A 57,671-nucleotide genomic window follows, 5' to 3' on the forward strand; every position below is an offset into this window, starting at 1 on the left:
GCTGGGGCTTCTGTATCTGGTGTTGTTGGTTTTTTAGTTACAAATTCTGTTAGTGGTTTTTTATCTGTAGAACCATCTGTGTAGGTTACGACAAGATTTCCATCTGCATCTTTTGTGACTGATTTAATCTTACCATCTTTATTAACTGGAGTATCTTTTGCGATATTCGCATCGTCATTTTTCTTGTTGTACTCAAGTTGAAGTTTTTCTTTGATTTTATCTAACTCAGCGTCTGTTACTTTCGTTGGATCTGCTACTTCAACTTTATCAGCTGGAGCTGGAGTTGCAATATCGTACTTATCTGTTTGAGATTTAACGATGAAGTGAACATATCCTGGTGTCTGAGTTGCATTAGGGTTTTGATCTAATGCTCTAAAATCAGTAGTTGATTCTGCATCATTATTATCTTTAGCAACAACAAAACTTGTCCAATGGTTTGGAGCTTTAAGTGTTGTAACACCTGTCATCTTAATAGTAGCTGTAGAACCTGATACAGTACCATCACCATGAGTGACTGCTGAATTCTCGATTTTTCCAGTTGTGAAACCGTAATCTGCCGTATTATCTTTTCCAATACCACCAGGACCACGTACATACATATCTTTAACAGCAGTGTTGTCTGATGCTTTGAATGTTAAATCAGTGTTTTCACCTGTATAAACATAGATTTCTTTCTTAGCTTGATTTGAGTATGGAAGTTCAACTGTTGGAGCTACGTTTACAAATTCTGACAATGGTTTTGTATCTTGAGAACCATCTTTATAGGTTACAACAACATTGTTGCCATCTTTTTCTACTTTATCAACAACTTTTGAAGCATCTTCTACTTCTTGACCTTTTTTGTCAGCTAAACGTGCATCTGGATTGTTTTGAGAATATTCAACTTTAACTTTCTCTTTGATTTTTTCAAACTCTTTATCAGTAACATTGCTAGCATCTGATACGGTTACTTTATCAGCCGATGCTGGAGTTTTGATATCATATTTCTTAGTTTGTGCTTTTAATACGAAAGTTACTGCACCTGGATCAGTTAAGTAAGAACCAACAACCTCTCCATTTTTCTTAGTTTTGGTTGCATTATTAGAAATCTCTGCACCATCTGTATCTGTTGCTGTTGCATAACGTGTTACAAGCTCTAAAGAGTCGTTTTCTGTTTTTGGAAGTCTATCTTCTAAACCTGAAACTCGACCTGTTACTTTAATTTTTGCAGGTGTAGCAGTTTCAGAATTAATTGCTGTCACAGTATATCCATATTCATTATCTTGTTTATCTGGATTCCCATCAATATTATTTAAGGCAATATTTCCACCTTTTTTAAGTGAAGCTGATTTAATTTTTCCAGAATCGTCGCTAAATGTGATATCAACGTCTGCATCTTCACCAGTATAAAGATAAACTTCTTTTTTGTTTGGAGCTGGATCTGAATATGGAATCTCTACTGTTGGTGCAACATTCGTACGTGCAAAATCAGTCAATGGTTTTGTATCTTTAGAACCATCTTTATAGGTTACAACAACATTGTTTCCTTCTTTTTCTACTTTATCAACAACTTTTGAAGCATCTTCTACTTCTTGACCTTTTTTGTCAGCTAAACGTGCATCTGGATTGTTTTGAGAATATTCAACTTTAACTTTCTCTTTAATTTTCTCAAACTCTTTATCAGTAACATTATTAGCATCTGCTACAGGAAGTTTTTCCTCTGGAACCTTAATATCATATTTCTTAGTTTGTGCTTTTAATACGAAAGTTACTGCACCTGGGTCGGTTAAGTAAGAACCAACAACCTCTCCATTTTTCTTAGTTTTTACCGCAGTATTATTGATTAATTCTCCATCAGTATCAGTTGCAGTTGCAAAACGCGTTACAAGATCTAAAGAATCGTTTTCTGTTTTCGGTAATTTTTCTGCCGATATGCCAGAAACTTGTCCTGTTACTTTAATTTTCGCAGGCGTAGCTGTTTCAGAATTAATTGCTGTTACAGTGTATCCATATTCATTATCTTGTTTATCTGGATTCCCATCAATATTATTTAGGGCAATATTTCCACCTTTTTTAAGTGAAGCTGATTTAATTTTTCCAGAATCGTCATTAAATGTGATATCAACATCTGCATCTTCACCAGTATAAAGATAAACTTCTTTTTTGTTTGGAGCTGGATCTGAGTAAGGAATCTCTACTGTTGGAGCTACGTTTTCACGTGCTGGAGTTACAACTACAGTAACTTCAATCTCACCTGACTCTTTACCTTGGCTATCAACAGCTTTATACTTAACTGTGTAAGTGCCTTGGGTATTTGTATCAACTGTCTTAGTTGCAGTGTTTCCATTTACTGAGACAACTTCAGCATGAACCTTATCACCTAGGGTTGCTTGGGCATCATCTTCTTTATCTGCTACTGTAACAAGAGATGCAAGGTCAAGTTGAGCACCTTGTTGAACAGTTTTTGTGTTTCCTTCAACTGCTGATGCAATAGTTGGAGCTTGGTTTTCTACTGAGCGTGATTGCCAGTCAGCCACACTTGAGAAACCACCTTCTACCACGTTTGAAATAGCTGCTACTTCAACACCTGCAATCTTGTCAGCCATTGTAAGGACAATCGTGTCTTGGAACTTACCGTGCTCAACTGATTTGACAGTTGCTTTGTCTGATTTTTGTGATGTCCATGCAGCTGAGGTACTGTCACGTTTAACTGGGATTTCTAGAACTTGACCTGAAGTATCTGTGTAGCGGAAGTAAGCGATCCCTGCATCATGAGGAACCTTAAGAGTAACCTCTTTTTGTCCTGCTACAACTGCAGCTTGGTTAGTAGTCAAGCTTGAAGGTTCAACAGTTGTTACACCAACAGATACTGGTACAGTACGACGGCTACTTTCTTCACCGTTAACTACTTGGCTTACCTCTACTGTTTGACGTGGTTTGATAGTTGTACCATCACCTTGGTTGTTGTTCAAGGCTGTTGGAAGCTCACCTGTAGTCCAGTTACCGCTACTGTCAACAGTGACATTGCCGATGTTTTGCTCTTGACCATCGATATAAATCTTAATAGTTGCACCTGGAACCCCTGTTCCTGAAAGAGTGCTTGAAGTTGAAGCTACAGTTTGAACAGGAACGTTGACAGAGGTGTTGGTCAAGTTTGGAGTCACACTTGGTGCAGCAACCTGACTAACCAGTTGCTTATCATATTTACCTGAGATAGCATACCAGTTGTTTCGTGGTAAGCCTGTTTTAGATTCAACTCCAGCAATATAAGAAATGGTCTGTGATGGGTCTTCAACTACAGTACGGTACTTAATAGTAACCATGCGCGCCTTAGTGTTGTTACCATAACTAAGGACATAAACCTTTTTAGTGTTGTTCATGACACCGCTAAGACCATTTACGTTGTTGTAGTCTCCCCCAACGGTATTCTTGACACGCCACTCAAGTTTATTACCAGCATCGATAAACTGCTGACCTTCTGCAGACGGCGAACCACCTGGTGTAACATTTCCATCCACCCAGCCATCGCGGGGGCCGTAAGCGCCGTTGTTATATTCTGTCACAACTTTATAAGGATCAGATACATTTTTAGGGATTGTAAAGTAGTAGTATCCTCCCATCTTATCGTACTGAGCCTCGTTAAAGGTTACCGTCCACTCCAAGACTGGACGACCTTGACCAGATGGGTCTGTAGCCACTGTTTTTCCATCGACTACCTCATAGTCTCCCAGCTGTCTGTACTCGATCTTAGCACGTTGAGTTGGATCTCCATCGTTTACTGTAGCAGTTCTGTCTTTATAAACGTACTTGATGTCTTTCTCTTCCGAAGAGCGATCTTGAGCACGTTCTTGTCCTGCTGCTCGACGGCTTCTTGACTTAGGTTGAGTGGCTGAAGTTTCTGCTGGAGCTGCCACTTTAACAGTTTGACTTGCTGTCAAGTTTGCAGTTGAACCATCTGCAAAAGTAACAACTACTGATCCATCTGCTTGGACTTGAACATCAGTCGCAGTAGGATTCACACCCTTAACAGCTGCCACTACATTTGCTTTTTCTTCATCTGTCAAAGCTGAAGAATCTGCTACCACTGTCAATGAAGGAAGCTGAACTCCATCTGCTTCCTTAGCTGTTTTTGCTGAGGTAGCTTCTGAACTTGTAGGATGTTCGGCAACCACTGGTGAAGTTGTTGATACCTCCACTGCTGGTGCTTTATACGTTCCTACTTCGTCACTAGAGCTTGCTTCAGCAGCTGAGTTGGCAGTTTTAGTCTCTACCTCCCCAGTATCAGCTGTGTCGGCCTTAACCGTTGGAGCTACCAAGGCTGCACCAACTGCAAAGACAAGCGAACAACCAAACAAGAAATGTTTTCCTTTTTTGATCATTCGCCAGTTCTTCTGCTCTGCATTTTTACGATTAAAATACATTACATTATCTCCTTTTTTTAAAATAACTGCATGTCTTTTACATACAGTTCAATTATACATCTCTTTTAGAAAATAGTCAATTAAAAGAACTTTTGAACTTTCAAGTATTTTATAAACCAAAAACTACATATATAATGTCTTTTATAACTTAATATAGTTATCTAAAAATTCAGTAAAATCAGATTCTACACACATAGTTTTCTTCACTGGACCTTTTAAGACACAAAATTTCAAAAAAACAGAAAATTTACACTAAGTTTTCAGAATGAAAGAAAAAATATATGAATGGAGTTTTTATCAAAGAACAGGAGTGACCCTAAATTTTCTTGAATCTTTTACTACTCAAGAAAAATCAACCTACACTTTTTATTGACAAACCACTTAAGAAAGCTGCTAGTCCAAGTATCTATTTTTAATTTACCAGTCAATCAATGAATCTTCTTATGTTCTAAGAAGCTAAGGGAAGAGTTTTTAATAAATCCTATACTATAGGTGATCGCACACTGAAAATTTCTGCTCTTTTTGATTTTATAGGCTTAAAATGGTGTTTTCTTGTAAAAATATGAGATAGCACCGAGGGATGCCATCGATTACACCTGCTAGAGTCAAATATAGTAGATTGAACCTAGAATAGTACGCTACGGATTCTAGAACACTTCTAGAAATATTTTTTAGCAGTCATAGTGTACTATTCTAGATTCAACCCACTATAAAAGGACTTATACTCTTCGAAAATCTCTTCAAACCACGTCAGCTTCACCTTGCCGTAGGTATGGTTACTGACTTCGTCAGTTCTATCCACAACCTCAAAACAGTGTTTTGAGCTGACTTCGTCAGTTCTATCTGCAACCTCAAAGCAGTGCTTTGAGCAACCTGCGGCTAGCTTCCTAGTTTGCTCTTTGATTTTCATTGAGTATTAGTCCTCTAACTTACTGGTCTAAATCATTTGTCTCTTTTTGCAGTCTGAACAACAGCGCTAGGTTTATTTGACAGACATCTTTCTCGAGATGATACTCTCTACTATCTTGTTGTTAACAAGTTCTACTAGCTACCGCCTATTATGGTTTTTTCTGGTCAGACATGAGTTTTTAGGGCTGTTTGAGGTACTTGCTTGCTTCTTTGATACTAAGTTCAGCCATTCTTTCCTTGTTTTTTTCGATGAAACTTGCTACCCATTCTGGATTGGTCTTAGAGTAGTCTCTTAGAGCCCAGCCGATGGCTTTATTGATAAAAAATTCTGTCTGGTCCAGATTGTTTAGTAGGATTTTTTCCATCAGTCGGACATTCGTTTTGGCTTTTCTTAACAACTGGTGATCAATAGCGACTCGTCTCAGCCAGATATTGTCTGATAGGCTCCATTGGAGGATGATTTCTCCCAGTTCTGGATTGTCATACACCAAACTCCCTACTACTCGATCTAGAATATCTATCGTATCCCACCAGGACTTGGTCACGACTAGGCGCTCAAGCTTGGGCAAATCGCTCTCCGTCAAATAAGTTTGCATAGCTTTCAAATAGTTGGCGCCTACATATTGGTATTCTCTAGCCTCTTTATCCCAACAAGCCTCTACAAAGTCCCAATCGATAACCTTTGTTTTTTTCGCACTTGGAAAGTATTTTTTATAGAGTGCATTCCTTTCAGGCGCCGGAATACCTAGAAAGGAAAATTGATGGCGCATATAAGCTTCCATGGGCCCTGCTTTTTTCAGATCTTTTGCTGCTTCTAATTCTACAAGTAAATCTGTTATACTCATCTAAAAATCCTCATGGCCAACCAAGTGATGCTGAAAGGCATAGACTGCTGCCTGGGTGCGGTCACTAACCTGAAGTTTAGCAAGGATGTTTGAAACATGAGTTTTTACAGTCTTTAAGGAGATAAAAAGCTCATCCGCGATCCGCTGATTTTCATAACCCTTGGCAATCAGTTGAAGGACATCCCGTTCACGCGCAGTCAAGTCCTCATGAAGTTCAATGTGATTGCGGTTGTATTCTACCTTCTTACTTACCTCTTGTTCAATAGCCAACTCTCCAGCCGCCACCTTACGAACAGCGTGCAGCAATTCGTCCGCGCTCGAAGTCTTAAGCATATATCCTCTAGCCCCAGCATTCAAGACTGGCATGATTTTTTCATTGTCAAGATAAGAGGTCACAATCAAGATTTTAGCCTCTGGCCATTCTTTGAGAATAGCAAGTGTTGCATCAATCCCATTGACTTCTGGCATGACAATATCCATGACAATCACATCTGGACGAAGCTCCAAGGCCATGGAAATTCCTTCCGCACCATTGGTTGCTTCTCCTACAACCTCTACATCATCTTGTAATTCAAAATAACTTTTTAAACCCAGACGCACCATTTGGTGGTCATCTACCAATAATAGTTTCATCTTACTTCCTCTTATCTATCCAAATCAAGCAAGGGAATGCGGATATCCACTGCCAAACCTTGCTTGGGAGCTGTTAATAATTGTATAGTCCCAGCCATATCTTCCACTCGTTCTTTGATATTGCGTAAACCATAGCTTAATTCATCAACATCATCTAGCTGAAAACCACGCCCATTGTCTGCGACCTTCAACTGTAATTCCGTTTCCGTTTGATAAAGGTAAACATCTAGACATGAAGCTTGGGCATGACGAAGTGTATTACTAATCAATTCTTGTACAATCCGAAAAATATGTTCTTCAATCTTTTTAGGTAGTGCAGTTACCTGATATTTAAAGCTTACCTTCAATTCACTTTTTTCTTCTAACTCTTTGAGGAGTAGCTGAATACCCTCTACCAAGCTTTTTTGTTCCAGTTCAATTGGTCGTAAATGCAAAAGAAGAATGCGCAAGTCTCTTTGAGCTGTCTCTAAAATGGAAGTCACGCTTTGGAGTTGTGTTTGCATCTTCTCTCTGTCTAATTTGAAAGCTTGTTGACTGAGCCCTGATAAAATCATATGGGCAGCAAAAATTTCTTGGCTGACCGTATCATGTAAATCACGCGCGATTCGCTTGCGCTCCTTTTCAATAATTTCTTCTTCTTTGACCAAGGCCTGATTGTCTGCTTTTTGAATAGCTTCTGTCAACAAACCAAGCTTTCCTGACAAGTTTCTAAAACTTGCGTCTAAATCAGCATCTCCCAGACTTTCAATATCTTTACCAGCTAGCAGACGTTTGAGATTTGCTTGGATTCTTCTTTTTGAAATTTCATCAACAATTGTCCAGAATAGGACTAATAAAAAGGCCAAGGCAGCACTAAACATTAAAGCCAGAAATAGGACTTTTTCTGTCTTTTCTAAATCTTGGAAGAGAGAAGTCCACTCTAAATCCAGAACCTTAAAAATGCTTCGAAAGAGAAAGACAACAAAGAGAAATGAGGTGAGACCAATTAAAATATAGGGCTGTTTTTTCATCCGCGCACCACCTCAACATCTCCAACCATAGTTGTCAAAAGAATCTTGACACTCTTGGGACTCTTGAGATAATCCCTGGTTTCTTGATGGAATTGTTCATTCCGCAAAGCTCGCTTAGGCTGGTCAAAGAAGGTTAAATCTCCGTACAGAGAATTAACACTAAGACTGACTTCTACATCCACTGGTACAATAATTCTAGTAGTGCCGACTAGCTTTCTCAAGATGATGACATTATCATGATTGCTCAAAATCACGTGCTCTAGATGAATGGTATCCTTCCCCATGAGACGAAAAAGGTTGATATCATCAAAGCGGCAAGTCTGGTAGCTTGAAAAGTGGTGGAGATTCCCAAACCAGCGATTTTTCTCCCTCTTCACCGTCACAACTTCTTCAAAAATCAGATTGGTATCTTCTCTTTCCTGGTTCATCATAGGATAAAGCAAGAACAGGCTGTATATCAAGGCCACAAAGATAGCCATAATGACAAAGGGATTGAGCATGATGATAAAGAAAAATAGGATGCTCACTGCCACTAATATGAGGTTATTCCCCTGTCTTCCGGTATAGTATCGAATCAGCAGTAAAAACAAGAGCAAGATCAGCAGAAAACGGGGAAAATGCTCTGATACCATCATAATCAGAGCTCCTGTTAATAAACAAGCTTCAATAAATAGAAAAATTTGAAATTTTCGCATGTAACCGTCCTCTCTATTTTATTGTATCACAAAACCAAAAAGTCACATCAGTCTGAGGAATGATAAAAAGACCGGGACCAAAATCCCGACCTCCTTATAGTTGATCTTTTGCTTCTTTTAATTTTCCATACAGGAGATAGTCGACCTGCTGCAAATCCTTAATCCTTGCACAATTAAGGGCACACATAATCAGACGTAGTTCTTCCTTCCAGCCTTCAACAATAGAAATAACGACATCCACTGGGTAGTTTTCAACTAACTCTAACATGGTGCGTGAGAGTCCAACCGCCTTGGCTCCAAAGACCAAGCATTTGATGATGTCTAGTGGATTGCGAACACCTCCGCTTACCAGAAGCTCCATCTTATCTTTCCAGTCTTGGGCATTTAGAAGGGTTTGCATGGTCGATTGCCCCCAATCATTGAGGTAGTCCCGTTGACCACTGCGACGGTTTTCGATATAGGCAAAGCTAGTTCCGCCACGGCCAGACAAATCAACCGTACGTATCCCCATCTCGTACGCCTTAGCAATGGTCTTCACATCCATGCCAAAGCCGACTTCTTTTAAAACAAGAGGAACTGAGATTTGATTAGCATAATCTTTCAGATTGCTTTGCCATAATCTAAATTGACGTTCACCTTCTGGCATGAGTAATTCCTGCATAACATTAACATGGACTTGCAATAGAAGGGGATTCATCTCTTTGACCGTTTGTAGCCCCAGTTCAACAGACTTATCCAAGCCAATATTGGTTCCAAGTAGAAGGTTAGGGTGACTAGTTTTGACGGAGAAAGAGTCATCTGATGGATCCTTTAGGGCAGCGCTGTAGGAACCTGTCACAAATAAAATCCCACAAGCATCTGCCACCTGAGCCAATTTTTGATTAATTTCTCTGCCCTTATCACTACCGCCTGTCATGGCATTTATATAAAAAGGAAAGTCCCATTTACGCCCTGCAAATTCTGTCGAAAGATCGATCTCATCTATGTCGTATAAGGGTAGTGAGGAGTGGATTAACTCCACCTCATCAAAACTATTATAAGAACTTTTTTGTTCAAGGGCATAGCGGATGTGCTCATCCTTCCGATTCGTCGTCATGTCCTATCCTTTCTTGATACAAGAGCTCAATCCCTAGATTAGCCCAGCGTTTTTTCAGTAATGTGGTCGAATCTTGGTCAAAACTGAGGGCTATTCCACAGTCTCCACCACCAGCACCACTACTTTTAGCGACGGCTTTTAAGTCTCTGCTTGCATCTTTTAATTGTCTGAGCGAAGGTGTGTAAATATCTGAACTCAAGCCTTCTAAGAGTTGGCTAGCTTGTTCTAGCAAGTCAATAACGGTTTCTTCTTGACCTACCTCCAAATCCTTCATCAAGTTAGCTACAATTTCTTTCGAAGCCTGCAAGAAGCTAGCGTTCATATTATCCTTAATTTGCTTGACCATGTGACTAGAGACAGCTACTTCTTTGGTCCAACCAACCAGAAAGTCAAATGTCAAGGTCGGTTTAATACTAGAAATAGAAAATCCCCAATCACGTGCTAATACAGTTGGCAAGTCTTCTTTTTCTAGCCATTGTGCCACTTTCTCACGGTCAAACGACTGATAGAGGACTAGGTCTTCTGAAACGATACAGGCAATATCCCCCATGGAACCATTGTCTCCACGTTTGAGAAGGACTGCACTCGCCAGTTTAAACAAGAGGTCTCTTTCAGCTGGTCTTTCATAGAAAGCAAGCATAGCCTTGATAACCAATACAACGACGCTACCACTAGAACCCAGACCAAACTTCTTGCCCTCACGTTCCATTTTCCCGCGAATATCTAAGGAAAATGGCTGCAAGTCAACCCCTTGATCAGTCAGATACTCCTCCACCAAGGCAACTGTTTCTTGAATAAAAGCATAAGAAGAATCCGGTCGCATATCTACACTATATGTAAACATATCTGAGTAGAGTCGATAAGCATCAGATGTTTTAATCTCAGCCGTCATATAGATGGGGATGGCTTTTATTAGCGCCAACTGTCCTGGTTCTAAAATGGCATACTCCCCAGCCCAATAGAGCTTCCCACAAGTTTTAACAATCGTCATCTTGGCTCAAATCCTTTGTTTTTGAAACGATTAAGCGATAGCGTTGACCTAAAAGTTTTGATAGATGTTCCAAGTCTTTTTCTAAACAAAGAACCTTTACATTAGGCCCCGCATCCATGGTGAAGTAACAAGATTCTCCTTGTTCCCTAAGCTGACGAACAAAATCCATAGCCTCATAACTCGCATCTGTCAGATATGAGAACGGCGGATTTGCAGTTTTTGTCGTAGCATGCATTGCGAGAGCGTTCTTTTCTGTTAATACTCCAACTTTCTCAAAGTCATTTTCCTTGAGATAGACCAGCATATCCTTGTAGTCTTTCTCAGACTGACGAATCCACTCATCAAATGTTGTCGAAGTTTCCACACAGAGTTTCATACCATCCCGACTAGAGATTGGTTTTTTCTGGTCTTCTAAAACCAACATAATCATAGCCAGTTTCAGGTCAGTCTCGACTGGATAAATCTCTCCACTATCCTTGTCCCAAGCTGCCAAAGGTCCATAAAAACTACGAGATGAAGAACCCGATGCAAATTTAGCTTCTAAGGCCAACTCTTTACGATCTAATCCTAATTGGAAATAGGCATTACAAGCTTTGACCAGGGCAGATAAACCACTGGAACTTGAAGAAAGGCCTGCTGCTGTTGGCATATTGTTCTTGGTATCGATACGAACAAAACCTGCTCCTTCAGGACGGTAGCGGTCAATGATTTTACCCATCTTGACATGCTCAGCTTCGTTTTGCAACTGACCATTGATGTAGAAAGCATCCGAGCTTGCATCTGCTGGTAAAGGTGAAAGTGTCGTCTCCGTATACATATTTTCTAAGGTTAGAGAGATACTGCTAGTCGCAGGAACCATCTCTTTTTCTGCTTTCTTACCCCAATATTTGATAATAGCAATATTGGCATAGGAACGTACTGTTACAGGCTTTCGATCCATGTCTGAACAGCTCCTTTCTCTTCTAATCTTTCTGCTAGTTCTTGCGCTTGGCTCTCATTAGCAACCAAGGCGATGATACAGCCTCCTAGACCACCACCACTCATCTTGGCACCTAGAGCACCATGATCGAGAGCAGTTTCAACCAAGGCATCTGCCTCAGGGCTACTAACTCCAATTTCCTTTAGATTTCCATGAGCTTTGGTAAGAATCTCTCCCAGCTTCACGGCATCTTTTGTTTTTATTGCTTCTTCTGCTTCTTGGGTCAATTCTCCCAGTGCATGCAAGAATGGTAAAGCTTCCTTACCTTTACTCTGCACGACCTGGATAGCTTCACGAGTATGTCCATAAACTCCAGTATCTGCAATGACCAGAAAAGCTGATAAATCCATGGTTAATTCTTCAAAACCAACATTCTTGATAAAACGGATAGGTTGGTCACTAAGACAGGTCTTGGCATCCAAACCACTAGGATTCATATGGGCAATCATCTCCGCCCGATTGACCAAAATTTCTAACACGTCATGTGGAAGTTCTGCTTGGTAATAATCAAATACTGCACGAATGGCCGCAATACTAATGGCTGCTGAAGAACCCATTCCACGTTTTTCAGGAATAGCCGAGTCAATTTGACAACGGATGCAAGCATCCTGGATATTTAAATACTCGAGAGAAGCATACACAGCCATAGACAAGGTGTCCTCTTCAAAAAGACGCCATGGTGTCGCTGCTGGAACCACCCTACAAGTCACTTCAACCTCTAAAAGAGGTAAAGAAATGGCTGGGTAGCCATAAACCACCGCATGCTCTCCGATTAAAATAATTTTACTATGTGCCTGACCGACACTAACTTCTTTTGTCATTTAATCCTACTATCAGATGAAAATCATCTGTTTCTAGATAAAATTTTAGAACTTTATTCCTTTCTATTTTATTATATTTTCACAAAAAAAGCGATTGTTTCCTTTCAGTTTCACAAAGCAAAGGATATATTTATGATTTTAATTAAGAAAAACGATTGTCCTTGTTTAAATATTAAAAAAGCAGTTACAAAACTGCAACTGCTTTTCTATTCTTGCATGGTATAACCAACACCACGCACTGTTTTAATGTAGCTCTTTTGACCTTTCACGTCAAGTTTACTACGTAAATAACGGATATAAACATCCACAATATTGGTTTCGGTCGCACTTTCATACTTCCAAACACTTTCCAGCAACTGCTCTCGAGTTAAAACCTTCTTACTTCCCATAAGGGTAGCCAAAAGATCATATTCACGCCGAGTCAGGGCAATCATTTCCTCGCCACGATAGACGGTATGATGTTCTACGTCCATACGCAGATTGCGATAAGCTGTCGGAACTTTCATCTGACTACAGTGTTGGTCGATGAAATCACGCCCTCGGAAGATAGCTGAAATACGACTGACCAAATCATCGATAATGATTGGTTTATAGATGTATGAAACAGCGAAACGCTGGATTGTTTCAAGTTGGTCTTGCAATTCTTCTCGATGGTCCAAGACCATGATCACCGCAGCTGGCTTGGTTCGACTCAACTTATCCGCAAAATCCTGGGCTGTCATATCCCCTAGATGAGCATTCAGTAAAATCAAGTCATAGTCAGTCTGAAGAGCCATGGAGAGGGCTTTTTGTCCCTCTTCTACCTGATCAACTCGGTATTGCTCTTTTTGGAGTTCCAGACTTAAAAAATGAGCTAGATTTCTTTCTTTCTCAAGTAATAAAATCCGTTTCCCCATGGCTGACCTACTTATTTTTCGTCATACCAAGAGTAGTGGAAGGTTCCTTCTTTATCCTTACGTTGGTAAGTGTGGGCACCAAAGTAGTCACGTTGTGCTTGGATCAAGTTCGCTGGAAGATCAGCTGAACGGTAGCTGTCAAAGTAAGTGATAGCTGCTGAGAAGGTTGGTACTGGTACACCAGCTTGAACAGCAAGAGCTACGATATCACGAACAGATTGTTGGTACTTAGCAGTTACGTCCAAGAAGTACTCATCCAAAAGAAGGTTAGCAAGATCTGCATCACGGTTGTAAGCATCTGTAATCTTTTGCAAGAAACGTGAACGGATGATACATCCATCGCGCCAGATAGATGCGATGTCCGCAAATGGCAAGTTCCAGTTGTTTTCTTTAGAAGCTACACGCAATTGCGCAAAACCTTGTGCGTATGAGATGATTTTTGAAAAGTAAAGAGCTTGACGGATTTTTTCAATCAACTCAGCCTTGTCGCCTTCAAATTTGAAAGCAGCTGGTTTTGGAAGCACCTTGCTAGCGTGTACACGTTCTTCTTTGTAAGTAGAGATGTAACGCGCAAATACTGACTCAGTAATGAGTGACAATGGCACACCAAGATCAAGAGCTGATTGACTAGTCCATTTACCAGTTCCTTTGTTTCCTGCAGCATCCAAGATGTAGTCTACGATTGGTCCATCTTGACCTTCATCGTCTTTGCGTCCAAGGATATCAGCTGTAATTTCAATCAAGTAGCTGTCCAATTCACCCTTGTTCCACTCAGTAAAGATTTCAGCCATATCTTCTGCAGAAAGGCCAAGCAAGTGTTGCATAAGATCGTAGCTTTCTGCGATCAATTGCATGTCACCGTACTCGATACCATTGTGGACCATTTTTACATAGTGACCAGCTCCATCAGGACCGATGTAAGTTACACATGGTTTACCATCTTCTGGAGCTTTAGCAGAGATTTCTTCAAGAACATCTGCTACCAAGTCATAAGCTTCTTTTTGTCCACCAGGCATAATAGAAGGACCTTCAAGGGCACCTTTTTCACCACCAGAAACTCCAGTACCGATAAAGTTGATACCTGAATTAGCCAATTCTTCATTACGACGGATGGTATCTTTGTAGAAAGTATTCCCTCCATCAATCAAGATATCACCTTTATCCAAGTGTGGAAGAAGGGCTTGGATGGTCGCATCTGTACCAGGTCCTGCTTGAACCATAAGCATGATACGACGTGGTTTTTCAATTGAGTTTACGAAGCTTTCGATATCATAGCTTGGCACGAAGTTTTTATCAGGGTGGCAAGCAATCACATCTTCAGTTTTTTCTTTACTACGGTTATAAATAGCAACTGTATAACCACGAGATTCAATATTAAGGGCAAGGTTACGACCCATTACGGCCATACCAACAACACCAAAGTTAGCTTTTGTCATGTGACACTCCTCTTGTTTAATATGTTTTATTTTATCATGTTTATCTGTGAAAAGAAAGAATTTTGTAACAATTTGACTAGTAGTCTAAATCATCCGCATGTCCAGAACCATTCCCTACAAAGTAACCTGTCTTACAATTAAGGGTAAAGAGATAGGTACCATCTGGTTTATAAAGATTATAGTAGCCATTACCATTAACAATATTCACAGGTTCCAAAATGTATTGGTTGCCTGTAATGTAGCCACGCGCACGCGAAGTCTCAAGAATGCGTTCAAGGACACCATCTGCAAAAGTCCAAGCAGGATCACTACTATCACTTACAGCTGCTTGATTGTACGGTACTCGACTGACACTTCTTTGTAGGTTCACACCATTGCTTGTTAGTCCACTATTTAGGATATTACTTGCTGAGGCTGTTTCACCTGCTGAAGTTGATGCATTAGCAGAGCTGCTAGCATTGCTTTCAGTTGCAGAACTTGACTCTGCTTGGCTTGATGAACTTGACTGACTACTGCTTGAGCTTGTAGAACTTGAAAGTTGACTTTTACCGAGACTAATAGCCTTAGCTAGCAGTTTATCAATTTCAGTATTCCCAGTCTTAACTTCGGTAAATTTAGCATCTGCCTTTACTTTAGCATTTGTATTTAGAACACCATCTGTAATAGCTGGTGTTTCAAATTGAGCATTAACATCTTGTACCGCTTTGATTTGTGTTTCAAGACTATCGTATTTTGATTTGGCAAGAGTATGCTCACTAGCTCCCTCAAGTTTATCTAAAAGCTCTTTGAGCTGACTCAGCTGACTAAACTGACTATTTTTTAGGGCAGTTTTATTCTCATCAGTATAAAAAGTATCATAAAGACTGTTAAATTGATTGAGAATTGCTTGATTACTTACCAAACCTGCATCAGATGACTGAGACTGAATTTCTTGGGAAGAACGCGTAATCTGACGATAAACATAGTAGCTACCCCCAATAATCAAGACAATAATCGCTAAAAGAGCTGACAAGATGAACCACAGTTTTTTGCGTCGTGGCTCATCTTCTGCTTGAGCAGAACGAGATAAGGATTGATGTTCCTCTTGCAAAGCTTCATCATCCTCTGCAACAAGGGGCTCAGTTTCAGATTCCACTAGGTTTTTATCCATAAGCAAGGTTTCTTCAAGGGGTGGAAGGAGAAATTCTTCCATTGCTACTCCCTCTTCTTCAGCAGCAATCTCTAAGTCAGGGATTTCTTCTACTGGTTCAACCTCTTCATCAATTGTTTCTTTGGCGTCTTGAAGCAAATCATCTAGACTTCGAAGTTCCTCTTTCTTCGCCTGAATGTTAGTAAATTTATCAGCTTCGATTTCTTCACGGTGTTGTTTAATGTATTTGTCCAAAATGGTATCATCAGGAGTTACTCCTGCTTCGATTTCTTCATTTTTTCGAATAACCTGTCCAACCGTCAAATCCTTAGCTTCCTCAAAATCAAACTGAGGTTCTTGGGAGGTTTTCTCAGGTTCTACAATTTCTTCTTTTTTATCCTTTGGATCCATGGTAACTCCTTTCTAATCTACGGGGTTTCTTTTAACACGTTGACCAAAATATTGATATAAATCAACTTTCAAAGTACCATTGTAGAGTTTTCGTTTTTTGTCCGCCTGACTACCATATTTGCTTTCAAAAGCTTCGTCACTAGTCAGGATAAATTTACTCCACGTCTTGAGAGGCTCAAAAACCTCACCCATTTCAGCATAGAGCTTGGTAACCCCTGCATCATCTGACAAGCGTTCACCATAAGGCGGGTTAGAGATAATCACCCCATTGATCTTATCCGTACGCAAATCCTGTACGCGCATCTGTTTAAAGAGAATATCTCCAGATACTCCTGCTGCCTGGGCATTTGCCTTGGCAATTTCTACCATACGACCATCGATATCACATCCCATAATATCCAGTTCAATCTCTCGATCTATCTGCTTACTTGCCTCAGTTCTGACTTCTTGAATCAAGCGGTCACTGACCCAGTTCCATTCTTCAAAGGCAAAGGAACGACGTAAACCAGGCGCCATCTTGCGCGCAATCATAGCCGCCTCAATACAAAAAGTTCCCGAACCACAAGTTGGATCAATCAAAGGCTTATCAGGGTACCAGTTAGAAAGTTGCAAAATCGCAGCTGCCATATTTTCTTTGATCGGAGCTCCACCTTTTTCAGTACGGTAACCACGTTTAAAGAGACTTGACCCAGTTGTATCAATCATAACAGTCGCTATATCTTTCAAAATGGAAACTTCAATCTTGAACTCTGGACCATTCTCCATCAGGGGAACACCTTCTGGTCGTGCATAGTGTTTTTGTAGTTTCTTAACAACTGCCTTTTTAGAAATTGCCTGCACACTTGGCTCATTGTGTAATTTTGACTTGACACACTTAGCCTTGGCAATTGGGAAACGGGCCCCAAGTGGGAGATAGTTCTCCCAATCTAGAGCAAAAACACCTTGGAAGAGTTCTTCAAATGTTTTTGCAGGAAAAGTTCCCACAACAATTTTGATTCTATCTGCAGCTCTTAGCCACAGGTTAGTTTGGATAATCGCTTTAACATCACCTTGAAAACGAACACGCCCATTTTCAACCTGACAATCATAACCCAAATCTCTTACTTCACGTCCAACTACAGCTTCTAAACCCGCCGCAGCAGTCGCAATTAAATTAAATGTTGTTTTCATTTCAGTCTTTTATAGACCTTTCTTTATTCACTTTAAAAAATGAGGTTGAGAATATATCTCAGCCCCAACCTATATGCAATTTTCTATAAGCCATGTTTTGTTCCAGAAGTGACTAGGACCACTTCCTTCGATAATCATCTGTCTACCACTAGCAGCTCTAGCTGATAGCAGTCAGAGTACTACGTTCGTTTCCGCGCACTCCATGCCCCGACCAAAATTTGGGTTGCTAGCTTGAGGGGTTTACCGCGTTCCACTCTCCCCGTTTCCAGAAAGACTTCGTCACTGTGGCACTTTCAAGCCTACTCTGACCTATCCAAAGACTTAGCCATTTCAACTGCCGTAACGATTTCTCGTCCCTAGGCTTATGGTTTCGCCTAGCACAAACACTACAGGCATCACAGCCTGTGCTAGCATGGACTTTCCTCATGAAAAGAAATTCTCTTCACGCGATTATCCAAAAATTGCACAACAAAATCATTCTTAGAAATCAGAATTATCCAAGATTTGTTTGCCAAACACTTCTTTTTCAAGACGATTCAAACGTTTCAAAATATCAAAGTTTGTCATAGAAGTTGTACTTCCATGATCTGCTGATTCAGAAGTTGCTGATGTCACTTGAGGTTTTTTCGCCAATTCTTCTTTGAGCTCCGCGATTTCTGAACGCAATGATTTTACTAATGCTGCATAAGTTTCATAATCCTTGATGACATCATCCAAGAATTCATCAACCTCTGCTTTACTATATCCACGTACTTCTCTTCCAAAATCCTGCTCAAAAATATCTTTTGCTGTAAAAATAATACTTGCCATGTCTCTCTCCATTCTCAGTTGCTAGTATTATTATATAAAAAAAGGCAAACAAAAAGCAAGGTCAAAGGCTCAATTTTCGGAAAAATTTTCAGCTACTTCGTTTAATTCCTCAAATGTTAATCTTTTTGTAATATAGTTGTCTTTCTTTTTCATCAGTTCGTAAAAATACTTCAGTTTTGTTTCATTTTCTTCATCATAAAAAAGATAGGCTCCATCTGTATTTTCAAGTAAGAAAAGTTGATAATCTCGTAATTGACCCTTGTGCTCGTAGTTTGGATAGGCGTACTTAACAAAATCAACTTGTTTAAATTCACTCAGTTTGACCTGATTCCCCTCATTCCAGTTTGCCCCATGAGTCTCAAAATCAAAGATAGTTGCAAGTTGGAAACCAAAGTCATCTTTCATATCTCTGGCCACCTCTAAAACCCAGTGTTCAAATCCCAGAGTTCCCGTAAATACCAACCATTTCAACCCTTCGTCTGCCATTTTTTCCAAATCTCTACGAATAGCTTTTTTAATAATTTTTAAACGAATATCTTTGTCATTAAACAATCCTAAATCAAAGCTAGAATAGCCTAAAACCAAGGCTGTATGCATTTTTTCACCCTTTCTGTGCACTTTTATGGTATAATAGAGTGATGTTATTGTACCAATAAGGAGAATTATGGTCAACTATCCTCATAAACTTTCATCGAAAAAAAAACAAGAAGTCACCTCACAAATTAAAAATTTCGCAAATCGTGGGATGACCTTTGAAAAGATGATCAATGCTACAAACGATTATTATCTGACACACGGTTTAGCTGTTATCCATAAGAAACCAACTCCTGTTCAGATTGTCCGCGTAGACTATCCTCAGCGTAGTCGTGCTAAGATTGTTGAAGCTTATTTTAGACAAGCATCGACTACCGATTATTCTGGAGTTTATGAAGGGTTTTACATCGATTTCGAAGCTAAGGAAACTAAGCAAAAACATGCCATTCCGATGAAGAACTTCCATCCTCATCAGATTCGGCATATGGAACAAGTCCTTGAACAAAAAGGAATTTGCTTTATCCTTCTTCATTTTTCTTCTTATCAAGAAACGTATTTATTGCCGGCACTTGACCTCATCCGTTTTTATCATCAGGATATGGGGAAAAAGTCAATGCCGCTTGACTATATCAAAGAATTCGGTTATGTGATTGAGCAGTCTGCTTTTCCACAAATTCCTTACCTTGATACAGTCAAACAACATTTACTAGGTGGTAAAACAATATGAACAAACAAACTATCTTGCGCATCGTTAAATACCTCAGCATTGTTATGATTAGCTTATTTATCGTAGCTTTCCTACTTGGCGGTGGTGTATTTCTTTACTATGCAAACAAGGCTCCTGAACTCTCTGAAAGCAAACTTGTTGCAACCACATCAAGTAAAATTTATGATAGCAAAAATGAACTCATCGCAGATTTAGGTGCTGAACGTCGTGTCAATGCTCAAAGTAGTGACATTCCTACTGATCTTGTCAATGCGATTGTCTCTATCGAGGATCATCGCTTCTTTAACCACAGAGGAATTGATAGCATTCGAATAGCAGGAGCTTTCCTACGTAACCTTAGTAGTAATGGTGGTCTTCAAGGGGGATCAACCTTGACCCAGCAGTTGATTAAGCTGACTTATTTCTCAACATCAACAGCTGATCAAACCCTATCCCGTAAAGTTCAAGAGGCTTGGTTGGCTATCCAGCTAGAGCGAACTGCAACTAAGCAAGAAATATTGACCTATTACGTCAATAAGGTCTACATGTCAAATGGTAACTATGGTATGCAGACAGCTGCGGAAAACTATTATGGTAAGGACCTCAAAGACTTGTCCATCCCACAACTTGCACTCTTAGCAGGTATGCCACAGGCTCCAAACCAATACGATCCCTATTCTCATCCCGAAGCAGCCCTTGAAAGACGAAACCTCGTTTTGTCAGAAATGCAAAAGCAGGGCTACCTTACCGCCGAGCAATATGAAACAGCAATCAATACCCCAATCACAGATGGACTTCAAAGTCTAAAATCTGTTAATAGCTATCCACAGTACATGGATAACTATCTTAAAGAAGTTATTGACCAAGTAGAGCAAGAGACAGGTTATAATCTATTAACAACAGGTATGGAAGTCTATACAAACGTCGACCAAGAGGTACAAAAACGCCTTTGGGATGTTTACAATACAGACGAATATGTTGACTATCCAGATGATGACCTTCAAGCTGCTTCTACTATCGTTGATGTTACAAATGGTAAAGTCATCGCTCAACTTGGTTCTAGACACCAATCAAGTAATGTTTCATTCGGTATCAACCAAGCCGTCGAAACAAACCGTGACTGGGGTTCTACTATGAAACCTATCACAGACTACGCTCCTGCACTTGAGTACGGAATCTTCGACTCTACTGCAGCAACGATTAATGATGCCCCTTATAACTATCCTGGAACAGACATTCCTGTCTATAACTGGGATAAGACCTACTTTGGAAATATCACTCTCCAGTACGCAATTCAACAATCTCGTAACGTACCAGCCGTTAAAACACTTGAAAAAGTTGGATTAGACCATGCTAAGACCTTCTTAAATGGTTTAGGAATTGATTACCCATCAATGGTATACGCAAATGCTATCTCAAGTAATACAGTTGAATCTCATAAACAGTACGGAGCAAGTAGTGAAAAAATGGCTGCTGCCTATGCTGCCTTTGCTAACGGCGGTATCTATCACAAACCAATGTATATCAATAAAGTTGTCTTTAGTGATGGCAGTTCAAAAGAGTTTTCAGACCAAGGTACTCGCGCCATGAAGGAAACAACCGCCTACATGATGACAGAAATGATGAAAACCGTATTAACTTACGGAACTGGTCGTGGAGCCTACATGTCATGGCTTCCACAAGCTGGTAAAACTGGTACTTCAAACTATACAGACGATGAAATTGAGAACTACATTAAGAACACTGGGTATGTTGCTCCAGATGAAATGTTCGTAGGATATACCCGTAAGTATTCAATGGCCGTTTGGACTGGTTACTCAAACCGTCTTACTCCAATCGTAGGAGATGGATTTAGAGTCGCTGCAAATATCTACCGCTCAATGATGGGATATCTGTCAGAGGATGATCATCCTGGTGATTGGACAATGCCTGAAGGTTTGTATCGTAACGGAGAATACGTCTTTAAGAACGGTGCTCGTAACAACTGGATTCCACAGTCAACTCAAGCAAGTTCGACAACAGAGAGCTCAAGTTCAAGTACAACTTCAACAACTGAAAGTCCAATCTCTTCGAATGATAATACGAATGGCACTACCAATCCAAATGCCTCAGTACCAAACACAACTACAAATAGTCAACAACAAAATCCAGCCCCACAAAATACACAAGGGCAGCAATAAAATATAAAAAACTGAGGATTTATTCTCAGTTTTTTGTATGCAGTTTTTTATGGTGGAATCTTAATTTCTACCAGGTCAAACTTTTTAAAAATATGTAGAGAAACAACTGAACAGGTTAATATCTCAATCGCAACCTTATCCCAAACACAAGTTAAATAGTCGGGAAAACTGTTTAAAATTATAGATAAAAGATATCTTACTTTTATGTAATACTGGAGCGTGACTTAGAATGTCTGTTCTACTACTTCAATGCAGTGCTTGAACTAATAACCAAAATATCAAACTGATGTCTCAGCAATGATATCAAAAGACCAGACTTTTTGTCCGGCCTCTTTTTTCTTATTTGACATGATTTGCAAGATCTTCTTGCGCTTTTTTATTAGATTCTTCTTTTTCTTTCTTCCATTTATCTTGAGCTTTTTGATATTCATCAGCAGTTACTGGTTTATCTTGAAGTTCAAGGTACTTGTACAAGAGGGCTTCACTCATACCCTTGTTACCTGAGTATGCAAATGGAAGGGTGAATGGTACCATCTTAGACAACATTGGACGTCCAGTTTTAGAAGTTGTTGGAATAATCAATGCACTATCTGTCAACCAAGCTTGGGCTGCAGCATATTTATCATAACGTTTTGAAACGTCAGTGTCTTCATTTCCAGCTTCAACAACCATCTTTTCGTAATCTTCCAAACCAACTTGTTTGGCGGCAGCGTTATTTGTACCTGAATCAAATCCTAGGTAAGTCTTAGTATTTTCACCTACTGATGGTTTGATGATATCAAGGTATGTAGATGGGTCGATGTAGTCCGGAGACCAACCAACGTTATCTGAAAGATCCCAATCTTCCCCAGCAGCTGATTCTGCAAAGTAAGTGACATTGAGAACTTCATCTTTTTGAAGTTGTTGGATATCAATAACGACATTGTCAGTTCCTAATGTTGCTTCAAGCGATTGTTTCAATGATTGAACACGTTGAACTTTTGTAGTATTGGTTTGGTCAACTGGCATATCCAAGTGGATTGGGAATTGAACACCCTCCGCTTGGAGAGCTGTCTTAGCCTTAGCAAACTCTGCTTTTGCTTTTTCAGGATTGTAAAGACCGTCTTGAGCGTCTTCTAGATTAACATCTTTCCACTCATCACCATAGGTCACCAATTTTTCCTTAACTAAGTCACCAAAGTTTTTACCATCTGCTTGAACAAATGTTGGTGGTACGAACAAGTTACGAAGGAGTTTGCTTGCTCCACTTTCTCCATTAACTTGAGAAGCATAAGCTTTTCTATCAAAACCAAAGGCGATGGCTTGACGGAAGTCTTTGTTAAGAAGAGCTTTCTTAGTTGAAGTCTTTTGCTCGTCTGTAGTCTTAGAAGTATATTTGTAAGACTGACGGTCAATATTCGTACCGACTAAGAAAGTTGTAGAATCTTGTGTTGTATAAACGATGTTATCCTTAAACTCTTTTTCAAGTTCAGAGTAGCTTCCACTTGTTGGGAAGAGAAGGGCCATTGAGAAACCACCATCTTTAAAGGTTTCTGCAAGTTTGTTATTGTCTTGACCATCCCAGAATGAAAGTTTTACTTTATCAATATGAACATTGTCCTTATCCCAGTAGTTTGGATTCTTTTCAAATTCTACTGAAGATTTTGCTACCAATGATTTCAACAAGAAAGGACCGTTGTAAAGAATACTGCTTGGATCTGTTGCTTTAGCAAAGTCACTTCCTTTAGAAGTAAGGAATTCTTCATTGACTGGTGCAAGAATTCCCATGGTTGTCTTAGAGTTCCAGAAGCTTTCTGGTTTGTTCAAAGTGTATTGAACTGTTTGATCATCTACAGCCTTGATTCCAACTTCTGAGAAGTCTTTAACTTCACCTTTTACATAAGCATCCAAACCTTTAATAGATTCTTGAACAAGATAAAGGGCTTCTGACTTATTGTCAGCAGCATACTTAAGACCTGTTACAAAGTCTTGCGCTTTAACTGGTGCATACTCTTCGCCTTCAGAAGTGTACCACTTAGCATCTTTACGGATTGTGTAAGTGTAAGTCAACCCGTCTTTAGACACTGACCAATCTTCTGCCAAAGATGGCACGAAGTTACCGTAGCGGTCATTCTCCATCAAACCGTCAACGACATTACTTGTGATATTAGCAACCGCAGCCTTACCAGTTGTCAGATAGTTGAGACTATCTGGATCTGTTTCATAAACATAAGAAAAAGTTTTCTCACCCTTTGCACTAGAGCCTGAACCTGAACAAGCTGCCAAAACACCAGACGCTAACAGAGTCACCCCTGCTAGGGCCATTACTTTTGAAAATTTCATAATAAACTCCTTTTTGACTTTTTATACATTATAATCCCTTTTCAGCCAAGTGTCAATACAATTTTCAGAATTTTTCAAATTGATTTAAAAACATTTTTATGAGAAACTTTTCTAAAAACCAACTGAGAAAAAGTTCTTTTATTGACAGTTCTCAAACAAATCTTTATGATATAATGAAAAGAGAAAATTGAAAGGAAATACCATGTCAAAAGAAGTTATTGTTGAAAGTTTTGAACTCGATCACACCATTGTTAAAGCACCGTATGTCCGTTTAATCGGAGAAGAAACAGGTCCTAAGGGAGATATCATTTCTAACTTTGATATTCGCTTGGTTCAACCAAATGAGGACTCTATCCCTACTGCTGGACTTCATACTATTGAGCACCTCTTGGCTAAGCTAATCCGTACTCGCATCGACGGTATGATCGATTGTTCACCATTTGGTTGTCGTACAGGGTTCCATATGATTATGTGGGGACGTCATACTAGCGCAGAAATCGCTGCTGTCATCAAGGATTCACTCAAAGAAATCGCTGAAACAACAACTTGGGAAGATGTCCCAGGAACAACCATTGAATCTTGTGGTAACTACAAGGATCATAGCCTATTTTCAGCTAAAGAATGGGCAAAATTGATTCTCCAACAAGGAATCTCAGACGATGCCTTTGAACGTCATGTCATCTAATAATAAAAAAGAAACCAGCTTTTGAACTGGTTCCTTTTTTTATTTTCAAAATCTTGATTTAGGCTTTTTCACGAATGACCAAAACACCATCTTCCATGTCAGCTTCTAGGTGTTTAGCATCAAGGTTATCCAAGTGGAAGTCTGTGACTTTGTCACGGATTTGTTGTTCAATCACACGACGGAGTGGACGAACACCCATGACTTCATCGTAACCTTCTTCAGTCATGTATTCTTTAGCAGCTTCGCTCACTACCAAGTCAATGTCTTTCTTAGAAAGCGTCTTGTTAACTTCAACCAACATAAGGTCTACAATCTTAGAAAGATCTTCTTTGCTCAAGTGTGAGAATTCGATGACAGCATTGAAACGGTTAAGGAATTCTGGACGGAAGTAAGGTTTCAAACGATCCATAAGTTCTGGTTTATCAGCATCTTCTGTCAAGTTAGCTTCGTAACCAAAGCCTGCGTTTGAAGTTGCGATAATCACCGTATTCTTGAAGTTGACAGTGTTACCTTGACCATCTGTCAAACGACCATCGTCCAAAACTTGGAGGAGAAGGGTGATGACTTGAGGGTCAGCCTTTTCAATCTCATCCAAAAGTACGATTGAGTATGGATTGCGACGGACGCGTTCTGTCAAGGTATTGTTGTTGTCATCGTAACCAACATAACCTGCAGTTGTACCAATCAATTTAGATACGGCTGTACGGTCGCTATATTCTGACATGTCCAAACGGATGATGGCATCTTTCGTTCCGAACATATCAAGAGCCAATTGTTTGGCCAACTCAGTCTTACCAACACCAGTAGGACCTACAAAGAGGAAGCTACCGATTGGACGGTTACCTTCATCAAAACCAGCACGGTTACGACGGATAGCTTTTGCTACTGCCTCAACAGCTTTGTCTTGACCGATAACTTTCGTTTGCAAACGGTGACCCATATCTTTCAATCGTTCAATATCGGTTGCACCCATTTGTGATACTGGGATTCCAGTCATCCGTTCGACAGACTCAGCTACATCATTTACAGTGGCTGTAACCTTGTGATCTTCTGTATGATTAGCAATTTGTTTTTCAAGTTCTTCGATACGAATTTTTGCATTAAGGGCTGCTTCGTAATCTTCTTTAGCAGCTGCAGCTTCTTGTTTAGCTTTTTCTTCTTCAATTTCATGTTCCACAGCATGTACATCTGTCACTGGGTGTTGTGCTGCCAAGTGAGCAGCTGTCACATCTACCAAGTCTATAGCCTTATCTGGCAAGCTACGTTGTGGAATATATTGAACAGAATAATCAACAGCCGCTTTCAATACTTCATCTGGCAAGATAACATTGTGGTGTTGTTGATAAAGATCACGGATCCCTTGGAGAATCTTGAAAGTATCTTCAGCAGATGGTACATTAACTTTTACTTCGTTGAAACGACGAGCAAGAGCAGCATTTTTCAAAATAGTGTTGCGATATTCATCTTGAGTTGTTGCTCCAATCACTGTCAATTCACCACGTGAAAGAGCTGGTTTCAAAATATCAGCAAGCCCCTTAGATCCTTGACCATCCCCTGTGCTACCTGCACCAAGGATTTGGTGGATTTCATCGAAGAAGAGGATAATATTTCCAGCTTCTTTAACTTCTTTTACCAAGTTCTGAATATTTTCTTCAAAGCTACCACGGTATTGAGTACCAGCTTCAAGTCCAGAAATATCAATAGAAATGATTTCTTTGTTCTTGATTGCTGCTGGAACATCACCATTCACAATAGCTTGAGCCAATCCTTCAACTACTGCCGTTTTACCAACACCAGCATCCCCGACAAGAACTGGGTTATTCTTTGTACGACGAGAAAGGATTTCAGATGTTTCTTGAATCTCCTTATTACGTCCAATAACCGGATCTAGCTTGCCTTCACGTGCTTCTGCTGTTAAGTTACGTCCAAGTTTTGAAAGAATACCATCTTGTTTCATTGCTTTACCTTGAACGTATTGAGATTGATCACTTCCTTCACTTGGCAGTTGCCCTGTTTGACGATAAATCGCGAACTCTTCCGGAGTTACCTCACGACCGTTAATCAAGTAACGACGATTTTCAGAACTATATCCACGCATACCGCCCATTAATTGGTTAAATAAATCATCCATGTTGTTAAAGTTATTAAAGTTGTTATTCATATTTCATACCTCGTTTGTTTTCAAAATTAGTTAGTCAAAACAATTTGACTTTCTCTGACCTTTGTTTTAAAAAATTTAGACTAGCTATTTGCTACTCTACGTATAATTTCAGGTTTTTCTTTATCCAATACAGGTTTTGTAATTGGACTTCTAAAAATACTAATGTTCATCATAGGTTGTACCTCTTTTCTAGGTTTTACCCATACTTTGATCTTAAGATAGTATATACAATCATCTTAAAATCAAGGTTTTCTAAGGACTTTCCTTATCCTTATGTTCTTAGTATATCACTTTGGTCAGTTTTAGTCAAGAAGTTTGACCAAGTTTGACTATTATTTTTTTAAAAAATTTATGGTACTGAAGATATAAAATATGAAAATATCTTTTACTTATCTTTTTTTCGAGTAAGAGCTGGTTTTCAAGCTTCACTGATGATAAACAGCAATGATAGCCTAACAATGTTGACCTTAGGAAGTGGATTCCTATGTCTAGAAAATAAATTTCCAACTGTAAATTTATAACGATATTTATTCAAATCAAAAAAGCCAGTCATCAGACTGGCTAGTTTTTAGTATTGCTGAATTTTATAGCAATGCATCATCCATTGAAAGAACTTCGTGGAAGACACGTTGTGTCAATTCAGTTTTTTGTTCTGGAGTGAGGTACTTAGTATTTACACAGTATCCTGAGATACGTACGATTACGTCTTCACCTGACATGATCTTTTCGTAAACATCGTTCAAGTCCATAACGTTCAAGTTAACGTGTTGTCCACCGTTTTCGAAGTAACCATCAAGGATTGTTACCAAGTTATCAACTTGTTCGTCACGAGTTTTACCAAGAGCACGTGGTGATACTTGAGTTGTCAATGAGATACCGTCAGCTGCATAACCAAAGTCAAGGCTAGCAAGTGAGTTCAAGTTTTGCAACCATCCACCTTTAGCTTTGTTAGATGGGTTAGCACCTGGTGAGAAGAATTCAAGTTTAGACAAGTTCACAGAACCATCTTCGTTGAGGTATACACCTTTGTGGACTGGAGAGTTACCAGTTTGTTTAGAGTAAGCAACGTTAGATGTGATTGTCAAAAGTGATACAGTAGCTTCTGCGTCTTTGTAAAGTTTGTGGCTACGTAGACGAGTTGTGTAAGCTTCGATCAACCATTCTGCCAATTCGTTTGAACGTGGGTCATCTTCACCCCAACGTGGGTATTCACCGATTGTTTCGTAATCGTAGATGTAGCCATTTTCATCACGGATTGGTTTAACTGTAGCGTATTTGATAGCTGACAATGTGTCAACAGTGTTAGCGAATCCACAGATACCGAATCCCATGTTTGCACGTTGTTTAGTTGGCAAGAAGGCCATTTGAACAGCTTCGTAGTTGTACTTATCAGTCATGTAGTGGATGATGTTCAAAGCATCTACGTAAGTGTCAGTCAACCAGTCAAGAGATTTTTCAAAGTTAGCTTTAACTGATTCGAATTCAAGGACTTCGTCACGGATTGGTTCGATGTCAAATACTTTGTAGTCTTTATGAACATCGTCGTAACCACCGTTCAAACCAGTAAGAAGAGCTTTAAGAACGTTAACGCGAGCACCGAAGTACTGGATGTTGTGACGTTGTTCTTCATTTTCTGGGTCAAGTGGAGATACACAACATGAGATACAGCTCATTTCACCATATCCATCTTTAGCCATTGTTGTAACACCTTCATATTGGATTGAAGAGTGTTTGTGGCTCATGTGCATACAGTAGCGACGGAAGTTGTATGGCAATTTGTCAGTCCAAAGAACTGTCAAGTTTGGTTCTGGAGAGTTACCGATGTTATCAAGAGTGTTCAAGAAACGGTAGTCCATCTTAGTAACACGGTGACGACCGTCGTTACCCATACCAGCCATAGAAGTTGTGATGAAGGTTGGGTCACCTGAGTACAATTGGTCATAAGCTTTTGTACGAGCAAATTTAACTGTACGAAGTTTCATAACGAAATCATCAACAAATTCTTGGATTTCTGATTCAGTAAATGTACCACGAGCAAGGTCACGTTCTGCAAAGATATCCAATACGATTGGCACACGTCCAAGAGATGTAGCCGCACCGTTGATAACACGGCAGACAGCCATAAAGGCGATGTTAACCCATTGGATTGCTTCTTTAACGTTCATCGCTGGTTTGCGAACGTCAACTCCATAAAGGTCACCCAAGCGAACAACTTGTTGCAATGCTTGGTATTGAAGGTTGATTTCTTCACGAAGACGGATTGTTTCTTCATCGATTTCTTCGATTGAGTTCCAGTCGTTTACTTTTTCTTGCATCAAGTAATCTGCACCGTAAAGAGCAAGACGTGCGTAAACACCGATGATACGTCCACGTGAGTATGCATCTGGAAGACCAGTTACAGTGTGTGCGTGACGAGCGCGACGGATATTTGAAGTGTAAGCACGGAAGATACCGTCATTAACAGTTGTTACGTATTTAGTGAAGATTTCGTGAACAGCTGGATCTGGTTCGTATCCATTTTCTTTCAAAGTAGTTTCAGCCATACGGATACCACCTTTTGGCATGAAGTTCAATTTGAAGAGTTCATCGTTTTGGATACCATAAATCAATTCGTTTTCTTTGTCGATAAATCCAGCAGGAATATCAGCAATAGAAGTTGGACGAGTGTCCATTGGGAAACGAGTTTCTTCGTAGTGTGCTTTAGTTTCTTCTACGATTTTTTTGATGTGGAGTGAACGTTCTGTTGGTCCTGCAAGGAAGCTTTCATCTCCATCATAAGGAGTGTAGTTTGCTTGTACAAAGCGTGATACACTTGCTTTTTCTTTCCAGTCAACACCTTTAAAGCCTTCCCAAGCTTTGTCAAAAATGTCCTGTGCTTCAACAACTGTCTTAACAACCATGTTAATTCCTCTTTTTTCTTTCTAGTAACAGCCATCTGTTACATTCATGTATTCAGTATAACACACAGTAAACGATTTCAACAACTAAAAACTCACTTTTTTAATACTTTCTTTTCTAATACAGTTCAAAATATATCACAAACTGTATTATATTTTTGAAAGAGATTATTTGATTTTCATTTTTTCAGAAAAAGAGTATAATAAAATTAAACAAACTAGCACTGAGAGGTTTCTCCATGTTGATTTTTCCACTAATGAATGATTTATCTCGTAAAATCATCCATATTGACATGGATGCCTTTTTTGCTGCTGTTGAAATTCGAGACAATCCCAAACTTAAAGGGAAGCCAGTTGTGATTGGCAGTGACCCTAGAAAAACTGGTGGTCGCGGTGTTGTTTCTACCTGTAGCTATGAAGCACGAGCATTTGGCATCCACTCAGCCATGAGTTCTAAAGAAGCCTATGAACGTTGTCCTCAAGCAGTTTTCATTTCTGGAAACTACGACAAATATACTGCTGTCGGTCAACAGATTCGAGCTATTTTCAAACGTTATACGGATAATATCGAGCCTATGAGTATCGATGAAGCTTATCTAGACGTGACTGAAAACAAACTCGGCATCAAGTCCGCTGTTAAAATCGCTCGACTAATCCAACAAGATATTTGGCAAGAACTTCATCTGACTGCTTCTGCTGGTGTGTCTTATAATAAATTCTTAGCTAAAATAGCCAGCGATTACCAAAAACCTCGAGGTCTGACAGTTATTCTCCCTGATGAAGCTGAAGATTTTCTCAAACAAATGGATATCGCTAAATTCCACGGTGTAGGTAAGAAAACAGTTGAGAAATTGCATCAAATGGGGGTATTTACAGGTGCTGATCTTTTAAAAATTTCTGAAATTAGTCTCATTGATCGTTTTGGTCGACTCGGTTTTGACTTGTATCGCAAGGCTCGTGGCATTGATAATTCTCCCGTCAAATCCAATCGCATTCGTAAGTCTATTGGAAAAGAAAAAACTTATAGTAAAATTCTCAATCTAGAAGAGGATATCAAAAAAGAGCTAACTCTCCTTTCGGAAAAAGTTGCCCTGAGTCTTCAAAAACATGAAAAATCTGGAAAGATTATTATTTTAAAAATCCGCTATGCTGACTTCTCTACAATGACTAAGCGGAAAAGCTTATCTCAAAAGATCCAAGATGCTGAAACTATTTCACAAATGGCTATCCAACTTTACGAATCTCTGACAGATAAAGATAAAGACGTTCGCTTATTGGGTGTCACTGTGACTGGATTTTAAAACCTTGAAGGAAGCTTCCCTCAAGGCTTTTTCTTATACAAATAATCGAACAAAGCTATAAAGTAGTAATACACTACCTAGGACAATACGGTATTTACCAAACATCGTAAAGTCGTGTTTTTTCACATAGCTAGTTAAGAAACGGATAGCAACCATGCTGACTGCAAAGGCTACTACCATAGCAACTAGAAGTAAGAAGAATTGACCAAAACTCAACACTTCTCCTGCTTTGATAAATTTAAAAATCTTCAAAGCACTAGCTCCAAACATAACTGGAATTCCTAGATAGAAGGTGAACTCAGTTACCACTGAACGACTAGTACCGTTCAACAAACCACCGACGATAGTGGCACCTGAACGGCTAGTTCCTGGTAAAAGAGCCAACACTTGGAAAAGACCGATATAAAGGGCTGTTTTATAAGGTAATTTGTCCAACTCTGTGACTGTTGGCTCAATCGCTTGCGCTTTGTTGCGTTTTTCAAGATAGATAAAGGCCACCCCATAAACAATCAACATAATAGCCACTGACACCATATTATGAAAATGAGTATCAAACCAGTCATCGAACTTAAAGACAAGGAGAAGAGGAAGAGTCGCTACAAAAACTTTGGACCATAACTGCCAAGTTCTACGGATTTCCACTTTATCCTTACCAGGTTTGAAGGGATTAAGCTTGTTAAAGTAGATAACCATAACCGCTAAAATAGCTCCGAGTTGAATAACTACGTTAAACATAGACATGAAGGCTTCACTCTGGTCTTTATACTGGATAAATTCTTCTGCTAAAATCAGGTGACCAGTGCTTGAAATCGGCAACCATTCCGTGATTCCTTCAACAATACCAAAAAAGATAGATTTTAAAATTTCAATAAGATACATAGATAACTCCTTTTTCTATCCTCCATTATATCATACTTTTATAAGCTGTGTTTAGTTTTCTTTAAAAGGCACCGATGCTGCCGCCACCACCGCCGCCAGAAAATCCACCACCAGAACTTCCACTACTAGAAGATACTGAGTAAGTACTTGCCGTATTTGCGACACTGGCATAATGGCTCATTTGCGCTGTTGAATGATAAAACATGCTATGCCAGCCATAGGCTACATAGAGATTGATATCTGGATTTTCAACTTGGATCTGGTGAACCTTCATCAAATGGCTAACCTTGTCAGCATATCCAAACAAAGTTGCATAAACTAATAGACGATTCCAAACAACAATACTTTCTAATTCTACTTGATCCAGTTGTGCAATCTCACGTAACATATTTTCAAAACTGGTCCAGAGATAATAGACTTCCGCTCCTGCTTCATTTAGAACACCATCACGATTATCTAGTCGAATCTTCCAATAGTAGAAAGCAGCCAAAACTAAACCTATTAAGCCAAGTATTGGCAAGGGGAAATAAAGATAGCCATGAACGTCCAAGCTGTACAAGAACAAACCAAATCCGATGATTAGTGGGAAAATAGTAGAAACACCCATGCTCACTTGCAAGACCTTTTCCACGCTAGTCAAGGGACGATAATAAGCTGGTAGCCCCAAGAAAGAGACTCGGTCCTTGACCCCGTCTTGCATCTCTTTCAATGCTCTTTCAAAAGAATATTTGAGTTTACGGCCTTTTGTTTGAATCCGTTTTTCATCAGTAGCTTTCGCTCCACGGTAAAGGTTCTCAGAAATCTTATAATCTGCAAACAAATTGGAAACAGCAACTTCTTTTTTACCTGAAAAGGCCAGATTTAGACAGATCCTCTCAAAGCTTGACAAACCATCTTCTTTTACCAGCCTCAAGCCAACTGCGTCTCCTTCTGAAATAATAGAGATATTCCCACGGTCTATCACATCTAACAAGGTAGCTTGAATAAGTTGGTCAAAGGTGAATTTTCCTGCTCCTTTGGTTAGAGGACTCACTTCCTCTAAGGAGGTCGAGTAGACAGCCTCTGATAAAACCATAGGCTCTAATTCCATCGGTGGTTCATAGAGACGATGATTTTTGGCATATTTGACGGAAGGAGTGGTTTTTCTTCTATAGACAAAATAGAAGCAGATACTCAATAACAAGGAGATGGAAAGTATTGAAGGAAACACCCAAGTAACGAGTTGTTTACTCTGATCTTTTTCTCTAACAATCGACTCTTCTATCTTATTAAACTCTTCTAAACGATTCCCTTTTAAGCCCTGATCTGTAGCGCTAGCAAAATCAGTTCGAGGCCAGTAGGCATGCAACTCAACTCCGCGCCTAGACGGAAGATTGTCTAAACGAATCGTATAGTCATGACCACTCTGTTCAATCCTTCCCTCTCTATAGAGTTGCCCTGTGTGGAAAAAGAGTTTTTCGGCCCCATTATCTCCCATCACATGAAACTCAAATTTTTCAATAGATTCTGAACTATCTGTTAAGGGTTGCCAATTTAATTCAGCGATATCATCATATAAGAAAAGAAGATTTTTCAATTGCCAGGTAAGTTCAACTTCAACCCTATCCCCTTCCTGACCTGGATTATAAACTTTAACAGTATAACCATTCGTTTCTTCTGTTACTTCGCTAGTAAGATTTTCGATTTTATGACCATTTTTAGAGGCCTCAACCTTTGGCTGAGGATCAATATAAAATCTGCTAGGCATCTTGCCTGCACGACCAAGTCCCACGATTTGGCCATTAAAATCATCCTCAAACTGGTAAACTATCTTCTGACTAAATTCCGCTGTATTGTCTGCATGAATATACAGTTCTCCTTTATAGGATGGAATGCTATAATCCAAGGCAAAAACCAGTTTGGGAACAATTATCAGACAAGTAAATATAAGTACTATTAACCATCTTTTTTTCATAATATAGCCTCTTTTGACCTTTTTCTCATTATATCATTTTTTTACAAGTAAGGGTTTACTAAGATTGAAAAAGTTCCGCTTTTTCGATACAATAGAGAGAAGCAATTTTAGACTAGAGATAGGAGAAATCATGAAAAAATTATGCTTAACTATCCTTGCTAGCCTGGCCCTTACTTTAGGACTAGTTAGCCAGGTCCAAGCCGATGAATATTTACGCATCGGTATGGAGGCAGCCTACGCACCTTTTAACTGGACTCAAGATGACGACAGTAACGGCGCTGTCAAAATCGATGGAACCAACCAATATGCTAATGGTTACGACGTCCAAATAGCTAAAAAGATTGCTAAGGACCTAGGTAAAGAGCCCTTGGTTGTTAAAACCAAGTGGGAAGGACTTGTTCCAGCCCTTACTTCTGGTAAGATTGATATGATCATTGCAGGTATGAGCCCAACTGCTGAACGCAAACAAGAAATTGCATTTTCAAGCAGCTACTATACTAGCGAACCAGTGCTTTTGGTCAAAAAAGATTCTGCCTATGCTAACGCCAAATCATTAGATGACTTTAGCGGAGCAAAAATCACTTCTCAACAAGGTGTTTACCTTTATGATTTGATTTCACAAATCTCAGGCGCTCAGAAGGAAACTGCCATGGGAGATTTTGCTCAAATGCGTCAAGCTCTTGAAGCTGGTGTCATTGATGCCTATGTTTCTGAACGACCAGAAGCCCTAACTGCCGAATCAGCAAACGCTAAGTTCAAAATGATTCAGCCTGAACCTGGTTTTAAAACTGGAGAAGAGGATACCTCTATCGCTATCGGTCTTCGTAAAGACGACGAACGTATCAGCCAAATCAATGCCAGTATTGAAACCATTTCTAAAGATGAACAAGTTGCTCTCATGGATCGTATGATCAAAGAGCAACCAGCAGAATCTACAACGACAGAAGAAAGCAACAGTAATTTCTTTGGCCAAGTCGCTAAAATTCTAACTGAAAACTGGCAACAACTCTTGCGTGGTGCCGGTATTACCCTTCTCATTTCAATTATCGGTACCATCGTTGGTCTCGCTATCGGTCTTGCCATCGGTGTTTTCCGTACGGCACCTCTATCTGAAAACCAATTTATATTTGGTATCCAAAAACTAATCGGTTGGATTCTCAATATCTATATTGAAATTTTCCGTGGAACACCTATGATTGTACAATCTATGGTTATCTACTATGGAACTGCCCAAGCTTTCGGGATCAACCTAGACCGTACGCTAGCTGCTATCTTTATTGTTTCTATCAATACCGGTGCCTACATGACCGAAATCGTTCGTGGTGGTATTTTGTCTGTTGATAAGGGACAATTTGAAGCGGCAACTGCACTTGGTATGACTCATAACCAGACCATGCGTAAGATCGTTTTGCCTCAAGTTGTTAGAAATATTCTACCAGCGACTGGTAATGAGTTCGTCATCAACATCAAGGATACTTCTGTATTGAACGTTATCTCTGTAGTAGAACTTTACTTCTCAGGAAATACAGTAGCAACACAAACCTACCAGTACTTCCAAACCTTTACCATCATAGCAGTTATCTACTTTGTCCTCACCTTCACAGTAACGCGTATCCTCCGCTTCATCGAAAAACGTATGGATATGGATACCTACACGACAGGTGCTAACCAAATGCAAACGGAGGATTTGAAATAATGAGTCAACCAATCCTTGAAATCAAACACCTCAAAAAATCCTACGGGCAAAACGAGGTCCTAAAAGATATCTCTCTCACTATTCACAAAGGTGAAGTGATTTCTATCATCGGTAGTTCTGGTAGCGGTAAATCAACCTTCCTACGTTCTATCAATCTTCTCGAAACACCAACTGAAGGTGAAATCCTTTATCACGGTGAAAATGTCCTCGAGAAAGGCTATAATCTCACTCACTATCGTGAAAAACTAGGTATGGTTTTCCAATCCTTTAACCTCTTTGAAAATCTCAATGTTCTTGAAAATACGATTGTTGCACAGACAACCGTTCTCAAACGTGAACGATCAGAAGCAGAGAAAATTGCTAAAGAAAACCTTGAAAAAGTTGGAATGGGAGAGCGCTACTGGCAAGCTAAACCTAAGCAACTTTCAGGTGGTCAAAAGCAACGTGTAGCCATTGCTCGCGCGCTTTCTATGAATCCTGATGCCATTCTCTTTGACGAGCCTACTTCAGCCCTTGACCCTGAAATGGTCGGTGAAGTTCTAAAAATCATGCAAGAACTAGCTCAAGAAGGCTTGACAATGATCGTTGTAACCCACGAAATGGAATTTGCTCGTGACGTATCACACCGTGTCATCTTTATGGACAAAGGTGTTATTGCAGAAGAAGGCAAACCTGAAGATTTATTTACAAATCCTAAAGAGGAACGTACAAGAGAATTTTTACAACGCTATTTAGGATAAGACAAAAGCGGTTGGATAAACCTCTTAAACCAAGAGTTGTTTTCCTATCCAATCCCCAATCAACATTGAGTCAAAGGCTCATAAATATAAAAATCAAGGTCGGAGTTTTTTATTCCGACCTCTTTTTATATACTTTAAAAATCACTTTTATCCCTTCTTCTGTTTCCTGAACAAGTATTGCTTGTAGCTATACTCCTAATCTTTTATTTGATTTTCATGAGTGATACTCAATGAAAATCAAATAGCAAACTAGGAAACGAGCCGCAGGATGTACTTGAGTACGGCAAGGCGAAGCTGACGTGGTTTGAATTTGATTTTCGAAGAGTATGAGATCACTCAGCTCCCTGTCAACCTAGTTCATTCTAACAAATAGATTTGTTGAGCAGGTCATAGCATGGCTATTTCGCCGTTCCATAAATAAAAGCAGACCCTAATTAGAGTCTGCTGGTATCCAAAGATTAATCTTCAAATTTTTCATGATTTTTTTCATAGAAATCAATTAATCCAAGGGCTGTTTCAAAGGAAATATTTTTAACTTTTGCACGTCCTTGAGCTAGAGCAATGATAGACATTTCACGTGCATTCGTTTCTTTAGAAATACGATAACCAGTGATCTTCTTATCACGAACCCAGCTAACAACTGATTCTACTTTTTCAAAGTTAGTCTTAGCCATGTTTTTCTCCTATTTTATTCTTTACGATATTTAATTGTATACGTTTTTATGGCATTTGTCAATAAAAAAACATATATCCAATCAAATAAGACGTTAAGATTTAGTTTACTTGGCTTTTAAAGCCGATAATATATGGGTTCGTATATCTTCAACTCCGTTAGGATTTGCTGGTAAGAAAATTGTATTATTACCTTGTTTTTCTGCAAAATTATTCAATGTATCTAAATACTGGTTAGTTAACAAGATTGACATGATTTGCTCTTCAGTTAATTCAACATTGGCTCCTTTTAACTCTTTAATAGAATCAGCAAGTCCATCAACAATTGCTTTTCGTTGCTCTGCGATCCCCACACCATGTAGGCGGTCCTTTTCTGCCTCTGCTTCAGCCGCTGTTACGATCTTAATTTTATCTGCTTCGGCCAATTCTTGTGCTGCTACTCTCTTACGTTGAGCAGCATTGATTTCATTCATCGATTGCTTGACTTCCGCATCCGGCTCTACTTTGGTAATGAGCGTTTTGACGATAATGTACCCATACGTTGACATTTCTTCCGCTACTTGTTTTTGAACTTCTAATGCAATTTCATCCTTTTTCTCAAACAATTCATCCAAAGTTAACTTAGGAACTGATGAGCGCAATGCGTCTTCAATATAAGATTTGATTTGAGCCTCAGGTCTCATTAGTTTATAGTAAGCATCTGTAACATTTTGTTCATTTACTCGGTACTGTGTCGCAACATTCATCGTCACAAATACGTTATCTTGAGTCTTGGTTTCCACAATGATTTCACTTTGCAAGAGACGCAGTTGTACACGAGCTGCAATTTTATCAATCCCAAATGGTGCTCTTAGGTGAATACCACTATTGCTCAATTTTTGATACTTACCAAATCGTTCAATGATAGCTACTGATTGTTGGCGAACAACATAGATTGAGCTCATTAATATAGCTCCTACAATAAGCATTAGAATAATTAGAACAAGTATAACTTTTAAAACCATGGGAATCTCCCCCTTTCTTCACTTACATTATAGCACTAGTAAATAGGTTAGGCAAATAATATGATAAAAATTTCATAGCATATTAAACAAGCATATTATATAGGGTCTCATTCCCATTCAAGTTAATATAAGACGGGTCGAATTTTTCCATCCGGTGAATCAATCCCGCATAATCATGTTTATCAGCAAGTGCAATCCCTATTAGTACTGGACCAGTTCCCTTGCTAGCTCGTTTGATATATTCAAAACGAGTAATATCATCATGAGGTCCTAAGATATCATTTACAAACTCTCGAAGTGCTCCCGGACGTTGTGGGAAATTCACTACAAAGTAATGCTTGATACCATCATAAATCAAGGCACGTTCTTCCATCTCTGGCATACGGTTGATGTCATTATTCCCTCCAGAAATGATACAACAAATAGTCTTGCCCTTAATATAATCGGATAATACTTCTAGAGCTGCAACACTAGCAGCACCCGCAGGTTCTGCTACGATACCTTGTTTAGAATAAAGATCAATTAAGGTCTCAGAAATCAAACCTTCATCCACTCCGATAAGAGTTTCTACATGTTTGCGTGTTGCTTCATAGGTCAACTGCCCTACCTTTTGCACGGCAATTCCATCCGCAAACTTATCAATTTCTTTAAGTTTAACCGGTCCTCCAGCTTCAAAGGCCGCCTTCATAGAACGAGCACCTTCAGCCTCTACTCCAATGACCTCAATCTGAGGATTTGTTTCTTTAATATAAGTAGAAACACCTGAAATGAGACCTCCGCCTCCAACAGGTACCAAGACAGTATCAAATTCAATAGATTCTTTACGAGCTTCTTCTAAAATTTCATAGGCTACCGTACCCTGACCAGCTTGAACATAGGGATCATCAAAGGGGTCAATAAAAGTACGATTTTCAGCTACGGTAAAGTCTTGAGCAGCCTTGGCTGAAGCATCAAAAGTATCCCCTACTAATTTAATGGTTACAAAATCACCACCAAAGAAACGAACCTGACCAATTTTCTGTTGAGGTGTCGTAATTGGCATAAAGATTGTTGCAGGAATCTTCATCTCATTACATGTGTAGGCAACTCCTTGAGCGTGATTGCCCGCTGAAGCACACACTACACCACGTTCACGCTCCTCTTTTGTCAATTGGGAAATAGCGTAATAAGCCCCACGAATTTTAAAAGAACGGACACGTTGAGCATTTTCCTTTTTAAGATAAATTTTCGCTCCGTATTTTTCGGATAAATAATGATCGTAGTCAAGTGGTGTATTGGCTACTACACCATTCAAAATCTTGTGGGCTTTCACCACATCTTTTGCACTTAGCATAATCTCCTCCTAGATGAGTTTTCAAGATAAAAAGCGAGTTAGGTTCCCCCCAACTCGCCTTCTGTTTATATTCTTAAAAATTAGTTGTAGATCTTGAATGCATCATCGTCGTTTTTACCGACAAATGGCATTGCTTTACGCAATTCTGCACCAACTTTTTCAATTTCAAGGTTAGCTGCTTGTTCACGGTAGGCAGTCAATTTTGGACGTCCAGCTTTGTAGTCATTTACAAAGTCGTTAGCGAATTTACCATTTTGGATGTCCGCAAGAACTGCTTTCATGTTTTCTTTGACTTGTTCAGTGATTACACGTGGACCTGAAACATAGTCACCATACTCAGCAGTGTTTGAAATTGATTGACGCATTTTCTTGAATCCACCTTCGTAAATCAAGTCAACGATCAATTTCATTTCGTGAAGAACTTCAAAATAAGCCAATTCTGGAGCGTAACCTGCTTCTGTCAAGACTTCGAAACCTGCTTCAATAAGGGCAGTCAAACCACCACAAAGTACAGCTTGTTCACCAAACAAATCTTCTTCAGTTTCTTCTTTGTAAGTTGTTTCAAGAAGACCTACACGAGCTGCACCAACACCTTTACACCAGTCCATAGCGATGTCTTTAGCATTTCCTGTTGCATCTTGGTAGACAGCGTAAAGCGCTGGAACACCAAATCCTTCTTCGTAAGTACGACGTACCAAGTGTCCTGGTCCTTTAGGAGCACACATGAAGACGTCAACATCTGCAGGAACTTTGATGAATTCGAAGTGGATGTTGAAACCATGTGCAAATCCAACAGCATTACCAGCTTCCAAGTTTGGTGCAATTTCTGCTTCATACAATTCTTGTTGGATTTCATCTGGTGCCAAGATCATGATAACATCAGCCAATTTAGTTGCTTCTGCTACTGTGTAAGTGTCAAAACCATCTTCTTTTGCTTTATCAAAAGATTTACCTGGACGTACACCGATGATCACATCGCGACCTGAATCACGCAAGTTTTGAGCGTGAGCATGACCTTGTGAACCATAACCGATAACGGCGATTTTTTTACCGTCAAGTGCTGCTACTTTTACATCTTTTTCGTATTCCATTTGAACTGCCATAGTTTTTTCTCTCTTTTCTATTTTTATTGCCTGTTAGGCTGGTTTAACAAATTGAGGTTGGATTTTTAGTCGCGGGTAAATCCAGTTGCACCCGTACGAGCGATATTCTTAATACCATATGGTCGAATCACTCGAATTAAGGCTTCACTCTTTTCTGCATTCCCAGTCATCTGAATGGTAATGGAACTTGGAGCTACATCGACTACTGTTGCACGGAAAGGTTGGATAATAGCCAAAATTTCTGCACGTTTTTCAGCAGGAGCTGAAACCTTTATAAGAATCACTTCTCGTTCTAAGTGGGGTTGATCCGTGATATCACGAATGCGAATCACATCAATCTGACGATTAAGTTGTTTGATGATTTGCTCCACTTCATCATGTGAGGCAACATCAATGATAATGGTAATTCGTGATACATTAGGATTTTCCGTTGCGCCAACAGAAATGCTTTCGATATTGACTTGACGTCTCGATAAGACTCCTGTGAAGCGATTGAGAACACCTGAACGGTTTTGAAGTTTGGCTGTTAACATTCTACGCATTAAACTTCACCCCCAACATCTCATGATTACTCTTACCAGCTGGTACCATCGGTAAAACATGTTCTTTCCGAGAAATGTCTACTTCAATAAACATTGGTACATCTTCCATGATGACTTCCAAATCCTTCTCAAGAGTTTCAGGATTATCAAACTTATAATTTTTAATCCCGTAGGCTTGAGCCATCAATTGAAAGTCTGGCAAGGTTTCAAATACCGACTCTGAAGTTCGACCATCATAGAAGGCTTCTTGCCACTGGCGGACCATCCCAAGTGAATGATTATTTAGCATGATGACCTTGATTGGAATCTTGTAAATGTTTAAGATTGCTAATTCCTGATTGGTCATCTGGAAACCACCATCTCCGACAAAGAGAACAACTTCTTTATCTGGATTGGCAATCTTAGCACCAATAGCTGCTGGGACTCCGAATCCCATAGTTCCTAGTCCACCTGATGTTACCAATTGACGCTCGTTTTGGTAAGGATAGTATTGTGCCGTCCACATTTGGTGTTGTCCAACGTCTGTTACGACAATGGCGTCACCCTTGGTCAACTCACCGATACGTTCAATAACTGCTTGGGGTTGTACAACTCGTTCTTTCTTATCATAAGAACGAACACGATTCTTATCTTTGGTAACTTTTTCAATCCACTTTTCAGTATTGTTACGAACGATTGGCTCAGCTAGTAACTGTTGCAAAGCCTTTTTCGCATCTCCAACAACTGGAATATCAACTGCGATAATCTTACCAATCTCTGCAGGATCGATATCAATATGCGCTACTTTAGCATTCTTAGCAAAGGTCTTAGGATTTCCAGTCAAACGGTCATCAAAACGACAACCAATTGAAATCATGAAATCTGCTTCTGTCATGGCAATGTTAGCTGCAAAGGAACCATGCATTCCACCCATTCCCAAAAACAGTGGATGGCTAGTTGCGATTGTTCCCTGTCCCAAAAGACTGGTAACAACAGGAATTTGATAACGCTCTGCGAATTCATTTAACTCTGCTGCAGCCTCAGCATAACTAATCCCACCACCAGCTAGCAAAACTGGCTTTTTAGCCTTAGACAACTGTTTCAAGATTTTCTTGATTTGCATATCATTTGGCTCAAGTGTTGGCTGATAACTTGGTAAATCTATCTCTGGAGAGTAAATAAAGTCTGTCTCAAGCGCAGAAACATCTTTTGGTAGGTCAATGACGACTGGCCCTGGACGACCTGTAGTCGCAATATGTACCGCCTCTGTAATAATTCGTGGAATATCCGCAGTTTCTCGAACCTGATAATTATACTTAGTGATTGGCATGGTAATACCAACAATATCAGCTTCTTGAAAAGCATCTTTCCCAATTCCAGCACGTGCCACTTGGCCAGTAAAGACTAAAAGGGGAACACTATCGCTCATAGCATCTGCGATCCCTGTAATGGCATTTGTAGCTCCTGGTCCGCTTGTGACGACTGCTACACCCAGTTTTCCTGTTGACTTAGCATAACCTTCAGCTTCGTGAAGACAGCCCTGCTCATGGCGACCTAGAATATGGCGGATTCCCTTAAAATTATAAATAGCATCATATAAAGGAAGTACCGCTCCACCAGGATAACCAAAAATCGTATCGATTCCTAAGTCACGAAGTGTTTCCAAAACAAGATCCGATCCCGACTTAGGTGAGTCTAAAATGATTTTCTCCATCGTTCCCCTTTCTTTTCTCTTAAAAATAGCTTGTTACTATGATACCATTTTTTCAAAAATTTTCAAGGGAAAAGAGCAAATTTTCTGAATTTTCTATCTAGATACTTTACAATATCAAATAGATTAGAAAGTTTATACGTATTTTTATTTTTTTAACAGAAAAAAGGTTGAGACAAACTTGTCTTCAACCTTTCATGTTAAATTATTACTAATTAAAGTGAGTTAACGTCAACCTTGATACCAACACCTTGAGTAGTTGTGATTGTCAAGCTTGTTACGTAAGTTCCTTTAGCAGTAGCTGGTTTAGCTTTTTGGATTGTTTCGTTGAATGCTTTGAAGTTTTCAACCAACTTGTCAGCTTCAAATGAAACTTTACCGATGATGGCTTGTACGATACCTGCACGGTCTGCACGGTAAGTGATTTTACCACCTTTAGACTCTTCAACTGCTTTAGCAACATCCATTGTTACAGTACCAGTTTTAGGGTTTGGCATCAAGTTACGAGGTCCAAGGACACGTCCAAGACGTCCAACAAGAGCCATCATGTCAGGTGTAGCAATAACTACGTCGAAGTCCAACCAACCGTCGTTGATTTTAGCAACAAGGTCGTCTTCACCAACGAAGTCTGCACCAGCAGCTTTTGCTTCTTCAGCTTTTGCGCCACGTGCAAATACAAGAACGCGAGCTGTTTTACCAGTACCGTTTGGCAATACCATTGCTCCACGGATTTGTTGGTCAGCTTTTTTAACGTCGATGTTCAAGTTGTAAGCAACTTCTACAGTTGCGTCAAATTTTGCGAAGTTAGTTTCTTTTGCAAGAGCTACAGCTTCTTCTACGCTGTATGCTTTTGTGCTGTCGATCTTCTCAAGAGCAGCACGAAGTTGTTTGCTTTTTTTAGCCATTTTCTATTCTCCTTGTAAGTGGTTCAATCGATTTTCATCTCCCACGTCACTTCTCGAAATGATGAAGTCTTGCGGGTTATATAGGGATGTTATTGATTAGTCAACAACAGTGAATCCCATAGAACGAGCAGTACCTTCGATCATACGCATTGCAGACTCAATGTTTGCAGCGTTCAAATCTGGCATCTTAGTTTCTGCAATTTCTTGTACTTGTGCACGAGTAACTGTAGCAACTTTAGTTTTGTTAGGTGTACCTGATCCTTTTTCAACACCTGCAGCTTTTTTCAAAAGAACAGCAGCTGGTGGTGTTTTTGTAACGAAAGTAAATGATTTGTCTTCGTATACTGAGATAACAACTGGAATGATCATACCAGCTTGGTCAGCAGTACGAGCGTTGAACTCTTTTGTGAATCCCATGATGTTGATACCAGCTTGACCAAGAGCAGGTCCAACCGGTGGAGCTGGTGTAGCTTTACCAGCAGGGATTTGCAATTTTACAAGTTTTTCGACTTTTTTAGCCATTTTTAAATCCTCCTTTGTGGTTTTGGCGGTAATTTAGAGATTTTTACCTCCCACAAGTATGCTTTACACATACCCATCTATTATACACTATTTTTTAAAAAATGCAAGAGAAATTTTTATTTTTGATATTTCTTTCTGTTACAATTTTTTGGTGAAATCAATCTTCAGAATCTTCTACCACGACGGAGGGAATTCATTCAATCAAAGTCAGTACAAAACTCACTCCATTTTCAGTAGTACCACTTTCCACAAATCCAAGAGACTCAAAGCATCTTCTAGAAATCCGATTGAAAGTGTAGATTTCTTGAACTTTTAATTCTTTCCATCCTCTTTGTCGAGCTAGATCAATCAAAGTCTTCAAAACCTTACATCCAAGTCCTTGATGCTGGTAAGTTGGATTGCCAATCACAATAGGAATATTCTCCTGAGATAAGGTGACATCCCCAATCGGAAGCCACTCTCCCTTTTCTCTAAACTCAATCCAAAATAAATCCCCGTGTTTTTCTAAATAGGAGTACATAGCATTCAATTTTTTAACACTATAAGGACTTCTGACTCCATCTACAAGTTCAACCAAGTCCACATCCTGATACCAAGTCAAAGCTACATCACGATGATCTGCTAAAAAATAAGGAACCAAGCGTAAAGAACTATCTATTTGAATGATTTGTTTCATTTTAACTTCCTTTTCAATAAGAGAGTCGTTGCTTGATTAAAACCATCACACCAGTTGTACCATTTTGCTTCATACTCATCTTGAGGTAAGATATGATTTTTTAAATCAAGAACAGAGTATATCTTTCTTTTCTCACAAGCTTGCGCATAGAGATGATATAGTTCATCACCTCCATCTCTATCAAACTCAGCAGAAATTGTATCCTGGCCTAGCAACAAAGCCTGATAAGCCCTGTGATGGCCATCTGTAATCAAGAAGCAATCTCCAAATGCAAGAACACTGATTGGATTTATATTAAAAGTTTCTGCTGACTGATAAAGATTCTGGATAGCTTTTAACTTCTTTTCTGATAAGTAAAGTTGTGTTGGCTGGAGATTTTTTATGTTGACTTTCATTTTAACCTCCTCAAAAAAGTTTGATTCTCACTTCTGCTTGCCTGTAAAGCGCCATTGAAAACGCAGTTTATCATAGAAAGGAAACTCCATAAACAAAACTCCTAGGCCTACACAAAGGCTGGCAATCACATCTGATGGGTAGTGAACTCCCAGATAAATTCTTGATACCAATACACTGACGATGTATAAACTTAGCAAGATTTGAACGATTTTTCTCCAGACTGTATTCTTAATCCTTTGGCTCAAAATCACAATCAAAGTTCCAACCATAATCGTTACTGCCAGAGAATGTCCGCTTGGAAAAGAAAAACCTTTTTCTTCTACCAAGTGTAGAATTTCTGGCCGTGGTCTTTGGTAGATATTTTTAAAAGTTACGATTAAGATTCCAGCTAAAGTCAAATTCCCCAGCATGAGATAACTTTCCATCTTCCATTGCTTACGATAAAATATAAAAGCTACAATTAAAACCCAGCTAATAATGACTGGGATATCAATTAAGTGCGTAATTGCCCGAAAAAGAAGCGTTAAGGTCTCAGGTAAATCACCTCTAATGGCAGTCTGAATCGGCTGATCAAAACTGACCAGCATTTCTGGATAAAATTTGACAATATAGCCAATAATCATAAAAAGTAAAAGGGCAAAAGAGCCCTTCATCATAAATGTTTGTTTATCTTTCATAGTATTTTAAAGTTGGTTTCAAAAGGACAAACAACAACCAGAAAGAGACAGCAAAGATAATACCTTCAATCAGATTAAAAGGCAAAACCATAGTCATCAGGTAGTTGCTCAATCCTAAGATTTTCTCAATATCAAAATTAGCAAACTTAGCGTACAAAGGAACAGCATAAACATAGTTTAGAACTAGCATAGCTAGAGTTAAACCAAGCGTACCAGCTAGTGAAGCTAAGACAAAACGCATGGTTGTTCGCTCTTTTTTCCAAATCAAACCAAAAGCAAGTACAAAGACTCCCAAGGCAACAATATTCATCGGTAAACCAATATAGGTACTAACCCCTTGATTGTTCAGAAGGATTTTCAACAAGGACCGAAGGAAAAGCACTCCAAAAGCTGCTGGTAAATCCAAGACCACCAAGCCCACAAGGACCGGTAAAATACTGAACTCAATCCTCAAGAAGGATGCCGCTGGCAAAAGCGGAAAGTCAAAGTACATCAACACAAATGAAAGTGCTGATAAAATTGCAATGGTCGAAAGTCGACGTGTGTTTGTCATAACAGGTTCCTCCAATTTTCTATAAAATCAGAAGAAGTTGGAAAGGATTCCTCTATCTATCCTTTATTTTTATATTCCAAAAGTTCCCCCTCACTCTTTTTTTAGCAAGCGGTTGCAATTTACCTATAAAAAATCAATTAGAATAGACAAAGCCATTCTTTCGTCTTCTCCCATCCAGACTATACTGTCGGTTGTGGAATCTCACCACATCAGCTTGCGCTCGCGGACTTATTTGGCTAAGATATTTTAGATTTATCTAGGCGTCGTAGTCGAAGATAATACTTAAAGTATATCGAGACAAGACAACGACGAGAAAGCTAAAATAGCTAGTCAAATTTACCGCCGGTCGGGAATTTCACCCTGCCCTGAAGACCCCTTTATGATAACAAAAAAAGCTTGCAAGCGCAAGCATTTTATCTAAGTGTTTATTTCAACTTATCTGTTTCGTAAGTGTGAACCAGTTCGAGGCCCGCAAAGTTTTGTTGACGAAGTGCCTCATAAACAATCATACAAACTGTATTGGAAACATTGAGACTACGAACATGCTCATCATTCATGGGAATGCGGAGAGCTTTTTCTGGATGCTCACGCATAAATTCCTCAGGCAAGCCCTTATCTTCTCTCCCAAAAAGAAAATAATGATCTCCTTCTGTCGTGAAATCTGCATCTGAATAGACTTTTTTTGCAAACTTGGAAATCAAGTAGAGCTGGCCATCCATTTTTTCCATAAAATCAGCCAAACTATCATAAAAATGAATCTCAAGTTTGTCCCAATAATCTAGACCTGCTCGCTTCATCTTACGATCATCGATAGGAAAGCCCATCGGTTTAATAATATGAAGGGGCGCATTCGTTGCTGCGCAGGTACGAGCAATATTACCCGTATTTTGTGGAATTTGGGGTTCAAATAATACAATGTGATTTGCCATGCCTTGTTTCCTCTCACTAGTGCAAAAAAATAGCCACACTGCCCGGAGTCAAGCTCAGCAAACAGCGTGGTTAAGGCATCGTTAACTTACCTCACAACAGGTTTGAAGTAAATCAGCGAAACTACTGTTTTAGTATATCACTTTCAGCTTGATTGTCAATAGAAATGACTTGATTTTTTCATTTTTTTTACAAACATATTTACATTAGTTAAAAATGCTTCTGTATTCATTAGAATTAGACGAAAATAGCTGATTTATATCTTAAATTTTTAATAAGTAAGATTATCAATAGGACAATTTCCCACCCCAATAATGAAAAGAGTCGGTTGCCGAGTGCATTTTATTCTAAAAAAGAGTATGATAGATACATATTGAAAAAGTAGGTTATATAACATGAAGATTATTCTTGTCGGAGGGGGGAAAGTTGGTTCTGCCCTTTGTCGTTCACTTGTCGCTGACAATCATGATGTTGTCTTAATTGAACAGAACGAAACAGTTCTTAATTACATGACAAGCCGTTTTGATATTATTGGAATTGCAGGTAATGGAGCTGACTTTGCCATGCTAGAAGCTGCCAATGTTCAAGACTGCGATATTTTCATCGCTATGACTCAGTATGATGAAGTCAACATGGTTTCAGCTCTCCTGGCTAAAAAAATGGGGGCTAAAGAAACTATTGTTCGTGTCCGCAATCCTGAATATTCCAACCCCTATTTCAAAGAAAAAAATATTCTAGGTTTCTCTCTGATTGTCAATCCTGAACTCCTTGCAGCTCGTGCTATCGCTAATATTATCGATTTCCCAAATGCTCTATCTGTTGAGCGTTTTGCAGGTGGTTTGGTTAGTCTAATGGAATTTGTTGTCCGTAAGGATAGCAATATCTGTCAAATGTCTATCGCAGACTTCCGGAAAAAGTTTGGCAATGTTATCGTCTGTGCTATCGAGCGAGACCATAAGCTCATGATTCCAAGTGGAGATATGGTCCTCCAAGATAAGGATCGGATCTTTGTTACAGGTAACCGTGTAGACATGATGCTTTTTCATAACTATGTCAAATCTCGTGTCGTTAAAAGTTTACTCATTATTGGAGCTGGAAAAATCGCTTACTACCTTGTTGGTATTTTGAAAGATAGCCGTATTGATACCAAGGTCATTGAGCTTAATCCAGATCGTGCAGCATTTTTCAGTCAAAAATATCCCAAACTCTATATTGTGCAAGGTGATGGAACCGCAAAAGATATCCTCCTAGAAGAAAGCGCCCAACACTACGATGCTGTCGCAACTCTCACTGGCGTTGACGAAGAAAACATTATTACATCTATGTTCTTAGATAGTGTTGGTGTTCAGAAAAACATCACCAAGGTCAATCGAACTAGCCTTTTAGAGATTATCCATGCACCTGAGTTTTCTAGTATCATCACACCAAAAACCATCGCTGTCGATACCATTATGCACTTTATCCATGGTCGTGCCAATGCCCAGTATTCAGACCTTCAAGCCATGCACCACCTAGCAAATGGACAGCTTGAGACACTCCAATTCCTCATTAAGGAAGCCAATAAAATGACTGGCAAACCTTTGTCTCAACTTAAATTCAAAAAAGATTTGTTGATCGCTGCTATTATTCGTAATGGGAAAACTATCTTCCCAACTGGTGAAGATAGCCTTCAAGTCGGTGATAAGCTAGTGGTTATCACGCTACTGTCAAATATCACCAAGATTTACGATTTGCTAGAGAGGTAAGCCATGAACAGAAGTATGATTCGCTTTCTTCTCGCAAAATTGCTCTTGATAGAAGCTGTACTACTCTTAGTTCCTGTTAGTGTTGCTCTCTATTATCGAGAATCTAGCCAAGTTTTCACAGCTCTTTTTTCTACTATTGGTATACTTGTAGTTCTAGGAGTTCTCGGTATCATTAGCAAGCCTAAAAAACAACGTATCTATGCAAAAGAAGGGGTCTTGATTGTTGCTCTATGTTGGATCCTCTGGTCTTTCTTTGGAGCTCTTCCTTTTGTCTTTTCTGGACAAATCCCCAATCTCATAGATGCCTTCTTTGAGATTAGTTCTGGCTTTACAACGACAGGAGCAACTATCCTCAACGATGTTTCTGTCTTAAGCCGTTCTCTTCTATTCTGGCGTAGCTTTACCCATCTCATCGGAGGGATGGGGGTGCTGGTGTTTGCTTTAGCGATTATGGACAACGCTAAAAATAGCCACTTAGAAGTTATGAAGGCAGAGGTTCCTGGCCCAGTATTTGGTAAAGTGGTATCTAGGCTTAAAAACACAGCTCAGATCCTCTACATCCTCTACCTGGCTATGTTCGCCCTCTTTGTGGTTATTTATTACCTTGCTGGGATGCCACTCTACGATAGTTTTGTTATTGCTATGGGAACCGCTGGAACTGGAGGTTTCACTGTCTATAACGACGGTATTGCCCACTATCACAGTTCTCTCATTACCTATCTGACAAGTATCGGGGTTTTGATGTTTGGTGTCAATTTCAACCTCTACTACTATCTCATGCTCCGTCGTATTAAGGAATTCTTTTTTGATGAAGAACTCCGAGCCTATCTCTTGATTGTAGCCATATCAACTGGCTTAATCACGCTTAACACACTCCACCTCTATAGCGGAGTTTCACAAAGCTTTGAGATGGCCTTCTTCCAAGTATCTAACATCATTACCACTACCGGTTTTGGATATGGGGATATCACGAACTGGCCTTTGTTCTCTCAATACATCTTGCTAATGCTGATGGCAATTGGTGGTTCTGCCGGCTCCACTGCAGGTGGTCTCAAGGTTATTCGCGGAGTCATCCTATCTAAAATTGCTAAAAATCAAGTCTTGTCTACCATATCACCTCACCGTGTGTTAACCCTTCAGGTTAATCAAACGGTTATTGATAAGGATACCCAGCACAAGATTCTGAAGTACTTTGTGGTTTATATCATGATTTTACTCAGTTTGATTTTCATCGTCAGTTTAGATACCAATAATTTAATGGTTGTTACGAGTGCTGTTTTCAGTTGTTTTAACAATATCGGTCCTATTTTAGGAACAACTGCAAGTTTCTCAATTTTTAGTCCATTTTCAAAACTTCTACTATCCTTTGCTATGATTGCAGGACGTCTTGAAATCTATCCAATCATACTACTCTTTATGAAGCGAACCTGGTCTAAACGTTAGAACAATCAACTGTACACCCTATCTCCCCTCTTCAAGAAACCCTTGAAGGGGGATTTTTAGGGCTCAAAAGACAAGACAGCTCTAAAAATCGACAATTGGGAATTTAAGGATTTTTCTCTCCTATTTTTTAGCTATAATAAGAAAAAAATATAGGGGATACTTTATGGAAAAAGTCATGAAATCAATTCGACTACTCTTGTTCTTTGCCTTAATCCAACTGGCACTTTGTAGTTGTATCTTTTGGTCTGGAACCTCTCTGGTCCTTAAACAATCCTGTTTTTATTTTCTACTGGCTTTATTGGGCTTATCTGGGTCTTGTGCCTTTATGCATTATTTATCTAGTCACAACCTGAAAAGATATAGACTGATTGATAGGAGTCGCTTTATCTTTTTATTGTATAGTATGATGGTTATTGTCAACCTCTGTGGTGTTGGACTTGTTCTGTCAGAGAGTATCGTCACTGTTAACTTACTTCAAAAAGAAGCTGTAGAACTCATCCTTCCCTCCTTCTTTTTTCTCTTTGGAGTTGATCTCGTTACCTTTCTCCCCTTGAAAAAATGGAGAAGGTTACAAAAAGATTCCAGTAGCAAGGAAGTGAGATTTTCCTTCATCATCATTTCTATTTTAATCTTCCTACGTAATCCAATCACCATTTTATCGATTGCTTTTTATATTGGCCTTGGTGCTCTATTTCTCAGTTTTTTATTCCCAAAAAATTTGAGACAGGAGGTATCATTCTACGGTCATTTGATTCGGGATATTCTATTTGTCGTCTGTACTTTCCTCTTATGGTAACAAATAGAATCCTCTCAGCAATTGTGTTATAATTAGATAAAAATTTTAGGAGACATATCAATGAACTTTTTTAAAGATTTTCGTAAACGACTCGCGTGGTTTGGGATTTTGTTAGTAGCCATCGTTCTCTCTCAAATCCCGATGCAAACTCTAGCTCTGCTAGCAATAAGTCAGATTGATCCTATATGGTCATCACTTATCGTAGCTCTTATTTCGATTCTTGTGCTTGCTATCTTTTTATACGGAGCCCATAAGAGCAAGTTACTAGTATTTAAGCCTAAACTCTTAACGATTAATGATCTTCCTCGTATTGTTTTGAGTTATTTGACAATCTTTGTTGGAAATCTTGTAGGTGGAATCTGGTTACAACTCGTGAAGCAAACAACAACTTCTAATCAACAAGTAATTAACAACCTTATCTCTGAAAGTTCTCTGATTAGCAGTTTCTTCCTCATCGTTTTAATCGCACCTATTTGTGAAGAAATCATCTGTCGCGGGATTATTCCTACCAAACTCTTCCAAGGCTACGAAAAGTTTGGATATGTTATTGGTTGGCTAATCTTCCTCCTTGCACATATGCCTTCTAATCTCCCTTCCTTCTTGATTTATGGTTGGATGTCAGCCGTCCTCACTTGGACTGCTTATCGTACTAGACGTTTGGAAATGTCTATCTCGGTCCATATGCTACTTAATAGTATCAGCTTCATCTTACTGGCACTCTTTACAATTTTTATGAAAAATTTCGGTATCTAATACCCAACTATCCATTTCCTTAGACTAGAATGTTTCGTTCCAGTCTAAGGGATTTTTTTGTTTCAACTAACTTTTCACCTCAGAAAATCCACCTTTTTCTACAATCTCAAAATTTTTTAAAAAAATTTTAAAAATATTTTTATGCATAAATTTTATAGAATATAAATATAAGTTAACTTAACATGTATATTTGTGAATATTCTTATAAAAAAATGTAAGAAATCCTATAAAATAGCCATTTTCAAGCCTTTTTGGCCTTATCATATCCCTTGTAATGCATATTAATTTGTGATACTATTAACTTGTAAGCGATACCAATATAGTTTGGTACACACGAGAAAAAAGGAGGAAACACATGTCTTCACATCCAATTCATGTTTTCTCAGAAATTGGAAAACTGAAAAAAGTTATGTTGCACCGTCCGGGTCAAGAATTAGAAAACTTGATGCCAGATCACCTTGAGAGGTTGCTCTTTGATGACATCCCATTTTTAGCAGATGCCCAAAGTGAACACGACGCCTTTGCTCAAGCACTCCGTGACGAAGGAATCGAAGTGCTCTATCTTGAACAGTTGGCTGCTGAATCATTAACTTCTCCAGAAATACGCGACCAGTTCATCGAAGAATATCTCAACGAAGCAAATATTCGTGGTCGACAAACTAAAAATGCCATCCGAAAACTGCTTCATGATATTGACGACAATCTTGAACTGATCAAAAAAACAATGGCAGGTGTTCAAAAAGTTGAATTACCTGACATCCCTGAAGAAGGCAAAGGATTAACAGACTTGGTTGAATCTGACTATCCGTTTGCCATCGATCCAATGCCAAACCTTTACTTCACTCGCGACCCATTTGCGACTATCGGGAATGCAGTATCACTTAATCACATGTACGCCGATACACGCAATCGTGAAACACTTTATGGTAAGTACATCTTTAAGTATCATCCAATCTATGGTGGTAAGGTAGAGCTCATCTATAACCGTGAAGAAACTACTCGGATTGAAGGTGGAGATGAACTTGTTCTTTCAAAAGATGTCCTAGCAGTTGGGATCTCTCAACGGACTGATGCCGCTTCTATCGAAAAACTTTTGGTTAATATCTTCAAAAAGAATGTTGGCTTCAAGAAAGTTTTGGCTTTTGAATTTTCAAACAGCCGTAAGTTCATGCACTTGGATACTGTCTTCACCATGGTAGACTATGACAAATTTACAATCCACCCAGAAATCCAAGGCAATCTTCGCGTCTATTCCGTCACTTACGAAAATGAAGAACTCAAGATTGTTGAAGAAAAAGGAGATTTGGCAGAACTTCTTGCTCAAAACCTTGGTTTAGAAAAAGTTACACTCATTCCTTGTGGTGATGGTAATATTGTTGCAGCTGCTCGTGAACAATGGAATGATGGTTCTAACACACTCGCTATCGCACCAGGTGTCGTAGTCGTTTATGAACGCAACACTGTGACCAATAAGAAACTTGAAGAATATGGACTTCGTCTCATTAAGATTCGCGGCAGGGAGTTGGTACGCGGTCGTGGTGGACCTCGTTGTATGTCAATGCCGTTTGAACGCGAAGACATTTAGATTCTTCCTATTTCTGCCTAGCATCTGCTAGCAGAATCATGCTTGTTAGAAAAGGATATATAGAATGATACATTCAGTATTTCAAGGAAGAAGTTTTCTAGCTGAAAAAGATTTTACCCGTGCAGAGCTCGAATATTTGATTGGACTTTCAGCTCACTTGAAGGATCTTAAAAAACGAAACATCGAACACCGCTATCTAGCTGGTAAAAATATTGCTCTTTTATTTGAAAAAACTTCTACACGTACACGCGCAGCCTTCACCACTGCAGCAATCGATCTTGGTGCACATCCAGAATACCTGGGGGCAAACGATATTCAACTAGGTAAAAAAGAAACTACGGAAGATACCGCAAAAGTTTTGGGACGTATGTTTGATGGTATTGAATTCCGTGGTTTTAGTCAAGATATGGTTGAAGAATTAGCTAAATTCTCTGGTGTTCCTGTTTGGAATGGCTTGACGGATAAATGGCACCCAACTCAAATGCTTGCAGACTACTTGACAGTACTAGAAAATTTCGGACATCTTGAAGGTTTGACATTGGTTTACTGTGGTGACGGTCGTAACAATGTTGCCAATAGCCTTCTAGTAACAGGAGCGATCCTTGGTGTGAACGTTCATGTCTTTTCACCAAAAGAACTCTTCCCAGATCAGGCAGTTGTTGCACTGGCTGAGGGATATGCCAAAGAAAGTGGGGCTCACATCCTCATCACAGAAGATGCTGATCAAGCTGTAAAAGGGGCTGATGTCCTTTACACTGATGTTTGGGTATCTATGGGCGAAGAAGATAAGTTTGCAGAACGCGTCGCTTTGCTAAAACCTTATCAAGTCAATATGGATCTTGTTAAGAAAGCAGGCAATGAAAACTTAATCTTCCTCCACTGCTTACCAGCCTTTCATGATACGAACACAATCTACGGCAGACAAGTAGCTGAGAAATTTGGTGTAAAAGAAATGGAAGTAACTGATGAGGTCTTCCATAGCAAATATGCTCGTCAGTTTGATCAAGCAGAAAATCGTATGCACACCATCAAAGCCGTTATGGCTGCTACACTAGGAAATCTCTACATTCCTAAAGTGTGATACAAACTATAAGAAACAGCTTAGGGGCTGAGACTAGTGTTTTAGTCCGGTCCCTTTTTGTAATAGTTACGAGCTCTGAGTTGGAATTCACCACTAGTCACCATTCAAGCAAAAACCTCATAACAAGTAACTGCCTTCCAGTTATTCGCATTTCGAAATTCCAACTCAACTCGTCCCTACAAAATCTTTCTTCTCAACTTCCAAACCCAAGCCTTTAACCAAAATTGGCTTTTGTTCATCCAAAAGAAAGGAGCGCTCATGTCTCATCGTAAAATCGTTGTAGCTCTTGGAGGAAATGCCATTCTTTCCACAGATCCATCTGCTCAAGCTCAAGAAGCTGCTCTGGCAGAAACAGCACACCATCTGGTGAAACTCATCCAAAATGGTGATGAATTGATTATCACCCATGGCAATGGACCGCAAGTTGGTAACCTTCTCCTCCAACACCTAGCAGCGAATTCCGAAAAAAATCCTGCCTTTCCTCTCGATTCACTTGTTGCTATGACTGAGGGTAGCATCGGTTTTTGGCTCCAGAATGCTCTGGAAAATGCTTTACAGGATATTCATCTTGATAAAACTGTCGTTTCTGTTGTCACACAAGTTGTCGTGGACAAGAATGATCCTGCCTTTCTCAATCCAAGTAAACCCATTGGTCCATTCTACTCAGAAGAAGAGGCTAAAGCAGAAAGCGAAAAAACTGGGGCTAACTTTAAAGAAGATGCAGGACGTGGCTGGCGTAAGGTAGTGGCTTCTCCAAAACCTGTTCATATCAAAGAAATCGATAGTATACGCGCACTCTTAGATAAGGGACAAATTGTCATCGCAGCAGGCGGTGGAGGTATTCCTGTAACCAAAAATGAAAACGGTTACTTCTCAGGAGTAGAAGCTGTCATCGATAAGGATTTTGCATCGCAATGCTTGGCAGAGCTAGTCGAAGCAGATCTCTTCATCATTTTAACTGGCGTCGATTATGCCTATATCAACTATAACAAACCAAATCAAGAAAAGTTGGAGCGAGTAACTGTTAACCAACTCCAAGAATACATCAAAGAGGGGCAATTTGCTCCTGGTAGTATGCTACCAAAAATCCAAGCTGCCATTGATTTTGTGACCAATCGTCCAGCAGGAAAAGCCGTCATCACTTCCCTCAGCAATTTGGGAGCCTTGATTGAATCTGATAGCGGAACAATCATCGTGAAAGAATAATAGTTTAGTCATACCTTTCAAGAAAGTTTAGTCAGCACTCTTGCCACATCATTCGTTTTTATACTGTGTGACATAGTTTAGGAGGAAAAACAAATGAGTGAAAATAAAAAAAGGTTTCAAATGCCCTCATCATACACTGTTTTGATTATCATCATTACCATCATGGCATTTTTAACCTGGATCATTCCAGCAGGTAAGTATGATACCAATGAAGCAGGTAACCTCATCGCAGGTACCTATCAAACTGTTGACTCAAATCCTCAAGGGATTTACGATGTCCTCATGGCACCAATTCGTGCCATGCTCGGTCACGAACCAACTAGCGCAGCCATCGATGTTGCCTTCTTTATCCTTATGGTCGGAGGTTTCCTTGGTGTCGTAAACGCTACTGGCACACTCGATGTAGGTATTGCCTCCATCGTTAAAAAATACAAGGGCCGCGAAAAAATGTTGATTCTCATCCTCATGCCCCTCTTCGCACTTGGAGGAACTACCTATGGTATGGGAGAAGAAACCATGGCCTTCTACCCCCTTCTTATTCCTGTAATGATGGCAGTTGGTTTTGACAGTATCACTGCTGTAGCCATCATCTTACTAGGTTCTCAAGTTGGTTGTTTGGCATCTACATTGAATCCATTTGCTACTGTTATCGCTTCTGATACTGCGGGAATCTCTTCTATGGATGGGGTTATTCTCCGTGTTATCTTCTGGTTTGTAATGACAGGTATCAGCACTTACTTTGTTTATCGTTATGCAGAAAAGATTCAAAAAGATCCTACTAAATCGCTCGTTTACGCTCAACGCGAAGAAGATATCAAACACTTCAATGTTTCCGAAAACGATGATGCACCATCTACCTTGAGCAAGAAACAAAAACATGTTCTCGCTTTATTTGTATTAACCTTTATCATTATGATTGCAAGTTTCATCCCTTGGGTTGATTTGCATGTTACTGTATTTGAAGACTTCAAGAATTGGTTAATCGGACTTCCTGTAATTGGAGGAGTTATCGGTTCATCTGCTCTACCTTTTGGTAGCTGGTACTTCCCAGAAGGCGCTATGCTCTTTGCCGTTATGGGGATTTTGATCGGTGTTGTCTATGGTCTCAAAGAAAGCAAGATTGTCTCAACCTTCCTAAATGGTGCTGCAGATTTGCTTTCAGTAGCCTTGATTTGTGCGGTTGCTCGTGGTATCCAAGTTATCATGAACGATGGTATGATCACTGCAACCATCCTACACTGGGGTGAAGTTGGCCTTCAAGGTCTCTCTCCTCAAGTCTTCATCGTATTGACCTATATCTTCTACCTACCTATGTCCTTCCTTATTCCTTCTTCATCTGGTCTTGCTAGTGCAACTATGGGTATCATGGCTCCTCTTGGAGAGTTCGTCAATGTTAAAGCAAGTCTTATCGTCACTGCCTACCAATCTGCATCTGGTGTCCTTAACCTTGTGACTCCTACTTCAGGTATTGTTATGGGTGCTCTTGCTCTTGGTCGTGTCAGCCTTGGAACTTGGTGGAAATTTGTTGGAAAACTCGTCATCGTCATTGTCGTTGCAAGTATTCTACTTCTCATCTTAGGTACCTTAGTGCCATTCTTATAGTAAAGAGGGAAATACGGATGAAATCCTATATTACAGAATCAATCAAAGAAGATTTTCTTCAAAGTTTGAAAACAATCATCTCTTATCCTTCTGTTCTCAATGAAGGCGAAAATGGCACTCCCTTTGGTCAAGCCATTCAAGATGTCCTGAAAAAAACTCTGGACTTGTGTCAAG

At 39.4% G+C, this 57,671-nt stretch carries 48 protein-coding genes, 1 other RNA gene, 1 pseudogene and 1 riboswitch (1 of these 51 running past the window's edge); of the genes and pseudogenes, 15 read left to right on the plus strand and 35 right to left on the minus strand.

Annotation, left to right across the window (positions count from 1 at the left end):
- From O3611_RS06340 to O3611_RS06420, 17 genes and pseudogenes are all read right to left on the minus strand, one after another.
- Positions 1-4,400: pseudogene (locus O3611_RS06340) on the minus strand (hypothetical protein); the annotation flags it as partial.
- A 688-nt stretch (positions 4,401-5,088) separates the two neighbouring features.
- Positions 5,089-5,310, minus strand: a complete 222-nt coding sequence (locus O3611_RS06345) for a hypothetical protein (RefSeq protein WP_049549518.1) — start codon at positions 5,308-5,310, stop codon at positions 5,089-5,091.
- Between the two features lie 178 nt (positions 5,311-5,488).
- On the minus strand, positions 5,489-6,154 hold the full coding sequence (locus tag O3611_RS06350; protein WP_371608125.1) for a DNA alkylation repair protein: 666 nt from the start codon (positions 6,152-6,154) through the stop codon (positions 5,489-5,491).
- Positions 6,155-6,787, minus strand: coding sequence for a response regulator transcription factor (locus tag O3611_RS06355; protein ID WP_075230536.1), 633 nt, complete (start codon positions 6,785-6,787; stop codon positions 6,155-6,157).
- An 11-nt stretch (positions 6,788-6,798) separates the two neighbouring features.
- Positions 6,799-7,797 carry a sensor histidine kinase gene (locus O3611_RS06360; RefSeq protein WP_371608126.1) on the minus strand — a complete coding sequence of 333 codons (999 nt, stop codon included), beginning with the start codon at positions 7,795-7,797 and terminating at the stop codon, positions 6,799-6,801.
- Positions 7,794-8,492, minus strand: a complete 699-nt coding sequence (gene liaF / locus O3611_RS06365; RefSeq protein WP_075230534.1) for a cell wall-active antibiotics response protein LiaF — start codon at positions 8,490-8,492, stop codon at positions 7,794-7,796. Before liaF ends, O3611_RS06360 begins: the two co-directional genes overlap by 4 nt.
- Positions 8,493-8,586: 94 nt before the next feature.
- Complete coding sequence (gene fni, locus O3611_RS06370) at positions 8,587-9,588, minus strand: type 2 isopentenyl-diphosphate Delta-isomerase (protein WP_075230533.1); 1,002 nt, start codon at positions 9,586-9,588, stop codon at positions 8,587-8,589.
- Positions 9,566-10,579, minus strand: coding sequence for a phosphomevalonate kinase (locus O3611_RS06375; protein WP_153225675.1), 1,014 nt, complete (start codon positions 10,577-10,579; stop codon positions 9,566-9,568). The genes fni and O3611_RS06375 overlap by 23 nt, the downstream gene beginning before the upstream one ends.
- On the minus strand, positions 10,566-11,519 hold the full coding sequence (gene mvaD, locus O3611_RS06380; protein WP_153225676.1) for a diphosphomevalonate decarboxylase: 954 nt from the start codon (positions 11,517-11,519) through the stop codon (positions 10,566-10,568). The genes O3611_RS06375 and mvaD overlap by 14 nt, the downstream gene beginning before the upstream one ends.
- A complete protein-coding gene (gene mvk / locus O3611_RS06385; RefSeq protein ID WP_371608127.1) occupies positions 11,501-12,379 on the minus strand; it encodes a mevalonate kinase in 879 nt (292 codons plus the stop codon). The genes mvaD and mvk overlap by 19 nt, the downstream gene beginning before the upstream one ends.
- A 206-nt stretch (positions 12,380-12,585) precedes the next feature.
- Complete coding sequence (locus O3611_RS06390; protein ID WP_049510160.1) at positions 12,586-13,275, minus strand: response regulator transcription factor; 690 nt, start codon at positions 13,273-13,275, stop codon at positions 12,586-12,588.
- An 11-nt stretch (positions 13,276-13,286) separates the two neighbouring features.
- Positions 13,287-14,711 carry an NADP-dependent phosphogluconate dehydrogenase gene (gene gndA, locus O3611_RS06395; protein ID WP_003017375.1) on the minus strand — a complete coding sequence of 475 codons (1,425 nt, stop codon included), beginning with the start codon at positions 14,709-14,711 and terminating at the stop codon, positions 13,287-13,289.
- Positions 14,712-14,787: 76 nt separating this feature from the next.
- Entirely contained in the window at positions 14,788-16,251 is a 1,464-nt protein-coding gene (locus tag O3611_RS06400; protein WP_371608128.1) for a cell division site-positioning protein MapZ family protein, read from the minus strand.
- A gap of 12 nt (positions 16,252-16,263) precedes the next feature.
- Positions 16,264-17,421, minus strand: coding sequence for a class I SAM-dependent RNA methyltransferase (locus O3611_RS06405; RefSeq protein WP_371608129.1), 1,158 nt, complete (start codon positions 17,419-17,421; stop codon positions 16,264-16,266).
- 81 nt (positions 17,422-17,502) lie between these two features.
- Positions 17,503-17,883, minus strand: an RNA gene (gene rnpB, locus O3611_RS06410) — RNase P RNA component class B.
- A gap of 18 nt (positions 17,884-17,901) precedes the next feature.
- Positions 17,902-18,231, minus strand: coding sequence for a cell division regulator GpsB (gene gpsB / locus O3611_RS06415; protein WP_371608130.1), 330 nt, complete (start codon positions 18,229-18,231; stop codon positions 17,902-17,904).
- Between the two features lie 69 nt (positions 18,232-18,300).
- Positions 18,301-18,828: a DUF1273 domain-containing protein gene (locus O3611_RS06420; RefSeq protein WP_371608131.1), complete on the minus strand. Its 528-nt coding sequence runs from the start codon at positions 18,826-18,828 to the stop codon at positions 18,301-18,303.
- Positions 18,829-18,895: 67 nt separating this feature from the next.
- On the opposite strand from O3611_RS06420, the gene recU reads away from it, so the two are divergent.
- Positions 18,896-19,492 (plus strand): Holliday junction resolvase RecU, encoded by a 597-nt coding sequence (gene recU / locus O3611_RS06425; RefSeq protein WP_075232067.1) that lies wholly within the window; start codon positions 18,896-18,898, stop codon positions 19,490-19,492.
- A complete protein-coding gene (pbp1a, locus tag O3611_RS06430; RefSeq protein WP_371608132.1) occupies positions 19,489-21,651 on the plus strand; it encodes a penicillin-binding protein PBP1A in 2,163 nt (720 codons plus the stop codon). Before recU ends, pbp1a begins: the two co-directional genes overlap by 4 nt.
- Before the next feature lie 339 nt (positions 21,652-21,990).
- Here pbp1a and O3611_RS06435 read toward each other — a convergent pair whose 3' ends face one another.
- A complete protein-coding gene (locus tag O3611_RS06435; protein ID WP_371608133.1) occupies positions 21,991-23,973 on the minus strand; it encodes a peptide ABC transporter substrate-binding protein in 1,983 nt (660 codons plus the stop codon).
- Between the two features lie 202 nt (positions 23,974-24,175).
- On the opposite strand from O3611_RS06435, the gene O3611_RS06440 reads away from it, so the two are divergent.
- Entirely contained in the window at positions 24,176-24,658 is a 483-nt protein-coding gene (locus O3611_RS06440; RefSeq protein WP_006151868.1) for an S-ribosylhomocysteine lyase, read from the plus strand.
- A 58-nt stretch (positions 24,659-24,716) separates the two neighbouring features.
- Here O3611_RS06440 and O3611_RS06445 read toward each other — a convergent pair whose 3' ends face one another.
- Both O3611_RS06445 and pflB read right to left on the minus strand, forming a co-directional pair.
- Positions 24,717-26,819 (minus strand): AAA family ATPase, encoded by a 2,103-nt coding sequence (locus O3611_RS06445; protein WP_371608134.1) that lies wholly within the window; start codon positions 26,817-26,819, stop codon positions 24,717-24,719.
- Between the two features lie 584 nt (positions 26,820-27,403).
- On the minus strand, positions 27,404-29,719 hold the full coding sequence (gene pflB / locus O3611_RS06450) for a formate C-acetyltransferase (protein WP_371608135.1): 2,316 nt from the start codon (positions 29,717-29,719) through the stop codon (positions 27,404-27,406).
- Positions 29,720-29,955: 236 nt separating this feature from the next.
- Between pflB and dinB the strand changes: the two genes are divergently transcribed.
- Positions 29,956-31,017 (plus strand): DNA polymerase IV, encoded by a 1,062-nt coding sequence (dinB, locus tag O3611_RS06455; protein ID WP_248034650.1) that lies wholly within the window; start codon positions 29,956-29,958, stop codon positions 31,015-31,017.
- A 33-nt stretch (positions 31,018-31,050) separates the two neighbouring features.
- Here the strand turns inward: dinB and O3611_RS06460 are convergent, their stop codons facing one another.
- Both O3611_RS06460 and O3611_RS06465 read right to left on the minus strand, forming a co-directional pair.
- Positions 31,051-31,896 carry an undecaprenyl-diphosphate phosphatase gene (locus O3611_RS06460; RefSeq protein ID WP_248034651.1) on the minus strand — a complete coding sequence of 282 codons (846 nt, stop codon included), beginning with the start codon at positions 31,894-31,896 and terminating at the stop codon, positions 31,051-31,053.
- 61 nt (positions 31,897-31,957) lie between these two features.
- Positions 31,958-33,850, minus strand: coding sequence for a DUF2207 domain-containing protein (locus tag O3611_RS06465; protein WP_371608136.1), 1,893 nt, complete (start codon positions 33,848-33,850; stop codon positions 31,958-31,960).
- A gap of 130 nt (positions 33,851-33,980) precedes the next feature.
- Between O3611_RS06465 and O3611_RS06470 the strand changes: the two genes are divergently transcribed.
- Positions 33,981-35,546: an ABC transporter substrate-binding protein/permease gene (locus tag O3611_RS06470; protein ID WP_075232060.1), complete on the plus strand. Its 1,566-nt coding sequence runs from the start codon at positions 33,981-33,983 to the stop codon at positions 35,544-35,546.
- Complete coding sequence (locus O3611_RS06475) at positions 35,546-36,286, plus strand: amino acid ABC transporter ATP-binding protein (RefSeq protein WP_000081949.1); 741 nt, start codon at positions 35,546-35,548, stop codon at positions 36,284-36,286. The genes O3611_RS06470 and O3611_RS06475 overlap by 1 nt, the downstream gene beginning before the upstream one ends.
- 458 nt (positions 36,287-36,744) lie before the next feature.
- Here O3611_RS06475 and O3611_RS06480 read toward each other — a convergent pair whose 3' ends face one another.
- The 13 genes from O3611_RS06480 to O3611_RS06540 all read right to left on the minus strand — a co-directional run bounded on the left by O3611_RS06480 (position 36,745) and on the right by O3611_RS06540 (position 47,288).
- Positions 36,745-36,960 carry a hypothetical protein gene (locus tag O3611_RS06480; protein WP_001140700.1) on the minus strand — a complete coding sequence of 72 codons (216 nt, stop codon included), beginning with the start codon at positions 36,958-36,960 and terminating at the stop codon, positions 36,745-36,747.
- Positions 36,961-37,065: 105 nt separating this feature from the next.
- Positions 37,066-37,962 carry an SPFH domain-containing protein gene (locus O3611_RS06485; protein WP_371608137.1) on the minus strand — a complete coding sequence of 299 codons (897 nt, stop codon included), beginning with the start codon at positions 37,960-37,962 and terminating at the stop codon, positions 37,066-37,068.
- Positions 37,963-38,044: 82 nt separating this feature from the next.
- The gene (gene ilvA / locus O3611_RS06490; RefSeq protein ID WP_371608138.1) at positions 38,045-39,295 is read right to left on the minus strand and encodes a threonine ammonia-lyase IlvA; all 1,251 of its coding nucleotides are present in this window, start codon (positions 39,293-39,295) and stop codon (positions 38,045-38,047) included.
- 80 nt (positions 39,296-39,375) lie between these two features.
- Positions 39,376-40,398 (minus strand): ketol-acid reductoisomerase, encoded by a 1,023-nt coding sequence (gene ilvC / locus O3611_RS06495; RefSeq protein WP_045763621.1) that lies wholly within the window; start codon positions 40,396-40,398, stop codon positions 39,376-39,378.
- A 65-nt stretch (positions 40,399-40,463) separates the two neighbouring features.
- Positions 40,464-40,940: an acetolactate synthase small subunit gene (ilvN, locus tag O3611_RS06500; protein ID WP_001253809.1), complete on the minus strand. Its 477-nt coding sequence runs from the start codon at positions 40,938-40,940 to the stop codon at positions 40,464-40,466.
- The gene (locus O3611_RS06505; RefSeq protein WP_248034654.1) at positions 40,933-42,633 is read right to left on the minus strand and encodes an acetolactate synthase large subunit; all 1,701 of its coding nucleotides are present in this window, start codon (positions 42,631-42,633) and stop codon (positions 40,933-40,935) included. The genes ilvN and O3611_RS06505 overlap by 8 nt, the downstream gene beginning before the upstream one ends.
- Positions 42,634-42,845: 212 nt before the next feature.
- Entirely contained in the window at positions 42,846-43,535 is a 690-nt protein-coding gene (rplA, locus tag O3611_RS06510; RefSeq protein WP_001085672.1) for a 50S ribosomal protein L1, read from the minus strand.
- A gap of 96 nt (positions 43,536-43,631) precedes the next feature.
- The gene (rplK, locus tag O3611_RS06515; protein WP_001085808.1) at positions 43,632-44,057 is read right to left on the minus strand and encodes a 50S ribosomal protein L11; all 426 of its coding nucleotides are present in this window, start codon (positions 44,055-44,057) and stop codon (positions 43,632-43,634) included.
- A 193-nt stretch (positions 44,058-44,250) separates the two neighbouring features.
- The gene (locus O3611_RS06520; RefSeq protein ID WP_371608139.1) at positions 44,251-44,733 is read right to left on the minus strand and encodes a GNAT family N-acetyltransferase; all 483 of its coding nucleotides are present in this window, start codon (positions 44,731-44,733) and stop codon (positions 44,251-44,253) included.
- A complete protein-coding gene (locus O3611_RS06525; RefSeq protein WP_371608140.1) occupies positions 44,730-45,128 on the minus strand; it encodes a chromosome partitioning protein ParB in 399 nt (132 codons plus the stop codon). Before O3611_RS06525 ends, O3611_RS06520 begins: the two co-directional genes overlap by 4 nt.
- A 27-nt stretch (positions 45,129-45,155) precedes the next feature.
- The gene (locus O3611_RS06530; RefSeq protein WP_371608141.1) at positions 45,156-45,806 is read right to left on the minus strand and encodes a phosphatase PAP2 family protein; all 651 of its coding nucleotides are present in this window, start codon (positions 45,804-45,806) and stop codon (positions 45,156-45,158) included.
- Complete coding sequence (locus O3611_RS06535) at positions 45,796-46,359, minus strand: ECF transporter S component (protein WP_045763707.1); 564 nt, start codon at positions 46,357-46,359, stop codon at positions 45,796-45,798. The genes O3611_RS06530 and O3611_RS06535 overlap by 11 nt, the downstream gene beginning before the upstream one ends.
- A 158-nt stretch (positions 46,360-46,517) precedes the next feature.
- Positions 46,518-46,736: riboswitch (FMN riboswitch) on the minus strand.
- 48 nt (positions 46,737-46,784) lie between these two features.
- Positions 46,785-47,288, minus strand: a complete 504-nt coding sequence (locus O3611_RS06540; protein ID WP_371608142.1) for a tRNA (cytidine(34)-2'-O)-methyltransferase — start codon at positions 47,286-47,288, stop codon at positions 46,785-46,787.
- Between the two features lie 393 nt (positions 47,289-47,681).
- Between O3611_RS06540 and trkA the strand changes: the two genes are divergently transcribed.
- The 9 genes from trkA to O3611_RS06585 all read left to right on the plus strand — a co-directional run.
- The gene (gene trkA / locus O3611_RS06545) at positions 47,682-49,031 is read left to right on the plus strand and encodes a Trk system potassium transporter TrkA (protein ID WP_371608143.1); all 1,350 of its coding nucleotides are present in this window, start codon (positions 47,682-47,684) and stop codon (positions 49,029-49,031) included.
- 3 nt (positions 49,032-49,034) lie between these two features.
- The gene (locus O3611_RS06550; RefSeq protein WP_371608144.1) at positions 49,035-50,474 is read left to right on the plus strand and encodes a TrkH family potassium uptake protein; all 1,440 of its coding nucleotides are present in this window, start codon (positions 49,035-49,037) and stop codon (positions 50,472-50,474) included.
- A gap of 163 nt (positions 50,475-50,637) precedes the next feature.
- Entirely contained in the window at positions 50,638-51,270 is a 633-nt protein-coding gene (locus O3611_RS06555) for a hypothetical protein (protein WP_371608145.1), read from the plus strand.
- Positions 51,271-51,330: 60 nt separating this feature from the next.
- Positions 51,331-52,023: a lysostaphin resistance A-like protein gene (locus O3611_RS06560; protein ID WP_371608146.1), complete on the plus strand. Its 693-nt coding sequence runs from the start codon at positions 51,331-51,333 to the stop codon at positions 52,021-52,023.
- Between the two features lie 355 nt (positions 52,024-52,378).
- Entirely contained in the window at positions 52,379-53,608 is a 1,230-nt protein-coding gene (arcA, locus tag O3611_RS06565; RefSeq protein ID WP_371559028.1) for an arginine deiminase, read from the plus strand.
- A gap of 67 nt (positions 53,609-53,675) precedes the next feature.
- Positions 53,676-54,689, plus strand: coding sequence for an ornithine carbamoyltransferase (gene argF, locus O3611_RS06570; protein WP_315640906.1), 1,014 nt, complete (start codon positions 53,676-53,678; stop codon positions 54,687-54,689).
- Positions 54,690-54,947: 258 nt separating this feature from the next.
- Positions 54,948-55,895 carry a carbamate kinase gene (gene arcC, locus O3611_RS06575; RefSeq protein WP_153225071.1) on the plus strand — a complete coding sequence of 316 codons (948 nt, stop codon included), beginning with the start codon at positions 54,948-54,950 and terminating at the stop codon, positions 55,893-55,895.
- Between the two features lie 93 nt (positions 55,896-55,988).
- Complete coding sequence (locus O3611_RS06580; protein WP_371608147.1) at positions 55,989-57,497, plus strand: YfcC family protein; 1,509 nt, start codon at positions 55,989-55,991, stop codon at positions 57,495-57,497.
- Between the two features lie 17 nt (positions 57,498-57,514).
- Positions 57,515-57,671, plus strand: the 5' end (the start) of a protein-coding gene (locus O3611_RS06585) for a dipeptidase (RefSeq protein ID WP_371608148.1). Its footprint extends 1,172 nt past the window's final position; only the first 157 of its 1,329 coding nucleotides appear in the window; it begins with the start codon at positions 57,515-57,517; the stop codon falls past the right edge of the window.

Source organism: Streptococcus sp. 27098_8_91 (genome assembly GCF_041432385.1).
Classification (GTDB): Bacteria; Bacillota; Bacilli; order Lactobacillales; family Streptococcaceae; genus Streptococcus.

Bases quoted from the DNA above. Each gene is read 5' to 3' on its own strand.
- arcA (WP_371559028.1), top strand. From the start codon at position 52,379: ATGTCTTCACATCCAATTCATGTTTTCTCAGAAATTGGAAAACTGAAA.
- O3611_RS06465 (WP_371608136.1), bottom strand. From the start codon at position 33,850: ATGAAAAAAAGATGGTTAATAGTACTTATATTTACTTGTCTGATAATT.
- O3611_RS06355 (WP_075230536.1), bottom strand. From the start codon at position 6,787: ATGAAACTATTATTGGTAGATGACCACCAAATGGTGCGTCTGGGTTTA.
- O3611_RS06475 (WP_000081949.1), top strand. From the start codon at position 35,546: ATGAGTCAACCAATCCTTGAAATCAAACACCTCAAAAAATCCTACGGG.
- trkA (WP_371608143.1), top strand. From the start codon at position 47,682: ATGAAGATTATTCTTGTCGGAGGGGGGAAAGTTGGTTCTGCCCTTTGT.
- O3611_RS06360 (WP_371608126.1), bottom strand. From the start codon at position 7,797: ATGAAAAAACAGCCCTATATTTTAATTGGTCTCACCTCATTTCTCTTT.
- O3611_RS06560 (WP_371608146.1), top strand. From the start codon at position 51,331: ATGAACTTTTTTAAAGATTTTCGTAAACGACTCGCGTGGTTTGGGATT.
- O3611_RS06470 (WP_075232060.1), top strand. From the start codon at position 33,981: ATGAAAAAATTATGCTTAACTATCCTTGCTAGCCTGGCCCTTACTTTA.
- fni (WP_075230533.1), bottom strand. From the start codon at position 9,588: ATGACGACGAATCGGAAGGATGAGCACATCCGCTATGCCCTTGAACAA.
- O3611_RS06480 (WP_001140700.1), bottom strand. From the start codon at position 36,960: ATGGCTAAGACTAACTTTGAAAAAGTAGAATCAGTTGTTAGCTGGGTT.
- O3611_RS06375 (WP_153225675.1), bottom strand. From the start codon at position 10,579: ATGACGATTGTTAAAACTTGTGGGAAGCTCTATTGGGCTGGGGAGTAT.
- O3611_RS06530 (WP_371608141.1), bottom strand. From the start codon at position 45,806: ATGAAAGATAAACAAACATTTATGATGAAGGGCTCTTTTGCCCTTTTA.
- pflB (WP_371608135.1), bottom strand. From the start codon at position 29,719: ATGGTTGTTAAGACAGTTGTTGAAGCACAGGACATTTTTGACAAAGCT.
- ilvA (WP_371608138.1), bottom strand. From the start codon at position 39,295: ATGCTAAGTGCAAAAGATGTGGTGAAAGCCCACAAGATTTTGAATGGT.
- ilvC (WP_045763621.1), bottom strand. From the start codon at position 40,398: ATGGCAGTTCAAATGGAATACGAAAAAGATGTAAAAGTAGCAGCACTT.
- O3611_RS06505 (WP_248034654.1), bottom strand. From the start codon at position 42,633: ATGGAGAAAATCATTTTAGACTCACCTAAGTCGGGATCGGATCTTGTT.
- O3611_RS06460 (WP_248034651.1), bottom strand. From the start codon at position 31,896: ATGTATCTTATTGAAATTTTAAAATCTATCTTTTTTGGTATTGTTGAA.
- O3611_RS06440 (WP_006151868.1), top strand. From the start codon at position 24,176: ATGTCAAAAGAAGTTATTGTTGAAAGTTTTGAACTCGATCACACCATT.
- rplK (WP_001085808.1), bottom strand. From the start codon at position 44,057: ATGGCTAAAAAAGTCGAAAAACTTGTAAAATTGCAAATCCCTGCTGGT.
- ilvN (WP_001253809.1), bottom strand. From the start codon at position 40,940: ATGCGTAGAATGTTAACAGCCAAACTTCAAAACCGTTCAGGTGTTCTC.
- O3611_RS06525 (WP_371608140.1), bottom strand. From the start codon at position 45,128: ATGAAAGTCAACATAAAAAATCTCCAGCCAACACAACTTTACTTATCA.
- O3611_RS06555 (WP_371608145.1), top strand. From the start codon at position 50,638: ATGGAAAAAGTCATGAAATCAATTCGACTACTCTTGTTCTTTGCCTTA.
- recU (WP_075232067.1), top strand. From the start codon at position 18,896: ATGGTCAACTATCCTCATAAACTTTCATCGAAAAAAAAACAAGAAGTC.
- O3611_RS06580 (WP_371608147.1), top strand. From the start codon at position 55,989: ATGAGTGAAAATAAAAAAAGGTTTCAAATGCCCTCATCATACACTGTT.
- liaF (WP_075230534.1), bottom strand. From the start codon at position 8,492: ATGCGAAAATTTCAAATTTTTCTATTTATTGAAGCTTGTTTATTAACA.
- gpsB (WP_371608130.1), bottom strand. From the start codon at position 18,231: ATGGCAAGTATTATTTTTACAGCAAAAGATATTTTTGAGCAGGATTTT.
- O3611_RS06405 (WP_371608129.1), bottom strand. From the start codon at position 17,421: ATGAAAACAACATTTAATTTAATTGCGACTGCTGCGGCGGGTTTAGAA.
- gndA (WP_003017375.1), bottom strand. From the start codon at position 14,711: ATGACAAAAGCTAACTTTGGTGTTGTTGGTATGGCCGTAATGGGTCGT.
- rplA (WP_001085672.1), bottom strand. From the start codon at position 43,535: ATGGCTAAAAAAAGCAAACAACTTCGTGCTGCTCTTGAGAAGATCGAC.
- O3611_RS06445 (WP_371608134.1), bottom strand. From the start codon at position 26,819: ATGAATAACAACTTTAATAACTTTAACAACATGGATGATTTATTTAAC.
- mvaD (WP_153225676.1), bottom strand. From the start codon at position 11,519: ATGGATCGAAAGCCTGTAACAGTACGTTCCTATGCCAATATTGCTATT.
- dinB (WP_248034650.1), top strand. From the start codon at position 29,956: ATGTTGATTTTTCCACTAATGAATGATTTATCTCGTAAAATCATCCAT.
- O3611_RS06540 (WP_371608142.1), bottom strand. From the start codon at position 47,288: ATGGCAAATCACATTGTATTATTTGAACCCCAAATTCCACAAAATACG.
- O3611_RS06485 (WP_371608137.1), bottom strand. From the start codon at position 37,962: ATGGTTTTAAAAGTTATACTTGTTCTAATTATTCTAATGCTTATTGTA.
- O3611_RS06390 (WP_049510160.1), bottom strand. From the start codon at position 13,275: ATGGGGAAACGGATTTTATTACTTGAGAAAGAAAGAAATCTAGCTCAT.
- O3611_RS06550 (WP_371608144.1), top strand. From the start codon at position 49,035: ATGAACAGAAGTATGATTCGCTTTCTTCTCGCAAAATTGCTCTTGATA.
- O3611_RS06345 (WP_049549518.1), bottom strand. From the start codon at position 5,310: ATGAAAATCAAAGAGCAAACTAGGAAGCTAGCCGCAGGTTGCTCAAAG.
- O3611_RS06420 (WP_371608131.1), bottom strand. From the start codon at position 18,828: ATGCATACAGCCTTGGTTTTAGGCTATTCTAGCTTTGATTTAGGATTG.
- O3611_RS06400 (WP_371608128.1), bottom strand. From the start codon at position 16,251: ATGGATCCAAAGGATAAAAAAGAAGAAATTGTAGAACCTGAGAAAACC.
- arcC (WP_153225071.1), top strand. From the start codon at position 54,948: ATGTCTCATCGTAAAATCGTTGTAGCTCTTGGAGGAAATGCCATTCTT.
- O3611_RS06535 (WP_045763707.1), bottom strand. From the start codon at position 46,359: ATGACAAACACACGTCGACTTTCGACCATTGCAATTTTATCAGCACTT.
- O3611_RS06435 (WP_371608133.1), bottom strand. From the start codon at position 23,973: ATGAAATTTTCAAAAGTAATGGCCCTAGCAGGGGTGACTCTGTTAGCG.
- O3611_RS06520 (WP_371608139.1), bottom strand. From the start codon at position 44,733: ATGAAACAAATCATTCAAATAGATAGTTCTTTACGCTTGGTTCCTTAT.
- mvk (WP_371608127.1), bottom strand. From the start codon at position 12,379: ATGACAAAAGAAGTTAGTGTCGGTCAGGCACATAGTAAAATTATTTTA.
- O3611_RS06350 (WP_371608125.1), bottom strand. From the start codon at position 6,154: ATGAGTATAACAGATTTACTTGTAGAATTAGAAGCAGCAAAAGATCTG.
- pbp1a (WP_371608132.1), top strand. From the start codon at position 19,489: ATGAACAAACAAACTATCTTGCGCATCGTTAAATACCTCAGCATTGTT.